This is a genomic window from Jeotgalibacillus terrae (assembly GCF_016908195.1).
GTDB lineage: Bacteria > Bacillota > Bacilli > Bacillales > Jeotgalibacillaceae > Jeotgalibacillus > Jeotgalibacillus terrae.
Genome location: NZ_JAFBDK010000002.1, coordinates 115,343 through 173,013 on the forward strand (window position 1 = coordinate 115,343; position 57,671 = coordinate 173,013).

At 39.9% G+C, this 57,671-nt stretch carries 45 protein-coding genes, 1 pseudogene and 1 riboswitch (2 of these 47 running past the window's edge); of the genes and pseudogenes, 14 read left to right on the plus strand and 32 right to left on the minus strand.

Annotation, left to right across the window (positions count from 1 at the left end; all coding sequences use genetic code 11):
• Positions 1–470, plus strand: partial view of a hypothetical protein gene (locus JOD21_RS02450; protein WP_204728078.1) — the 3' portion only. Its footprint begins 61 nt before the window's first position; 470 of the gene's 531 nt are visible here — the last part of the coding sequence; its start codon lies off the left edge, out of view; it ends in the stop codon at positions 468–470.
• A gap of 163 nt (positions 471–633) precedes the next feature.
• Here JOD21_RS02450 and JOD21_RS02455 read toward each other — a convergent pair whose 3' ends face one another.
• The 8 genes from JOD21_RS02455 to JOD21_RS02490 form a co-directional block, all read right to left on the minus strand.
• Positions 634–1,347: an S-layer homology domain-containing protein gene (locus JOD21_RS02455; RefSeq protein WP_204728079.1), complete on the minus strand. Its 714-nt coding sequence runs from the start codon at positions 1,345–1,347 to the stop codon at positions 634–636.
• A gap of 196 nt (positions 1,348–1,543) precedes the next feature.
• Positions 1,544–1,792: a DUF3006 family protein gene (locus JOD21_RS02460; RefSeq protein WP_204728080.1), complete on the minus strand. Its 249-nt coding sequence runs from the start codon at positions 1,790–1,792 to the stop codon at positions 1,544–1,546.
• 101 nt (positions 1,793–1,893) lie between these two features.
• Entirely contained in the window at positions 1,894–3,669 is a 1,776-nt protein-coding gene (locus tag JOD21_RS02465) for an S-layer homology domain-containing protein (protein WP_204728081.1), read from the minus strand.
• A 239-nt stretch (positions 3,670–3,908) separates the two neighbouring features.
• Positions 3,909–5,183: a PD-(D/E)XK nuclease family protein gene (locus JOD21_RS02470; RefSeq protein ID WP_204728082.1), complete on the minus strand. Its 1,275-nt coding sequence runs from the start codon at positions 5,181–5,183 to the stop codon at positions 3,909–3,911.
• Between the two features lie 49 nt (positions 5,184–5,232).
• Positions 5,233–6,000: a DUF7225 domain-containing protein gene (locus JOD21_RS02475; RefSeq protein WP_204728083.1), complete on the minus strand. Its 768-nt coding sequence runs from the start codon at positions 5,998–6,000 to the stop codon at positions 5,233–5,235.
• A 121-nt stretch (positions 6,001–6,121) separates the two neighbouring features.
• Positions 6,122–8,521 (minus strand): S8 family serine peptidase, encoded by a 2,400-nt coding sequence (locus tag JOD21_RS02480; RefSeq protein ID WP_204728084.1) that lies wholly within the window; start codon positions 8,519–8,521, stop codon positions 6,122–6,124.
• A 278-nt stretch (positions 8,522–8,799) separates the two neighbouring features.
• Positions 8,800–10,107 carry an S-layer homology domain-containing protein gene (locus JOD21_RS02485; RefSeq protein WP_204728085.1) on the minus strand — a complete coding sequence of 436 codons (1,308 nt, stop codon included), beginning with the start codon at positions 10,105–10,107 and terminating at the stop codon, positions 8,800–8,802.
• A 248-nt stretch (positions 10,108–10,355) separates the two neighbouring features.
• Positions 10,356–11,642, minus strand: a complete 1,287-nt coding sequence (locus tag JOD21_RS02490; protein WP_275579558.1) for a histidine--tRNA ligase — start codon at positions 11,640–11,642, stop codon at positions 10,356–10,358.
• A gap of 434 nt (positions 11,643–12,076) precedes the next feature.
• Between JOD21_RS02490 and JOD21_RS02495 the strand changes: the two genes are divergently transcribed.
• Positions 12,077–13,813 (plus strand): methyl-accepting chemotaxis protein, encoded by a 1,737-nt coding sequence (locus JOD21_RS02495; RefSeq protein ID WP_204728086.1) that lies wholly within the window; start codon positions 12,077–12,079, stop codon positions 13,811–13,813.
• A gap of 82 nt (positions 13,814–13,895) precedes the next feature.
• Here the strand turns inward: JOD21_RS02495 and JOD21_RS02500 are convergent, their stop codons facing one another.
• The 11 genes from JOD21_RS02500 to JOD21_RS02550 all read right to left on the minus strand — a co-directional run bounded on the left by JOD21_RS02500 (position 13,896) and on the right by JOD21_RS02550 (position 25,800).
• On the minus strand, positions 13,896–14,498 hold the full coding sequence (locus tag JOD21_RS02500) for a DUF4760 domain-containing protein (RefSeq protein WP_204728087.1): 603 nt from the start codon (positions 14,496–14,498) through the stop codon (positions 13,896–13,898).
• Positions 14,499–14,753: 255 nt separating this feature from the next.
• Positions 14,754–15,221, minus strand: coding sequence for a sigma-70 family RNA polymerase sigma factor (locus tag JOD21_RS02505; protein ID WP_204728088.1), 468 nt, complete (start codon positions 15,219–15,221; stop codon positions 14,754–14,756).
• A 302-nt stretch (positions 15,222–15,523) separates the two neighbouring features.
• Positions 15,524–16,543 (minus strand): LacI family DNA-binding transcriptional regulator, encoded by a 1,020-nt coding sequence (locus JOD21_RS02510; RefSeq protein WP_204728089.1) that lies wholly within the window; start codon positions 16,541–16,543, stop codon positions 15,524–15,526.
• An 87-nt stretch (positions 16,544–16,630) separates the two neighbouring features.
• Entirely contained in the window at positions 16,631–18,730 is a 2,100-nt protein-coding gene (locus JOD21_RS02515; RefSeq protein WP_204728090.1) for an ADP-ribosylglycohydrolase family protein, read from the minus strand.
• Positions 18,731–18,745: 15 nt separating this feature from the next.
• Complete coding sequence (locus JOD21_RS02520) at positions 18,746–19,897, minus strand: ADP-ribosylglycohydrolase family protein (protein WP_204728091.1); 1,152 nt, start codon at positions 19,895–19,897, stop codon at positions 18,746–18,748.
• 12 nt (positions 19,898–19,909) lie between these two features.
• Positions 19,910–21,364 carry an extracellular solute-binding protein gene (locus JOD21_RS02525; RefSeq protein ID WP_204728092.1) on the minus strand — a complete coding sequence of 485 codons (1,455 nt, stop codon included), beginning with the start codon at positions 21,362–21,364 and terminating at the stop codon, positions 19,910–19,912.
• A 78-nt stretch (positions 21,365–21,442) separates the two neighbouring features.
• Entirely contained in the window at positions 21,443–22,318 is an 876-nt protein-coding gene (locus JOD21_RS02530) for a carbohydrate ABC transporter permease (RefSeq protein WP_204728093.1), read from the minus strand.
• Between the two features lie 13 nt (positions 22,319–22,331).
• Positions 22,332–23,204 carry an ABC transporter permease gene (locus JOD21_RS02535; RefSeq protein WP_239581334.1) on the minus strand — a complete coding sequence of 291 codons (873 nt, stop codon included), beginning with the start codon at positions 23,202–23,204 and terminating at the stop codon, positions 22,332–22,334.
• A 28-nt stretch (positions 23,205–23,232) separates the two neighbouring features.
• Positions 23,233–24,123: a ribokinase gene (locus JOD21_RS02540; protein ID WP_204728095.1), complete on the minus strand. Its 891-nt coding sequence runs from the start codon at positions 24,121–24,123 to the stop codon at positions 23,233–23,235.
• A gap of 4 nt (positions 24,124–24,127) precedes the next feature.
• Positions 24,128–24,442: a DUF4387 domain-containing protein gene (locus tag JOD21_RS02545; protein WP_204728096.1), complete on the minus strand. Its 315-nt coding sequence runs from the start codon at positions 24,440–24,442 to the stop codon at positions 24,128–24,130.
• Positions 24,439–25,800, minus strand: a complete 1,362-nt coding sequence (locus JOD21_RS02550) for an acyclic terpene utilization AtuA family protein (protein ID WP_204728097.1) — start codon at positions 25,798–25,800, stop codon at positions 24,439–24,441. Before JOD21_RS02550 ends, JOD21_RS02545 begins: the two co-directional genes overlap by 4 nt.
• 389 nt (positions 25,801–26,189) lie before the next feature.
• On the opposite strand from JOD21_RS02550, the gene JOD21_RS02555 reads away from it, so the two are divergent.
• On the plus strand, positions 26,190–26,699 hold the full coding sequence (locus tag JOD21_RS02555; protein WP_204728098.1) for a competence protein ComK: 510 nt from the start codon (positions 26,190–26,192) through the stop codon (positions 26,697–26,699).
• Between the two features lie 225 nt (positions 26,700–26,924).
• On the opposite strand, the gene JOD21_RS02560 is transcribed toward JOD21_RS02555, so the two are convergent.
• From JOD21_RS02560 to JOD21_RS02585, 6 genes are all read right to left on the minus strand, one after another.
• A complete protein-coding gene (locus JOD21_RS02560) occupies positions 26,925–27,494 on the minus strand; it encodes an NADPH-dependent FMN reductase (protein WP_204728099.1) in 570 nt (189 codons plus the stop codon).
• Complete coding sequence (sfnG, locus tag JOD21_RS02565; RefSeq protein WP_204728100.1) at positions 27,491–28,579, minus strand: dimethylsulfone monooxygenase SfnG; 1,089 nt, start codon at positions 28,577–28,579, stop codon at positions 27,491–27,493. The genes JOD21_RS02560 and sfnG overlap by 4 nt, the downstream gene beginning before the upstream one ends.
• 215 nt (positions 28,580–28,794) lie before the next feature.
• A riboswitch (SAM riboswitch) is annotated at positions 28,795–28,890 on the minus strand.
• A gap of 99 nt (positions 28,891–28,989) precedes the next feature.
• A complete protein-coding gene (locus JOD21_RS02570; protein ID WP_204728101.1) occupies positions 28,990–29,970 on the minus strand; it encodes a M23 family metallopeptidase in 981 nt (326 codons plus the stop codon).
• A 528-nt stretch (positions 29,971–30,498) separates the two neighbouring features.
• Positions 30,499–31,455 (minus strand): hypothetical protein, encoded by a 957-nt coding sequence (locus JOD21_RS02575; protein ID WP_204728102.1) that lies wholly within the window; start codon positions 31,453–31,455, stop codon positions 30,499–30,501.
• Positions 31,455–32,693 carry a glycosyltransferase family 2 protein gene (locus tag JOD21_RS02580; protein ID WP_420844231.1) on the minus strand — a complete coding sequence of 413 codons (1,239 nt, stop codon included), beginning with the start codon at positions 32,691–32,693 and terminating at the stop codon, positions 31,455–31,457. The genes JOD21_RS02575 and JOD21_RS02580 overlap by 1 nt, the downstream gene beginning before the upstream one ends.
• Positions 32,690–33,460 carry a hypothetical protein gene (locus JOD21_RS02585; RefSeq protein WP_204728104.1) on the minus strand — a complete coding sequence of 257 codons (771 nt, stop codon included), beginning with the start codon at positions 33,458–33,460 and terminating at the stop codon, positions 32,690–32,692. The genes JOD21_RS02580 and JOD21_RS02585 overlap by 4 nt, the downstream gene beginning before the upstream one ends.
• A gap of 241 nt (positions 33,461–33,701) precedes the next feature.
• Here JOD21_RS02585 and JOD21_RS02590 point away from each other — a divergent pair, with 241 nt between their 5' ends.
• The 8 genes and pseudogenes from JOD21_RS02590 (at position 33,702) to JOD21_RS02625 (ending at position 40,259) form a co-directional block, all read left to right on the plus strand.
• The gene (locus tag JOD21_RS02590) at positions 33,702–34,706 is read left to right on the plus strand and encodes a LacI family DNA-binding transcriptional regulator (protein ID WP_204728105.1); all 1,005 of its coding nucleotides are present in this window, start codon (positions 33,702–33,704) and stop codon (positions 34,704–34,706) included.
• A 127-nt stretch (positions 34,707–34,833) separates the two neighbouring features.
• Positions 34,834–36,063, plus strand: a complete 1,230-nt coding sequence (locus tag JOD21_RS02595) for an ABC transporter substrate-binding protein (RefSeq protein WP_204728106.1) — start codon at positions 34,834–34,836, stop codon at positions 36,061–36,063.
• A gap of 151 nt (positions 36,064–36,214) precedes the next feature.
• Positions 36,215–37,045 (plus strand): carbohydrate ABC transporter permease, encoded by an 831-nt coding sequence (locus JOD21_RS02600; protein WP_204728196.1) that lies wholly within the window; start codon positions 36,215–36,217, stop codon positions 37,043–37,045.
• A gap of 3 nt (positions 37,046–37,048) precedes the next feature.
• Positions 37,049–37,867 carry a carbohydrate ABC transporter permease gene (locus JOD21_RS02605; RefSeq protein ID WP_204728107.1) on the plus strand — a complete coding sequence of 273 codons (819 nt, stop codon included), beginning with the start codon at positions 37,049–37,051 and terminating at the stop codon, positions 37,865–37,867.
• A 73-nt stretch (positions 37,868–37,940) separates the two neighbouring features.
• Complete coding sequence (locus tag JOD21_RS02610; protein ID WP_204728108.1) at positions 37,941–39,617, plus strand: glycoside hydrolase family 13 protein; 1,677 nt, start codon at positions 37,941–37,943, stop codon at positions 39,615–39,617.
• Between the two features lie 113 nt (positions 39,618–39,730).
• Positions 39,731–39,937, plus strand: a pseudogene (locus tag JOD21_RS19595) (S-layer homology domain-containing protein); the annotation flags it as partial.
• 28 nt (positions 39,938–39,965) lie between these two features.
• On the plus strand, positions 39,966–40,082 hold the full coding sequence (locus JOD21_RS19600) for an S-layer homology domain-containing protein (RefSeq protein WP_204728197.1): 117 nt from the start codon (positions 39,966–39,968) through the stop codon (positions 40,080–40,082).
• A gap of 9 nt (positions 40,083–40,091) precedes the next feature.
• A complete protein-coding gene (locus JOD21_RS02625; protein WP_204728109.1) occupies positions 40,092–40,259 on the plus strand; it encodes an S-layer homology domain-containing protein in 168 nt (55 codons plus the stop codon).
• Positions 40,260–40,785: 526 nt separating this feature from the next.
• Here the strand turns inward: JOD21_RS02625 and JOD21_RS02630 are convergent.
• The 3 genes from JOD21_RS02630 to JOD21_RS02640 all read right to left on the minus strand — a co-directional run bounded on the left by JOD21_RS02630 (position 40,786) and on the right by JOD21_RS02640 (position 49,198).
• Entirely contained in the window at positions 40,786–42,909 is a 2,124-nt protein-coding gene (locus JOD21_RS02630; RefSeq protein ID WP_204728110.1) for a DUF262 domain-containing protein, read from the minus strand.
• A complete protein-coding gene (locus JOD21_RS02635) occupies positions 42,902–44,641 on the minus strand; it encodes a DUF262 domain-containing protein (RefSeq protein ID WP_204728111.1) in 1,740 nt (579 codons plus the stop codon). Before JOD21_RS02635 ends, JOD21_RS02630 begins: the two co-directional genes overlap by 8 nt.
• 372 nt (positions 44,642–45,013) lie before the next feature.
• Positions 45,014–49,198 (minus strand): S-layer homology domain-containing protein, encoded by a 4,185-nt coding sequence (locus JOD21_RS02640; protein ID WP_204728112.1) that lies wholly within the window; start codon positions 49,196–49,198, stop codon positions 45,014–45,016.
• A 360-nt stretch (positions 49,199–49,558) separates the two neighbouring features.
• Here JOD21_RS02640 and JOD21_RS19605 point away from each other — a divergent pair, with 360 nt between their 5' ends.
• Both JOD21_RS19605 and JOD21_RS02650 read left to right on the plus strand, forming a co-directional pair.
• Entirely contained in the window at positions 49,559–49,642 is an 84-nt protein-coding gene (locus JOD21_RS19605; RefSeq protein ID WP_420844232.1) for a magnesium chelatase subunit ChlI family protein, read from the plus strand.
• Between the two features lie 48 nt (positions 49,643–49,690).
• On the plus strand, positions 49,691–49,909 hold the full coding sequence (locus JOD21_RS02650; protein ID WP_204728113.1) for a transposase: 219 nt from the start codon (positions 49,691–49,693) through the stop codon (positions 49,907–49,909).
• Positions 49,910–50,388: 479 nt separating this feature from the next.
• Here JOD21_RS02650 and JOD21_RS19415 read toward each other — a convergent pair whose 3' ends face one another.
• The 4 genes from JOD21_RS19415 to JOD21_RS02665 all read right to left on the minus strand — a co-directional run bounded on the left by JOD21_RS19415 (position 50,389) and on the right by JOD21_RS02665 (position 56,979).
• Entirely contained in the window at positions 50,389–51,075 is a 687-nt protein-coding gene (locus JOD21_RS19415; RefSeq protein ID WP_275579559.1) for an IS3 family transposase, read from the minus strand.
• Positions 51,076–51,231: 156 nt separating this feature from the next.
• The gene (locus JOD21_RS19420; protein WP_275579560.1) at positions 51,232–51,741 is read right to left on the minus strand and encodes a helix-turn-helix domain-containing protein; all 510 of its coding nucleotides are present in this window, start codon (positions 51,739–51,741) and stop codon (positions 51,232–51,234) included.
• A 309-nt stretch (positions 51,742–52,050) separates the two neighbouring features.
• Positions 52,051–55,047 (minus strand): S-layer homology domain-containing protein, encoded by a 2,997-nt coding sequence (locus JOD21_RS02660; protein WP_204728114.1) that lies wholly within the window; start codon positions 55,045–55,047, stop codon positions 52,051–52,053.
• Positions 55,048–55,551: 504 nt separating this feature from the next.
• Positions 55,552–56,979, minus strand: a complete 1,428-nt coding sequence (locus JOD21_RS02665; protein WP_204728115.1) for an S-layer homology domain-containing protein — start codon at positions 56,977–56,979, stop codon at positions 55,552–55,554.
• 275 nt (positions 56,980–57,254) lie between these two features.
• Between JOD21_RS02665 and secA2 the strand changes: the two genes are divergently transcribed.
• Positions 57,255–57,671 carry the beginning of an accessory Sec system translocase SecA2 gene (secA2, locus tag JOD21_RS02670; RefSeq protein ID WP_204728116.1) on the plus strand. It continues 1,962 nt past the right edge of the window, so only the first 417 of its 2,379 coding nucleotides appear in the window; its start codon is at positions 57,255–57,257; its stop codon lies beyond the right edge, outside the window.

Here is a 57,671-nt window from a genome sequence, read left to right on the forward strand (position 1 = left end):
TTCTTTCTAATGAGAGAAACCAGTTCCGCTTTCCTACCAGAAAAAATGCATTTTATACGATCAAAGAGTCTGATTACGTTTTAAATTTACGTATGAAAAAAGCAGATAGAACGTTAATAAAACAAAGAAAATATTGCAGTTATATTGAACTCCATATAGATGAAACATTACAAAAGGTAAGTTGGAAACTATCTTTAAAATACGCTCATAATCTTCCACGACAGGAATTGTGCCACATGATTGGAACATTCAACTCAGGGACTTTAAAAGGCTGGGAATATGAACTTATTGTCCTGACAAAAGAGCAGCTTTTGTTCAAAAAAGAACAGCGGATCACGCCCGAAGAACGCATAAAACAAATCGCCCGTGAAACAGTGCAATCTGATAAAGAAAAATATTCAGTCAGTCCAAATGTTGATGGAAACAGAAGAAACAGCGAATGGTTTGCAGGCAGTTTTGCCGGAAAATAGAACGAATTGAACCGGAACAGAGTTTATTCTGTTCCGGTTATTCATTTTTTCAAGCACATGAGAACGGAGTTAATACTGCAATTTTTTATTTAAACTCAGTCTCCGGTGTGTACACTTGATGACACTACAACCTCTGTCCCCACTGTGCTCACCAGATCACACATTAACCTCCGTCCCCACCATCGCACCCCAACCCCCAAACCACCTTCGCCGCCTGCGCACGCGTAGCGGTCTGTTTCGGCCTGAATGATCCTTCAGCTGTACCTGTCATGATTCCAAGCTCATAGATGGCATTAACTTCTTTTTTGAAATGGATCTGGCGGTGATCTTTGTAGGAAGCTGTAATGAAAGTCTCGTAATCAGTGAGGTGAATGATGTTGTAGGTGCGATACAGGATAACAGCCATTTGTTCGCGGGTGATCGCGCGGTGTGGGGCGAATATTTCGGGATTAATCCCTCTAATAATACCTGCTTCATAAGCTGCGCTGATTTCATATTGAAGGTTTCCGTTAACGTCTTGAAAGTAGTTTGTGTAGACGGGTTTGAGGTTTAGTAATCTTGAGGTTATAGCGGTAAATTGTGCGCGGGTGATTTTGTCTTCGGGGGCAAAAGTGCCATTCGGCTTGCCGGTAACAATCTTTGATTCCGCTAGGGAGTTGATGTAGTTTTCAGCCCAGTGATTGTTGATGTCTGTAAAAGTAGTAGATTCAGAGTAAATGTCAGAGGAGCAAACGAGGTTTTCATACAGTTTATTGGACTCGGTAATGGCTGGCTGCAATGGCCAGGGGATCATGAATGTGCACATAAAAATGAATGTACATTTTAATAATAGTGGTTTTTCAGGCAGATAAATCCCTCCAATTAAATATGTTTTCATAAAGAGATCGGTTGTAACAATGAAAGTGGATACGAAGTATGAAGGTTTTTGCAGAAGACTAAACGAGGTGAATTTATCATAGCATAATTCAGAACTGAAGCAAGAAAAATTTGGGTCGTAATTCATACTCCATATTAAGAGGCGGTTCCATCACCGGAAAAAAGGCAGTTTGGGTCCATCCCAAACTGCCTTCATCTTAGTCCCTATTCTTCAATCTTTTCATTCTCTCTTTCATCGCAACCCGCCTGGCTTCGGTCAAATCGTGCTTCGGTTCGCTGACGAAATTTTGTTCAGTCGTTTCTTTCACATCAATGAGGAGTCCTTCAGAAACATCATGACTGAAGTTACTTTCAGCAATATATTCTTCAACCGTTTCATCTTCCTGCCAAAGCAGTCTGACCAGGCCGTTTTCAATGGAATCTATCGTGTACAAGCCTTTTCGCATGAAAACCCTCCTAGGATTTTGGGGACGGAGTTAACACTCTATATTCATTGCCAACTCTGTCCCCGGTTAGTGGAGTGTGAACTCCGTCCCCAATAAGAAAATCAGTCGAGCTCATGCACAACATTTCCATCTGGATCAATCAGCTGCGCTGCATCGCCATCATTGTTCCAAATATATGCACCTGTCCAAAGCAGACGGTCAGCTCCTGCAGTCGCGCCATTTCCTGAAACGATTTGCACGCTTGCACCGGCTGCGAGCACGTAGTCGTCCGGGAATGTGTATGTCTGATTCCCTTCAACACTCACAAGCGTCCAGCCGCTCATGCTGATATCAGATGACCCCTGATTCTCGATTGTTACAACTTCTGTTTCAAGATTTTTACCAGTAATACGAAGGTCATCTGACAGGTCACCATCATCGCCAGGCACTGGTTCCGGTTCTGGAGTTGGCTCAGGTTCTGGCTCTGGTGTCGGCTCCGGAACAGTAAACTCTCCACCTTCTTCAACAGTCAGTACATCACCATTACTTGTGAAAATAACCGAACCATCTTCTGTCGCGTAGATGTTAACCGGATACTGCGCCAGGCGCTGCACCACTTCATCATGCGGGTGTCCATAAGGGTTATCGCCAAATGAAAGCACAGCATAGTCAGGATCAACTGCTGCTAAAAATTCTGCAGATGTACCTGTATTTGAGCCATGGTGTGACACTTTCAGGACTTCAGATTCAAGGTCCATTCCATCCACCAACAGTTCTTCTTCTACATCAATTCCAGCATCACCAGTCAGCATAAAGTCCATGTCACCATGAGTCAGCTTCAGCACAATAGATCCGTCATTCATATCACTTGCTTCAGGATCAACCGCAATCGCAGCCAGATCCGTCCGTTCATCATCTGAAAGTTCATCGCCAACTCTTACATCCCTGTAAAAAACGCCCGTGTCTTCAATCGCATCTAAGTAATCTTCAAACACCTGTGTCGTATGAACCTGACCGCTGTCAAAGGCCTCTTTTACATCATAATTGCGAATCACATCGGCAGCTCCACCAATATGGTCTGCATCCGGGTGCGTAATAATAAGCGTATCAATCCGCTTCACACCTTCAGCCTGCAGAGCCGCTTCCATTACAGAACCATAACGGCCCGCATCCACTAGCGTTACTTCACCATTTGTATGTTCAATCAAAATCGCATCGCCCTGACCAACGTCAAGGAACGTCACATCCATTTCACCGAGCTCACCAGTCTGACCGGAACCGCCGTTATCGCGGAACGATTCATTTAAAAGGCGTGCCATAAACAACGCAAAGTGCTGGCGCTGAAGCTTATTTTCAGGCTTGAAGGAACCATCCTGGTATCCAGTCGTTACCCCTGCATTCGCTATTCTGCTGATATGCTCACTCGCCCAGTGACCACTAGCCACATCGCTAAATGAATAATCCTTATCCGAAGAAAGATCATAACCCTCAGCCATAATCTTTGCCATTTGCGCACGCGTCAGTGTGCCATATGCATCAAAAAAGCGCGACCCATTTTCAGCTGTTTTGCCTCCGATAAAGCCAAGTTCAACTGCTTTTGCCACTTCCTTGTAACCATAATCACCAGGGCGCAGATCCGTAAAACCTGGATTAAGCACCTCATTCTCTTCAATATTCGTTATCCCCATCTCACGCAAAATCATCTGAACCGCCTGCAGCCTGTTCAGCGCATTACCGGGGCGAAACGTACCGTCATCATACCCCTTGATGATTCCTTCACCAGTCAGATAATCAATCTCATCTGCGTACATGCTGACATCATCAAACGCAGCATCAGCCGATAAAGGCGTTGCCAAAAGCAAACCGGCAGTCACCGTTGAAACAAATAGTTTTTTCATATTGTTGCCTCCTTATGTATTATGAGTGAAGACCCGGGACTGTCCCGGGTCTTCGGTTTGTTTGGGGACGGAGTTTACACTCCAAATAGAGTATGAACTCTGTCCCCTGAAAATAGAGTGTAAACTCCGTCCCCAAAAATAACTATTATACAATTATATTACAACCACATTACTTTTCAATAGTTTCACCAAACTTGTAAATATTAGCTATTTTCAAAGACATGTTTTAACCACTCAAATCACTTCATCGCTGACAGCACCTCAGCCGTCCTTTTCACATCCACCATCCCCTGATCATCAAATTCCAAATATCGTTCATTCCCCGCAAGAGTAATATCTTTGCCTTTTCGAATGGTATTCGGCTTTTTGAGCGTGATAGGCAATTCATTTTTAACCAGTTTCACCGCATATTCTTCCGGATTAATATCCGGGTAAGATTTTGTATTCATCTTTGCTCTGAGCTTGTCCTGTTCAAGCAAATAGTAATGATCCGATCCTTCAACGCCCCACCAGAATCCCCAGAAACCACCCCTGGCATTTGGAACATAACCCCAGTTACCTGACATGTGTTGCTGAAGCTCTTGATAAAAGCCCTGCCATGCCTCACCGCTCCACGTTGCAGGAGATGTTGTCCGGTACGCCTGCACCTTATCTTCAATTTCATTTATATAGGAAGCATAATCCTCAAATAATGGGTGACCAACCTGCTGATGTCTGTGCAGAAAATTAAGTAGCCTCGTTCTTCTAAATGGTTTGAAACCAGCCGCCGTCACTGATTTATAATGACTTTGGTCAGCAATTTTGAAATACACCGGCAGGATCGTATAATCCGAAAAAGCTTCGCTGGCATATGTCATATATTTAACAAGCTGGTCCGAATGATTAGAGGTAAAAGTTTTATCCTCTATGAGAATGACATACTGATCATTAACTTTAATCAGTAAATCGATTTTCTTATGCTGCAGTTCAATTCTCAGATCATGAACATATGGCAGCGGCACACCATGTAAATTAAAAAGCTCACCTAACAAGTCTTTCCCTGCTGCATGCAATGTTGGCTCCGTATATTGAAAGTCAGGGTGCGCCCAGCTTAACAGCCATTTTAAAAAAGCATCCTGCGTCAGTTCACCAGTTGCAAATTTAAAAATATTGGGCTTTTCCTCTGAAAAACCGGCCGGTCGCGCCTCAGCAAGCAGCGTTTCCACATTATAATTTCGCTCAGGTTCCTCCCAATAACCTTTTGATAAAATCGCATCCGCATACATCGCAGGGAAAACTACTTTATCTCTGATATCAAGAATTTGAGCATGCGTCTGAGAAACCTGTACAAGCAGCGTGTTCTCATCACGCACAGCAATCACCATTGGGAAACTGCCATTCATAATGCTGTAGTCGCAGTTTTCACATTTGAGGACTTCGTCAGTCTGGACTGTAGTTTGTTCATTTTCAATATGTAAATCTTCAATAACAGTTTCAATTAGATTTCCATTGCACTTTGGGCAAATTTTATTCATTTGGGCCTCCTGGATGATTTAATTGAACATATATTTTTGTCCCGGGTTTTCAGTTAGCTACTCCAATCTTCTCTAACTTCTTCAAATCCACTTCATACTTCCCTTCATACACACGCGCAACTGAAAGAATCTCTTCTTTTGGACCATAGTACAAAATCTTGAAATCATCATTTATGTATTGCACCACAAAGAAATCATCAAAATCACCGAATGTACGCGTATTAATGGTAACGAATCCTTCGTTCTGAGCAGTTGCTTTCACACTGATCCGGCGACCGCCGCTTTCTACATCAAACCCATGCTGATTGACTTCTCTCGCAAGGTTTCCTCCTGTGTGCAGTGCGCAGTAAAACTCCCCAATCCTGCCAATCAGGTGTCTCAACTCAGTTGCACGGCAATTGAAAAGACTCATTTCATTTCTCAAAATCTCCTGATATTCTTCAAATAATTTCTCAATCTGCTCCCTGCTGATGTTTCCAAGCTGGTGATTTGCACTTTCCTCATACATCACCTTCTCGCCATTTTTCCACTCACCAACAATTTTCTCTTCAACCGTACTCTTTGCCCTGTGAAAAATCAATCCGGTGTACCTATGGTGTTCTCCAACAAACTTATATGTACTCTTATTAATATAAATAAACAAATGTTTATCAAAACGAATTCCTTTATTGAAACGGTTATAACAATAATCCGACAAAATCACACTCTCAGGGTTCGTTCCAAACTTCATAAACAACTGATGCTGCACCTCAGCCCGTGACACAAAATCATTCACCCGTCCAGACATTACTTCCACTAGCTGATCATAAATCTTCATCAGAAAACACTCCATTCATTATGATATCTGAAGACCCGGGACAATCCGGAGTCTTCACTCTAAAAACTAAGGACGGAGTTCACACTCAAACTAGAGTGTCAACTCCGTCCCCAAATTTGCATTACCTCAAAACCCTCCCCAAAAACACCGCATACTGCGCTCTAGTAACCGGATCGTTCGGTCTGAACTGTCCATTCGACCCTGTCGTCACGCCATTATGATAAAGGATCTTTATGTATTCTGCTGCCCAGTGATCTGAAGGAATATCTTCAAATCCCGGATCAGTTTGCCCTTCCAGTCCAAAGCTTAGAACAAGAATCTTCGCCATTTGCGCTCTGGTAAGCGCTGCTTCCGGCTTGAAATCAGGTGTTTTAGCAAAAACACCTGCCTGCTGCATACTCATAATTTCATCATAATAAAGGTAAGACTCCGGCACGTCCTGATAGGCTGCTGACTTCTGAATCACAGGCAAATCGATTACTCGTGACAACAGCAGTGCCACGTGACTCCTCTTAATTGATTGTTCAGGACGAAAAGTGCTGTCACTGTATCCTTTGATGATTCCTTCATTCACTAAAGACATGATCTGCTCACTCGCCCAGTAATCACTAGAGACGTCTTTGAAGTCAGACGTAAGGATATCAGCAACTGGCTGTTCAGCTCTAACCTCATCCACGATGATTGGAATAGATACGTTTATGCCCTTATAAGTCAATTCCAGGACTGTGCTGCCTGACTGCTGGAATTGAATCACTCCATCTTGGATTGTGGCAATAGCAGGATCCTGCATTTCCGCACTCACCTCATCCAGCCTTACATTTTCAAATTGATCATTTGAAATATAATAGCGAATGTCAGGCAGAAAAGTATCTCCCGGCTTCCCCTGAATAAGAGAAGCCGCTCTCAGCTCACCTTTAATCAAGATCGGAACAGTAATCTCGCTTCCCATGAACGTTATGGTAAGGTCATACGCTCCCGCTCGTATCAATGAGATACTTCCATCCCGATTTATCACCAGACTCTGATCATCACTCAAAACCCATTTTCCTTCATCCGAAGCCAATACTCTGGATTCATTAATTGCAGTCTTCACCATTATCTGAGGCACCAGATTCTCCCCAATCGTCCCGCTTAATGGACCCTCAACACTCAACACAGGTAATACTGTCAATGAAAAACTGTGAGTTTTACCCTGATAAGTCACCGTGATTTCAGCCATACCAGCCTCTTTAAAATAAACCTCTCCACGATCAACTTCAGCGACTTCTTCATTCGAAGACATCCAGACTGCCTGATCACTCTTAGCAAGGTCAAGTGCCTCTCCATTTTCTAAAAGGGCAGTTGCATTTACTTGTTGCGCTTCTCCTACAAACCCTTCAATCACTGCCGGACCCTCAATGACCTTCACCTGATCCGGTGCTGTGAGTCCGGTCAGCTCTTGAAGCTGTAAAAGCCCCTCTCCGTAATATATATCACGGCCCTTCAAACCAAGATCAACAGTGGCCTCAAGCAATTGTTCTTTTATCCACTTAGAATCGGCTGCAGGATATCTCTCCATTAATAAAGCTGCGGCACCTGTTACATAAGGTGCTGCCATAGAGGTACCGCTCATTCTGACATAGCGATCATTCAGATAAGTGCTACCAATGTCTGTTCCCGGTGCTGCCAGATCCACTGCTGGACCAATAGAAGAAAAACTGGCATAGTTACGGTTTCGGTCCACGGCACCCACAGCAATGGTTTCAGGGTAAGCGGCAGGATAAGAAACCTCATGGCCTGACTTTTGTCCATTGTTACCTGAAGAAGCAATCATCAGAACCCCTTCTGCTTCAGCCTGCTGAATCGCTCTTCTCGCAGCGGAAGAATCATACTCCGATCCAAGACTCATATTCACGATATCTATCTCGTTTTTAACTGCCCAGTCCAGCGCAGCAATCATACTAGAAAGCGTACCTGTTCCGGTATGGTCAAAAGCTTTCAATGCATAAACGTCTGCACCGGATGCGATTCCTTTGATTCCGATTTGATTATCAAGCGCTGAAGCAATTCCCGCCACGTGAGTGCCATGACCATTATCATCGCGATAGGAAGACGTATAATTCACAAAAGACGCGCCGCCTGCAATTCTCAAATCATTATGCGCCGCAATACCTGAATCAATGATGCCGATTTTAACTCCACGCCCTGTCAGGTCAGACTCCCACAGTGAAGGTGCCTGGATCATCATCGGTCCCCACTCCACAAACTGTTCGTCCAGGGAAATTTCAATATTTCTTTCTATATGGTGAATGAGTTCAGATTGACGCAGTGACTCATAAGCTGAAACAGAAAGCCTTGCTTCTGCCAGATTGAAATTTTCATAGTAAGATATGATCTCGCCGCCCGCTTCACGAATCAGCTGTCTTCCATCTTCACTTTCAAACTCAATCAAAAATTCCCCTTCAAGCTGTTTTCCGGAAACCTCACTTCCAATAAATACAAACGGAATGAGCAGCAATAAGAATGAACAGATATGTTTCAATAATAATTCCTCCATGTATAAATTCTATGATGTTAGTATTTATATCGGAGCACTGCCTGCAGATTTAAATGAACGCCCACTAAAAAACCTGCTGAAAGGCCAGCAGGTTTTTAGTGATTACACATATTTGGGGACGGAGTTTACACTTCAAGTGTTAACTCCGTCACCAAATTAAAAAGGGACAGAGTTGCTCACAAAAATGGAGTGGCAACTTCGTCCCCAACACGAACTCTGTCCCCGGAGTGTTAACTCCGTCCCCACAATGAATAATGAATTAATTATTCATCATCGTCTTCATCTTCATTGTCATCATCGTCGTCCTGATCGTCATCTTCCTCATCCTGCTCATCATCTTCAAGCTCAAATTTCAATCTGCTGCCGTCTGCAAATTTCACATGCACTTCAAGTTCTTCAGGTGTGAAAGCAAGTGATGCAGTGATGGCTTCTGTCAATTCTTCTTCAGTGATCTCTGAAGTAACACCCCATTCAGTGATGTAGCCATTGATTAAAGATAGAGCTTCTTCATCTTTAAATTCTTCTTCGTTCTCTGGCGTTTCAATTTCAACTTTTCCGCTTTCCTTACCCTTTTTCAACTGATATTTTAGTTCAAATTCATGATCATCAGCTTCAGCTTCAACTTTCAATTGCTGAATGCCATTTTCAGCAGGCTCTGAGTCAGGTAATTCTGTATACACAGATGCTTCCTGAACTGCACCCTCTTTAACATAAACTTCGATAAAGTCACCTGTACGGATCTGATCTGCTGCCATAAATCTTGTTTCATACTGCACTAACAGATCTTTCGCGATTGTAAATGTAAGTTGTTCGCCACCGACAGTTGTCAGTGTAAGTGTTCCTTCATTTTCTTCAAACGAAATGTTTTCTACCTGGCCATCAACTGTGACTGCTCCATTTTCTTCAAGCAGCTCTCCGTATGTACGGTCGAGAACAGCTGCCATTTGAGAGCGTGTGATATTTTTTTCAGGCTGGAAATTTCCTGATAATGTACCTGTGAAAATATCGTAGTCTACCGCTACATTCACATAGCCGATTGAACCCGCAGGAATTCTGTTTACATCTTTAAAGTCAGGAATGTCATTCATTGATGCAAGTGCTTCTTCTTCAAGCCCAAGCGCTCTCACAAGAACAGACGAAATCCATAGACGCGATGCAGGCTTGTAAGCATCCACACGGTTTTCATCAGTACCAAACAGTCCATTTTCAAGCGCAACAGCCACGTAGCCTTTCACAGCATTAGGCAATTTGTCAGCATCATCAAAATGCAGCTCAATGTCATCCGGGTTCATGGCTTTTGCTTCCTCTTCAAGCTCAAGAAGTCTAACTGCGGTAATAATCGACTGAATACGCGAAACTGGCTGATTCGGTCTGAAGTTACCATCCTCATAACCTACAAAAATACCTTTAGACTTCATACGTCCAATCGAATCCTTCACCCATTCCAGCTTCTTCGTGTCTTCAAATTCAACACTCACAGCCTCCCGGTTATCATCCTCAGCAGCAACCGGCGCCTGAACAAGCCCAAAAACCAAAGCAGCTGATAAAGCCCCACCTAAAAACTTATTCATACAAATCCTCCTCCAATTCTTATTATGAATAACAAAACTGTTATACAACATAAGAGTACGAAGGATGTTTCAAACTTGTAAGGGTATAAAGGATTATTTTTAAATTTTGTTTGGTTATAAAGAATTAAAATGGCTCATGTACTATTGGGGGCGGAGGTTGAAGTGACACAACACGTGCATATCAGGGACAATTTTGGCAGTGTGAAAGCTCTCCCCCGCCTCTGCCAAACATGGCTTTTCACAATTCTTTAAAAGTTATATCGAAATTCTTCATTATTCCCAGTCCTCATGTCTTTCATAGCATACTTATTCTCATTCACTTCCGAATCACCAAGCACCACTACATACCTAATTCCTTCCCTATTCGCCCGGTCCATCCCCTTACCTACCTTCTTCTTTCCATATTCCACTTCAACCCTCAATCCATCCTGCCTCATTGTTTTTGCAAGCTTCAACGCTTCTTTTTCAGTGCCAAGCGGAATGATATATACATCAGCCAGCGCCTTCATATCTTCATCCGAAGTTATCATACTAAGCGCTGTACAAATCACATCAACGCCAAAAGAAATTCCAACTGTCGGATAGCGCTGATCGCTTCCAATTAATCCGCCAATCGCATCATCATAGCGGCCGCCGCTGCCAATACTTGAGCTTAATGTAGAATTGTCTTTCAGAAACACTTCGTAGATCGTTCCCGTGTAGATCTCAAGTCCTCTCGCTAAAAACGGATTGAATTCACATCGGTCGTCTATACCAAGTGCAGATAAATAACCCTGCAATTCCTCAAGATCGGCAATCCCTTCTCTTGTCTGTTCATTTTTCTCTGTTATATCAGATTGAAAATACACGAGTGATGTAGCATCCACGTTATTCAATAATTTTTCAATTAACAGGACTGCATCATCAGGAATCCGTTTATCGTGCAGTTCTTTCACGACATCTTCCACCCCGATTTTCTCCACCTTATCAAGACTCAGCACGACTGTTGCCATCATATCTTCAGGCACTCCATATCCTTCAAGTATACCGCCAAGCAGTTTTCGGTTATTGTATTGAATCACAATATCCAGCTCCAGCTTCTGGAATACATCCACTGCAAGCATCATCAGCTCTGCTTCCGCTGCCTGAGTTTTAACACCAGTAATATCAACATCCGCCTGTGTGAACTCACGATTCCGACCTGTTTTGATCGGGCCATCTCTGAAAACTTTTCCGATTTCATAACGCTTAAAAGGCATCCGCAGCGTTGGGTTCGTCGCAATCACTTTGCTGAACGGAATCGTCAGATCATAGCGAAGCGCAAGATCCCGCTCTCCGCGATCACTGAGCGTATACATTTCCTCTAAAATTTCAGCACCGCCCGCGTACTTACTCGCCATCAATTCTGTGTAATTCAAAATTGGCGTCTCAAAAGGCTGGCAGCCATATAATTCACACGTTTCCTCTATCGTTCGCTTAACATTCCGCCTGATTACTGCGTTCTTCCCTAGATAATCCTGTGTTCCTTTTACATTCTGATATTTCATCTTCTTCATGACTGTTCCTCCTCTTTTTTTGAAAATAAAAAGAACCCCACGAGAAAGTTGTTACACATTTTCTCATGAGGTTCATTATAAATAGCCCTTCGCTATGATCTATTTTGATCAAAAAATGCGAAAGGCTAGTTGTGATGATGTAGTTGGCTGTTGCTGGTTGAGAGTTGGTTATTCATAGTATTCATCTCCTGATTGAGATTATCATACAGAGTTTGGAATGGATTTGCAAATTTTTTAAGAGGTTCCGGACGGTGAAGTGATTATGCGGAAAAACTGAATATCTTAGTATTCTTCAAGGTTATTTAGTCATTCTGTCTTGAAAATCACTTGTTGAATATTTATTAGCTAATCTAAATAAAATTACAATTAACTAGTTAAAAAGTCATACCCTATTCCGATATAAGATATAGATTATATAAAAGGGAGAGTTTTTGATGAGGAGTGTTAGGGGTAAGTTATTAATCATTTCATTTATTTTATTGGTTGTTCCGGGGCTTGTGATCGGGTCGATGAGTTATCTTTCAGCTAAAAGCAGTCTGGATGATTCTGGCCGTACGATGATTAAGAATGCTGTGACGATGGCGCTGCAGATGATTGATGGGTATCAGCAGCAGGTGGAAGATGGGGATCTGACGCTTGAGCAGGCACAGGAGCAGGTAAAGGTTCATCTGCTTGGTGAGATGCAGGAGGACGGTACGAGACCGAATACAAATCCTGTTGATCTTGGTGAGAACGGTTATTTTGTTATTTTAGATGAAGAAGGTAATGAAGTGGCACACCCTTCACTTGAAGGTCAAAATGTGCTGGACGTTCAGGATGTGGACGGCAGCTACTTCGTTCAGAAACAGATTGAAACCGCGCAAAACGGCGGTGGTTTTGTTACATATTCATGGGGCTTCCCGGATGACCCTGATCGGATCGGTGAGAAGATCATGTATAACGAGCTCGATCCAAACTGGGGCTGGGTCGTGACGGCTGGTTCTTATATGGAAGATTTTAATGCGGAATCCAACAGTATTCTGTGGATGCTTGTGTGGACAATTGCTGCTTCTTTAGTCGTTGGTACAATCATCATTATTTTACTATCCAATCATTTATCAAAACCAATTAATGCGGTTAAAAATCAACTGAATCGTCTAAGTGATAATGATTTAACCGGATCGTTTGAAGAAATGAACCGGAAAGATGAGATTGGAGAGCTTGGTTCGAGTCTTATAAAAATGAAGGCAAACCTGAGCGCGATGATTCAGCGGATTCAGCAGGTGTCACATACGCTCGCCGCATCTTCTGAAGAACTGACAGCGAGCGCTGAGGAAACGAATCGCGCCACTGAACAGATCGCAGGTTCGATTCAATTGATTTCTGAAAATGCTGAGACGCAGACTGAGCAGGCGGCTTCTTCTCAGAAGTCTGTATATGGTATTTCAGAAGGAATCAGCGGCATCAAAGATCACCTCATTTCAGCAGGTGAATCAACTGAGACAACGGCAATTAAGGTCTCAGAAGGTAAAGACCGTGTAATGAATACAGAAGCAAAAATCAATGACATTCAGGAAAAATCCCAGCGTGCGTCAGGTGCAATCCAGCAACTTGGCGGTAAATCTGCAGAGATTGGAAATATTGTGTCGCTCATTACAGCGGTAGCTGAGCAGACAAACCTTCTCGCACTCAACGCTGCTATTGAAGCTGCACGCGCCGGCGAACATGGTAAGGGATTCGCTGTTGTGGCAGATGAGATCAGAAAGCTCGCTGAACAATCCGGCCGCTCTGCGTCTCAGATTCAGGAGCTGATCTTTGAAATCCAAACGGGTATTCAGGAATCAGTGACGTATATGAAAGATGGCGAGATCTCCGTTTCAGCCGGGATGGAAGCAATGAATTTAACAGGAGAAAGCTTCAACGAAATCGAAAAAGCATCTGCAGTTATTTCAGAAGCTGCAAGAAATGTACTGAAATCTGTTACAGACCTTGATCAGCGGACAGCCAGCATGGTCGAATCCACTGCCAGAACCACTGAAATGATCGAACATTCTTCTGCAGAGTCACAGTCAATCGCGGCTGCATCTGAAGAACAGAGTGCATCGATGGAAGAAGTTGCTGCAAGTTCTGCTGCGCTTTCTCAGATGGCTGAGGAGTTGAGTGGGATTGTTGGGGAGTTTAAGGTTTCTTGATTGATGTAATATTTAAAGAAGGGCGTTTGAAGTATCACCTGATGATACTTCAAACGCCCTTTACATGTTGCGATTACAATTGTTAAAATTTCTTTTTTCTCCTGCTTTTTCGTCTCTTCTCCAATGTATAAGAAAAGCGATACTTTTTTTCGATCTGTTTTGTTAAAAATTCGAAATCTACTGCGTAATATTGATTGTTCTTGCGACGTCTTTCTTCAATATAATGCTGCAGTAAATGAAAAAGCCTCACAATAGAAGGACCGGAAGCACTTTTGAATATCCACAACGGTAGATACCCCTTTCTCACCATCATCCCCCAGAAATGAAAAAACGAGCATAGCTCCGAAGCTGCTTTCACCTGGTCTTTTGACCATTCGGCAGGATGACTCAGATAAGCCAATTTATCTGCACGGTCTTCCATCTCATAAATCATTTGTCTGGCTGCAATCATTTGAGATGTATCTCCCTGCTGATAGTACTCCCGGATCGCTTCAAACACAGCTCCCCGTCTCGAAGCCATACTCATCAAAATACCGGACACTCCTGAAGCAATTGCTGCAATTCCGACAAGTAAGCTTAATTCGATGTTCCCTGTAAAGCTGAGAATTGGTTCGTTAAAGAAGATTAAAGATAATAAGACTGAAAATGAAACCAGCATGTAGCTGATGATTTTTTTGTTTTGCATGAGGTCTCCTTGGTAGTTAGCATAGAATGATTTAAATATAGTTCTCTTTAAAAATGGTTTAGGTTATAACTGTTACCCTTTTTTGAAATGGCAAGTTTTTTCAATCTGGTTCAAGTTACAAAAGACCCGATACAAAAGTATTATAACAGTAGATTTCCAGTTTAAGAATACTTTTTACAAATTAAAAGGGTGTAGAATAAAGCCACATAAATGAATGATACTCATTTATGTGGCTTCATCTTCTATGATATTACCCTACTCCCTCAACCGCTCCACCGCCCCCTTCTTCCACTTCTTCACCGCACTCACACTCACCATATACCGCTCTGCAATCTCCCCTACAGTCATATCATCAATAAACGTATGCCAGAACCACTTCCTCTGATGCGTTGTTAACTTTTCTGCATACGGCGCGAGCATATCGATCTCTAACAGTCTGTCCTCTGTAATATCCATATTCATCTGCCAGTATTCTTCAGATTTCACCGTTTCCCGCTCCAGCAGTTTGTTCTGTTTTCTCATAAGATCGAGCATCCCACCGCGAATATACTGGTATGCGAACGGGGCAAACTCTCCACTTTCCTTATCAAATTTCTCTGATGCTTTCCACAGCGCTATCCGTCCCTCCTGCAAATAGAGATCATGATCACGAGTGATATGAAGCTTTTTCATCATATGAAAAATCATTGGTTCAAACTGTTCATATTGCTGTTCAAATGTCAACTTTGTTTTCTCCAAAATGGAGACGCGTCTGCCTTATATTCCCTGGGTACGTGTAGTGTATAAGAGAAATATCCAGGCAGCGATTCAGCGTTTTTGACGTATGACGACATTAAGTACGCTATTTTGCAGAAATGCTTGCCAATACGTAATGTTTCGGCACTATAAAACCAAAAACTATCAAACTTTTATATAATACAGTCGGAGTCTGCCTAAAACTACCTCCAACCAGCACATAAAAAACCTTCCTTTCAAAAACAAAAGGAAGGTTACTTTAATATAGATTAGGTTAATCATGTTATATTTTAACTATCTCTTTGATTCTGCCGGTCACTAGACTCTCTCACAATTAATTCTACATCCAGCTCTACATTAACGTGCCCAGCAAGGTCTGGTTGTTCTATTTTCGTGATGAGCTGGTCAACTGCAATTTCTCCAATCTTCTTAACAGGCTGCTTGATGGTACTGATCTCAGGGTTTACCATTTCGGTTAACTGAATACCATCAAACCCGATAATCGCAATATTTTCAGGAATTTGAACATGGTGTTTTTTAAATGTTTTAAGGGCACCAATTGCCATCAGATCGTTTGCATAGAAGATGCCGTCTACATCTTTGTGTTCCGATAACAGCCTTTCAGTGATATCTGTGCCGCTTTTTAAGGTAAAGTCCCCTTCATAGACTAATGGTGTCCTGTCATATAATTTCATTGTATCAAGGTAACCTTTAAGTCTCCCACGGGCTGGAAAAACTGATTTTGGACCACTAATATGAGCAATCTTTTTACAATTCAATTCTATGAGATGTCTTACTGCAAGACTTGCTCCTTCATAGTTTTTTACGCTGACAGAATTGTTACTGTCGGATTGTACTCCCCGGTCAATCCTTATAAAAGGCATTTGTACTTTGTCGAGATAGCCTTTTATTTCTTCACTCAAATCGGATTGAGCAAGCAGAAAGCCGTCTATATATCTGCTTTTTAAATTGTTCCAGAAATCCTTGTTTTTCAGTTCCTCTTCATTGGTACTGATCAGTAACAGACTGTATCCATTTCTTTTAGCGATATATTCAATTGATTTGATCATTTCCGGAAAGAAAGGATTCGTAATATCTGGTGTAATAAAAGCAATTGTATTTGACTTTTGTTTTGCTAGACCCCGTGCAACTGCATTAGGGGTATAGCTGAACTGATCTAACACTTTTTGTATTTTTCTTTCTGTTTCTGGACTTGTGTAACTTACCTTATTCAAATAACGGGATACAGTTGCTATAGAGACACCCGACTCTTTAGCGATTTCTCTGATCGTAACTTTTTTCCTGGTCATGGCATTTCTCCTATCATGACGAGTAATTTATTGTGTGAATTATAACACAACTTTAGTTATTTTATGGTCCCAGACACTCTTTTAAGATTATGGTCTGACACGCACGTCGCCATATTCACACTTCCCGCCTTTTGCCATTGACAGGCCAAACATTCCATGAGCGAAGCGATCATCCTGATGCTCAAGGATTTTTTCACCGTTTATTGAAAATTGGATAACTGCTCCACGGATTTCAACTTCAAAAAGGTATTCCCGATCATGCTCCCAGTGATATTCAACAGTCTTCAATGTTTGAAGGCCAAAATCATTTATTTGAAGAGCAACTTTTCCTTCACCTGCAAACCCGGCCTGGTAATACTTTTGAGTTCCAAGCGCATGAAAAATAAGTGCGTGATGTGTTCCTGAAAGTGGTTTTAACTGAGATGAAATCATACCATCCCTCATATAGTAATGTCCTGAGAAGGAAGCACAATCTGTATCACTTTCGGCAGTCATTCTGTCATTTTCCAGTCCCCATTGTCCTCTATGATGAGCAAACGGTGTCACACTCATAAATTCAACAGTTTGCTTGGCAAAGTCTATTTCGTAATCTCCTGATCCATGAATATGAAATTCATCTAAGAAGATTTTTCCGAAAGCACGATTATCTCTTGGAGATGGGCTTTTGATCGCAATTCCGACTTCCTCTGCAAAAGATCCGTATGTATCAGGGATTTTAAAACTAATTGTATTCCATTCTTCATTATGAAGAAGAATTGTTTCAAGTTCTGTCACTTCTTTTGTAAATGTGTTACGAATATATGGAATGACATAAATTTCTTTTCCCCGATACTGCTCTAAGTATAATTTCGCTGAAACAGTCTGTCCGCTGTATGCTTTAGGGGCAAATACAGGTTTATATTTTTCATCATTAAATGATTCTCTACGGTAAAATGTCTGATAGTAAACATGGCTCTTTTCACCTTCAAGCATACGATCAATGAAAATTTCCAATGAACCCTCTGATTGATAACCGATTTTATCATTCGGTTTCAGAATAGTTTTAAACGGAAGGTCTGTTTTAAAGCCATGAGTTGCACCCGGAAGTGAAAAATCAAAGTAAACCTCTTCTTCTTTGTAGCCCCTTACCAGTTCCTCTGGCGGAGCGTGATCTGAGACACGATATCCTAATAAAACGAGCGACTTAACGAATGTTGGAATATCTAAAATATTTAAGTAACCGGAGACACTTGAAGTTACAATGAAATCATTAATTGGCTCTCTATACTTTTTCTCAACCCCACTAATTCCAGTGAACGTACCCACGATTGAACCGACATTTCCAGCATTACAGTCTGTATCCCAGCCACATGCAGTGGCAATTTCAATCGTTTTCGACAGATCTCCCTCTCCATATACAAGTGCCAGCACGCATACTCCGGCATTTGGGATGATATGACACACACCAGTATATTTATCGTACCCCCATTCATCTTCCAAATACTGACGGCAAGCCCAGAAGTCATCAGGATTTTGCTGATGAAACTCAAGCACTGCATGAACAACTTTAGCGTATGTAGAGTTTGAAGGAATTTCTTTCAATGCACGTTCAATTACTTCTTTAATTGTATCCGCTGAGTACGCTGCTGCAATACCTGCAGCAATAAACCTTGCTCCGTACAAACCATTTTTATCGTGAGAAACGCTCGCAGCTTTTTCAGCATAATCAGCTGCTTTTTCAGGCTTATCAGGGAACAGCCAACCCCATGTATCAATAAAAATCTGACCGCCAATCTGTTCAGCCATAATGATCCCGTTTGTTTCTGCTGAACCTGACTCTGGTGCATGCATTCCTTTTATGAGGTTAAGGTAAGCGGTATGCTCTGTGCTGATCCCATCTCCACCCCACCAGAACATGCCTATACCTTCTCTGGAGTAATTCAACCATGCTCTTGCTACATCCTGGGCTTCCATTTCCCGATCTGTGGCATCGTCCAGCAATGCCCTCATAAAAAATACTGGCCCGTTTGCATCGTCGTCTGCAGAAAAAACTTCATAGTCTTTTACATACCCATCAAGTTCACCATACACATCTTTAATCATTTCAGGTGTCCATTCAGTTGGTTCAACAGGTGCGCCAAGTCTGATGCCCGCATTCATCCCAAGGAATCCAGCATATGTTTTTTCTATATAATCATTTGGAATCACTTAAAACCCTCCTGCCTATCCTATAATTTGGTTCATGATATTCATCCTGTTAAGATCCTCTTTTATAATATGAATTGCTGTTTCGCTGAACTGCTCAGTAATGTGGTTAAAATCAAGACGGTTCGTTTTTTCCAATAAGGCAATATCTTCATCTTTAATCACAGAATGTCCATACATTGCACCTAAGATCACGCCTGCCATTACCCCGATTGAATCTGTGTCACGACCGGAATTAATTCCGTCATATATTGATTGATAGAATTCCCCATCATTTATCAATATGAAGCCTAATGCAAAAGGCAACTCCTCAATAGAACCGAGGCGGCTCGGCGTATAATGATCGGATGGTAAACCAACTTTATCTATATGACGGGAAACATCATCTCCCATCGGTGAGTATTGGAGTATTGCCTGTTGAAATGCTTCTACCGTTTCATCCATAGAAGCGCTTTTTTCTTTCATTTTTTTAGCTGCCTCAGTAACTGCTATAATTGCACCTTTAGTTCCGTCCTTTGCAAATGCAATTGCTGTTTGAATAATATCTTCTATAGTTACTTCAGGCTCAAATGCCTTTGCCACACAAGCAGCTAGAACACCCGCTGCTTCAAGTCCATAGCTTGTCTGGTGTCCCATAGCGAATAGAATTGCTTCATCATATGCTGCCTTTGGATTTCCTGCATTTACAATTCCAATAGGGGCTATATACATAGCAGCCCCACAATTAATCATATTGCCATAGCCACCTTCACGAGGCTCACAGTTCGCTAATGTATGACGCAAAAAAATATATTTTTCCGGATAAAAGAGACGTTCTATGATTTTATCTTCCCGATCAAATTCCGGAATATATGTATCGCGAAAAGCAATTTCTTTAACGAATTCATTTGCCATATCATATGCATCAAGGTGTCTTTTTTCAATGTTGTACACATTGCATAAGGCTAATGTCATTAATGTATCATCTGTCACAATTCCATTTCCGCGTTTCTTCCCTTTGTGAGCATCATAACCCATATTCTCTTTGTACCACTTAGTCTGGAGGCTCTCGACTTTTCCATAACGTTCCTTTATTTCAGTATAACTGAGCTTTTCAACAGGAGCGCCGAGTGCATCACCCAGCGCCGTTGAAATCAGAGCTCCTTTCACTCGATCTTTAAATGTCAGCATATTAACGATCCCCTATTCTATTTTTTCATTTGCCAGTTCAGTTAGTTCAGTACCACCTGCTGCATACCATTCATCTACAAAGTCATCAAATGCTTCAATTGGTAATTTTCCTGTGATAATATCAGCTGAATATTCTCTGTATAGATTCTCCATTGCATCCCACTGTGAAACGAATTCCTGTGGTAGGATAAAAGCATTGTCTTCTGCGAAGTATTCATTTGCAAGTTGCATTGATTCATTAGCTGGTTCACTCAGCATTGGTGTTTCTTCACTGATTGGCATAGAGAATTCTGCATTTACAGGCTCCCAATAACGTGAATACCAATCAGAATAGTACGCATCAGTCAGCTCAATTTGATCATTTGCCACTTCATGATGTTCACCTTCAAAACCAAGGCGGTCCAGTTCCTGCCCTTCTGGACTTGCAAGATAATCCAGCACTTCAAAGACTAAATCTTTATTAGGAGATGTGGCAGATATCGCAAGACCTCGTGATTCCTTTGTGATATCAGATGCACCAAATCCCTGATACTCTCCTTTTGCTGGAGGAAGTACTACCAATTCAGCTTCTTCACCGTTCACTTCTTTAACTCTGCTGTTATAGAAATCAATAACCTTACCATTTGTCCCAACGATTAATCCGGCTTTACCGTCATAGAATGCATCTTCTTTGGTATCCCACTGTTTTGTTAAATACTGATTATCAAGCAATCCTTCTTCATAGAGTTCTTTATAAAATGCAAGTTTTTCTTTTTCTTTTTCTGATACTTTACTGAATACATAACCATCATCAGTTTCGAGCCATGACTGATTAATGCCAAAAGCATTCTCAAAAATATAATCCAACTCACTGATGTCACCTGCTACAGTCACAGCATATTCAGCGTTTCCTTCTTGCACAAGATCCTCAAAGAACGCTTTGTAGTTATCGATTGTTGGATCAGCTAACAGTGCTTCAGATGAAGGCAGACTGTTCATGATATCTCCACGCACCACTGGCACTTTATAATCGATCGGCTTAACCCATAGAAGATAAGGATAGTTATTCAGTCTCAATTCATTGTGAGGCTGCAATATATCTTTCAGATTCTCTGATTCTTCAATGTAAGGACGCAGGTCCTCCAACAAATCCTGATTGGCAATTTGCTGGTCTCCACCCTGGAAATAAATCAAATCAGGAATTTCACCACTATTTAATAATAAACTTAATTTTTCTGCATAATCTCCCTGTGCTACTTCAACTAACTCAAATTGAACATCAAGATCTTTGTCTTCAGCCAGTTTTTCAGAAAGCGTTTCATAATACTTCACTGCCTGATCATTTGATGGACCATCATCTTTATATGCTACCTTAAGAATTGTTTTTCCATCTTCCGTAGTTTCTGATTGCTGCTCATCATCCGCACTACACGCTGCTAACGCACTGACTGCTACCCCTGCAATTAATAACCGTTTAAATTTCTCCATCCTCATAGACCTCCAATAATTTATATTTTTTAATGCAAAGACTAATGACTGACCCAACCCATTTAAATTGTTATAAAATCAATCCTTCTCCCCGCCGTCCATTGTTCCTTTAGTAAAGTACTTCAGGATTAATGGATATAGCAAAAGTAAAGGAACGACAGCAATAATGATGGTACTTGCCTGTAGTGAACCAAAGTCCAGGCTGGCTAATAATTCTGCAGACATATCCGTGCCTGCTAGCATTGTCGTATTATCCTGAGTAACAACGAATTGTCTTAACACAACCTGCAGCGGCCACTTACCCGGATCTGTCAGATAAATTGTGGCACGGAAATATTCATTCCAGTGATAAACGCCATAAAACAAAGTAAGTGTTGCCAGGGCAGGTTTAGAAAGTGGCAATACGATTTTCGCAAAAATCTGCAAATGTCCTGCCCCATCGATTCTTGCAGCTTCTATCAGACTTTCAGGAATCTCCTGGAAAAAACGCATAAGAATAAACAAGTAATATACATTAATTGCTTTATATAGGATTAAGGATGCATATGTATCTAATAATCCCAAGTTTTTAACTAACAAATACTCTGTAATCATTGATGGTTCGAATACCATAATTGCTATAAGAAAAATCAGCACGACATTTTTACCTACAAAGTTAGTTCGTGCCAGGACATAAGCTGTTAAAGCAGTTAAAGTCAGATTCACTAACGTACCTACAATTGTGATGAATACTGAATTACCAATACTTTTTAAAATCAACGGATTTGATAGAATAATTTCATAGTTAATGAGCGAGAACCCTTTTGGTAAAATGCCGAGCCCTGATAATTCATTCACTCGTTCCGGAGATGAAAAAGACAAAGCAAGTAAGTTCAGCAGTGGAATCAGTACAGCCAGAGAAACAAAAAACAAAATGGTGTATATAACGGTCCTTGACCAGTTCATTCGTCTCATGTTAACCCCTCCATTACCAGACACCTTTTCCTGTGAAACGTTTAGACAGGAAGTGCGTGCCCAAGATCAGAACCAAACCAATTACACCTTTGAATAAGCTGGCTGCTGTTGCATAAGAATATTGCCCGTTTAGAAGTCCAATTCTGTATACATACGTATCAAGAATATCAATTTTGCTGATAACTGAATCATTCATTAAGTTGAACACCTGATCGAAGCCGGCATTCATAAAAAATCCAAGGTTTAAAATGAAAACGGTTACAACTGTAGTTGCAAGAGCTGGCAGCGTGATGTGTCTCATCTGCTGTAATGTACTTGCACCGTCCAGCTTCGCCGCTTCATACAATGAAGGGCTTATTCTCATAATCGCTGCGATGTATAAGATACTGTCCCACCCTGCACTGCGCCACATTTCTGAAAATACAAGTACCCATCTGATGTGGTCTTTACTAGTCATAAAGTCAATGCTTGGCAGCTGGAAGAAATTACGGATTATGTTTATGCCTCCATCAGGATTTAAAAAACTGATCCAAATACCAGCGATCACGACCCAGGATAGAAAGTGTGGTAAATAAGATATTGATTGTACATACTTTCTATACGGTCCTGATCGGACTTCATTAATCAATAGCGAGAGAATAATAGGGATTGGAAAGATAAATATGATCTTCATCGTACTGATGATAACTGTATTTTGAAGAACATCCATAAATGCAGGGGAACTGAATAAAACTTTGAAGTGCTCCAGTCCGGCCCACGTATTTTCATCAATGATTCTGTAATTTTCGAAAGCTAATTTCATCTCATAGATTGGAATAACATGAAATATCACAAAATATGTGATTCCGGGAGCTAGCATTAAATATAAGATCCAATCTTCCCGCATTTTCTTTAATGTGGAATTCAAAGTAGACTCACCCCTCTTGTAAGAGCTCTTCCATCTCATATTTATACGGCATACCTGACTGCGCACCTTTTTTTGTTACAGCCAGACTGCCTGCAAAAATTCCATACCGTAAACACTCTTCAAAGGGTTTCCCTTCCGCCAAAGCTACTGCGAAAGCTCCGGTAAATGTATCCCCAGCCCCTGTTGTATCAACAGCTTCAGCCATTCTTGCAGAAAGCCTGATCACACGTTCTCCATTATGGTATTTCACGCCATTTTTCCCACATGTCATAATTAATTTTTGCGGATATTCGGCCATGATTTGCTCTTCATTACTGCTATGACTGATCACTTCCTGCACTTCGTATTCATTCGGTGTCAGATAACTGATTTTCGATAAAACATCCTCGGGAAGTTTGACTGCAGGTGCAGGATCAAGAATAATTGTTTTTCCCTCTTTATGTAAAAGCGGAATTAAATACTCAAGCATACTTATCGGCGTCTCTAATTGAAATAGGAAAATATCATAATTCATCAACTGGTCTTTAACTTGTTTGGTGTAAAGCCCATTTGTATATTGGTTAGCGCCTGGTGTAATAATAATTCTGTTATCGCCTTTATATAATTGAATAAAAGCCGCACCTGTTGATACCCCGTCAACAATATTCAAGTGCTCAATATTAACGTTTTCTGCTTTAAAATGATTAAGTAAAACTTGTTTTTGTTCATCATTACCTATTGAGCCAAATAGCGTGACATCTCCTCCAAGTCTGGAAGCTGCTACTGCCTGATTAGCACCTTTACCCCCAAAATTCATAAAAAAATTATCTCCAAAGACCGTTTCTCCGAATTTTGGCAGCGTACTACATTCTACAAAATAATCGATATTAATACTGCCGATTACAGCAATTTTTTTCATAGCTCTACTCCTCAACTTCAATATTCATTAATGGGGCATGCTGCTGAGCACCGTAAACATCCCGATCTCCCGCACTTCCAGAAGAAATATCTCTTGCTATTGTGATCTTAATGCCCAATGCAGGATCAAAATAGACAAAGTGATGTACTTGATCTGGACTGATTTGATATAATTCAGCAATTTTATCTATTGTAAGAACATTTTGTTCTTTGAAATGCTGGTACTTGGCGGGATCATCAAACAATATATCCAAAGTGACTTCAAATGGACCAGAATTTTTACTTCTGATTACTTTCGCATATTTAAACAATGCAGTCATTTTTTGTTCACTCCCATCCATTCCGTTTTAAACGGATTAGCTTCAATTTCTAATAAATGATAAATGGAAAATTCATAAACCGGGCCGAACACCACATCACTAGGGGCAAATGGGAAAGCCAGATTGCCTGCTGTTGATTTTCTTCCTTCATAACCATAATGCAAGAAAGTAGATCTTAGGTTTGCACAAATTGAATTTGCCATCTCCTGAGTTACCGCCAGCACTTCAAACATAACGCCAACTTCGTGACCCCCGAATGTATCAGGCTCTTTATCTCCCATTACTGCGTTTTTACCGTAATGGTAAAAGTTAATCTGATAATCTGTTTCAGGAATCTCGCTAAAGTAACTTTTAACCTGTACCAATACTTCTTTTTCTACCTGATCCAACTTTTGCAACAAAAGTGGATCCCGAACTCCGGCAATCACGAATGTTCTAAAAGAAGTCTGCCTTGCCCCTTCAAGTTTCACAAAGGTTTTAGTCGATTTTTTATACTGACTGTTTCTTACTTCAATGACACCCGGACTTTTTTCAGTAAAGCTGCATTCTGATAAATCCAGTTCAAAACCAGGACCTTTCAACAGATATGGATGTTCTTTTTCATAAAATGTATGTGCAGCCACACTCGTCTTCGTACATGTTCTATCAGGATTAAGCGACTGTACCGTAAACGAATCCTGATAAATACTTCCTAAAATACTATCTTTCGTAGTTCCGGGCTCTGCACAAAGTGCACCACACTCAAGAATCTTACCCAGGTGATAGGACAGCCCCTCATTCATCCCGTGATAAATACCGATTGCCGCAAAAGGGGACGGATCATATGCACGCCCGCAAATAATAATATCTGCACCTTCCCTCAGCGCGTCTACAATCGGCTCGTGACCCATCTGTGCTACGATCGATCGTGTTTCCACGATCGCTTCTTCTGTAAGCTGAGGAATATTTTTTGATAAAGGCTTTATTTTGTTATCTGCAAGAGAATTGATAATACTCTCTTTCTCAAAGTCTGCCCAGATCACAGCTAGCTTTGCCTCGTACTTTTGCTCCCGTATAATTTCGTTCACAATGTCAATTGTTGCTTCAACATGCGGTCTTGCTCCAGCTCCACCCGCCGATCCGATAATGATCGGAATATTAGCTGGAATGCCTTTTTCAAACATATACTCAAGATCTTTTTTAACTGCCCGTTTACTAACAATTGACTGGCCTGCTCCAAGCTTATGAGGTCCAGCATCAGTTGATCCGGCATCCACAACGATACCGTGAACCTTTTGTTGAAATGCCCGTTCAAAAGATTCTCTCGGGTATCCGTATCCAAGCATGCCATTTGGTGAAACGATATTGATAGCACTCATATATATCCCCCATATAGTCTTATATTCATAAAATAATAAGATATTATCTAAATAAGTAACCGGTTACATATGTATCTAAAAAAACAACCAGGCTTTTATGTAACCGGTTACATAAAACAATATAATATTTATATTCATACGTCAACATAATTTTTTGAAAATTTAAAATGATAATATTTTATAACCTAAAAAGCTGGTGTGGATAGAAACTAAATAGACATCCTTTCATATTAATAAATTGTTATTTTTTACTTAATAGTAAAATATTTTTAATTTTCAGAAGGATTTTATAAAATGATGTCGAAATTATACGCAACGGGACTTCTTAGGGACACTTCATTGTATACGTTAATAATCGTTTTGGCAGAGGCCGAACAGAGGAGAAATGGATGAAAGAAAATCGCGTGGATTACGAAATCAACAGCTCAACAATGGCAATCAGGTGCGCCAGGCATCTGGAATATCAGACAATGATTATGGAGCCTGACAGAACCTGCTACTCCGCACACACTCCGGTCAAGTTGATCAATCAGGCATGTCTTGATAAAGGGAGTTCATACTCAGGCAGACTGGAATCAGCCAGACACAAGCTTTGCATTTACAATAAGATTCCGGTTCTTGTTGATCAATTTGAAGAAATCATTTTATTCCCAACTCACTCACCATCACATATTGATAACACCTGGATCTCAATCGATCATTATAAAAAAATCCTTCCCCACACTGAAAAAGGGAAGGCCACTGTACTATTTACGAATGGTGAAAGATTGACTGTCAACTGTTCTATGAGCACATTCCAGAGACAATATCAGCGTGCAGCAACGATTCTCATTCATGAAATTCATCTTCCAAAGAAACGGATGAACCTTTATTTGAGTATGCCGCCTGTGAGGGATTAATGACAGCTCAGACCTTCAGTCAAAAGGGATTGACAGACTAAAAATACCCGGTCCACTATTTTTAGGCTTAAAGACGGGCTGATTGACTCTCATTTGAAAATTTCTATGGTACTGGAAACCTTAATGTTAATTGCTACATCTAATCCTGAATAGAAAAAGACAGTGATATGCGCTGAAGCATTGCATATCACTGTCTTTTACACTGCTATCCGGTGCAGTCAACTTTTACCCTCTCGGAATCACCGGCTGTTTTACTTCAGCCTCTTTCATGGGCAGAACATTTGTCAGTGAAACGAGTGAATGGGTAAGTTCTTTCAGTCTATTCTTAATTTCAGGATCTGCGAGATGCCCGTGCTCGAAGTGATCGTTATGGGCATAGACACCACCAGGGACAATGTGTGCCCGGAAATAACTTGCAAGCGGGTTGAGCTGATGTTCGATGGCAAGATAGTGGTGGTATGTGCCTCCTGTTGCTACAAAGCCGATTACTTTACCGCGCAGGGCGTCATTTGGAATCAGGTCAAAGACGTTTTTCAACGCCCCGGTCAGTGACCCCCTGTAGATAGGCGTTCCAATGACGAATGCATCTGCCTCTATGAACTTTCTGATGATTTGATCTGTATCACCCTTATAGGTAAGCGGATCGCGCCCATCACAAAAGTCTATTTTATATTCAGCAAGATTGATGGCTTCAACCTCAACATGTTCATATTCTTTAAGTAGCGATGCAGATTCTTTGATCATGGTAAACGTTTTTGATCCGGACAGACTGCCTGACAGGGCTAAAATTTTCATGCCAGCACCCCGCTTTCCTTCAGCGCCAGTTCCTTCTCTTTAACCAGCGGAATGACTTCTTTACCGAAGTGCTCGAGATCCGTTTCGTAATGAAAATGTCCTGTCAATACAATATCTACGCCGATTTTTTTCAGTTCAATGATTCGATCAGCAACCTGTTCAGCTGTTCCAATCAGTCCGGTTTTAAATCCGTCATTGTACTGAACGAGATCTTCGAACGTGGAGTTTGCCCACATGCCCTCCTTCTCTTTCGACGCCTGACCAGCATCCTTGACTGCCTCTTTGAACCCTTCAACTGCTTCTGTATCAGCGTGTAAGACGATCTGTCTGAGAAGATCGATTGCTTCTTCTTCCGTATCACGTACAATTGCAAAACCATTTACCGCAAATTTCACTGTACGCCCTTCCTTTTCAGCAAGTGCACGTACTTCAGTAATCTGCTTTTTGAACCCTTCAATCGTGTTGCCGTTCATAAAATACACGTCTGATACACGTGCTGCCATTTCCTTTGCAGCACGGGAATTCCCTCCCTGAAAAATCGGCAGGTCCCCGCCCTGAACCGGCTTCGGTTTAAAGGGTGCTTCATTGATCCGGTAGAAATCTCCTTTAAAAGTTGTCTTCTCCTGTGTCCAAAGCTCACGCAAAACGCGGGCAAACTCCTCAGATCTTCTATAGCGCTCATCATGGTCAAGCCAGTGCTCGCCATAGCCGATGAACTCCTGCTTGAACCATCCGCTCACAATATTGACAGCCGCTCTGCCGTTACTGATCTGATCAAGTGTAGCAAGCATTTTTGCATATACAGCCGGGTGCCATAAGCCTGGATGAACGGCCGCAATCAGATTGATTTTCTTCGTCACAGCAGCAAGTGCAGAACCAAGCGTGATCGCCTCAAGCTGATTTTCAGCTCCATAACTCGCGAAAAACCTTGTCTGTAACAGTGCATAATCATAACCTGCGTCTTCTGCAATCTGTACATATCGTTTATTTGCCTCAAAGCTCCAATCTGTATCCTGTGGAAGCTTTGATACAACCAGTCCTCCACTGACATTGGGTACCCAATACGCAAATTTCAAATTCGTCATGTTGATCGTCTCCTTATGAGTAAAGTAAATAGACGAACATCCCTGTCAGTGTTACGATAACTGTGATGAACAGAGATATCCGGTGCAATCTGGTGTCCTGGATCATCGATGGAAGAGGTGTTGCCGCACCTCTTCATTTTTATTTACAGCACAATAAAGCCCGCCTCCTTTTTATCCAAAAACAAAAGGAAGCGGGCTTTTCCGGCCACAGCCACCTCTCATCTTCGGAAACAATCCTCTGAAATTAGCACCGTGCGACGCCGGTTGCCGAGGCTTCATTGGGTCAGTCCCTCCGCCTCTCTTGATAAGAAGTAAAGCTATTCAGTTATTAAACCCATCTTAATGGTCGGAATTATAATTGTCAAACTTTTTTTAAAATATTCAGACAGTCCTTATCTTTCCCGAACTCCTTATGGCATTCTATATGTGTACAAACCATTTGCATCGGATTTTATCCAGCCTTTGCCTCCAAGGTTATACCACTGCTGTCCATCAGATGTAACTTCTGTTCCGTAAGTTTTGTAGCTGTCACCTGGTGCAAGGCCGCCTTCTGGGTGCCGCTCCGGATTAACAGCAGGTTCCTGATACGTTGCTGTAGAAAAACTTGCCTTCACGATATACGGTGTAACAATTCCATTATCTCTATGCACCCATCTGTCAGGGTTTGACTGCACTCTAAAATAGTCAACACTGCCATTACTTGCTTTTTCATAGACTTTAACGAGCCTGTCTGCTGCAAGCGTACCGTTTAGACCAACACCCGGACTGCCGTACGTATTGATGGTATCATCACCCGTATTACTTACCGTTCTTAATGTTGCCCATGAACCGTCGAATGAATGAAGAATTGGATCGACTTCATCCGGTTCACCAAAGTCCTGGCCGATTAATGCCAGTGGATCTCTTGCTGATGCAGGATTCAGCTGCTGTGGTGCCCAGTATCCTTCATGCATTTCAAAGTGAAGATGGATACCTGTTGGACCTTCAGTATATCCTGTGTTACCCATGCCTCCGATTCTTTCACCCTGGTTAACTGTCTGTCCTTCTCTTACATCCACACTATTCAAATGAGAATAGAAAGATTCATACCTCTGACCATTCACCTCGTGAGCAACTCTAATAATCGTACCATATCCTGTATAAGGACTTGTATTTGACTCGTCTACGTGTGTGACAGTGCCATCAGCCGTTGCATATATCGAACTGTCAAGTCCTCCTCCTGACCAGTCAATTCCGTTGTGAGCATTCTTAGTGAAATACTGGGTAATGACATTAGATTGTGTAACCGGCGTAACAAACGTGCTTGCGCTGGCCTTCGAACTTTCTCCAAAAAACGCAAATGTACTGAATACAAGCATTGCTGCTAATACATACTTAATAAATTGTCTCATGTGTACCTCCCTGAAATTTAATACATGACAATTATATACACGCATGACAATTCATTGACATGGTTCATTCCAATGATTTCTATTTTGCTATTTTCTGATTCAGATATGATGATACATTTTCATGATTTTTACATATCAATGAAACATGGTTAACCCTGCTAAATGTCCAGTTATAAAGATTAAGTTATATGTAATACGGCTCATCCCATCTACCACAGGGTTATCAGAATAACAGAATCTTAAACATTACAAGTTTGTTCCAGGAATAAAATATTTTATTTTTAGACTTTATGCGGAGGAGATAGTCTGAAAGTTTACTGTACTTAGTGGATGGGTGGCTCAAAGATCATATGTTGTATTCTGCTATCACTGATATATCTCTAAGAAGCGGATAAATCTTTACTTGAAAATGTCATCGGTAAAAGATTAAAAAGGGGGACAGAGTTAACACTTCAATAAAAGTGTCGACTCTGTCCCCTTTTTTTGGAGTATCAACTCCGTCCCCATACCCTGAATCTGTTCAATATCCTACCATGGCGCATTCCATATCAAATCAAAAAAGTGAACCTCACCGTAATCCCCGTCTGATCTATACACGAGGTCAAATCCTCTTTGTTTCCACTCTTCAGCAAGCTCGCTGTTCCCTTTCTGCCGTGCCAGTTCAGCTGCTATTCCATAAACAGCACCTGACTCTATGCTATTTCCTTTCAACTGATTGCGATCATATCTGCCTGAGATAGAACGCTCAGTCTCCCATTCATTTTGTAGCCAGTTCCAGAACTGATCATCCGACAGACTCAATTCTTCAAGCTCTAAAGCGATGAGCAGCTGGTCCACCATATGCACTTCATCTGCCTGATCGAAATTTTCTTCTTCAATTAGATAGAATTCATCATAGAAAATGTGATCTGCCTGCGCGGCTTTCTTATAAAGCTGCTTCATGCCTCCCAAATTCAGATCTTCAAACTCCTCCATCCCATAGCTGAGCACTACACGATTACTAGATTGCTGATGCTCCCAGTCGTAAAAGTCAGCCACCATGCCATCTTTCACCTGATTCTCTTCAATTGACTGAATAACATGAGCTTTGTTTTCCATATAAGGCAGCACTCTCGCATCATCTATCCATGCATTTGTCCGAGCGGGCTCCTGACCTTCGATTTTCCACGCAAGAAATTGTTCACCATTATTTTCAACTAAAAACTCTCTTTCAATAACATGCAATTGATTAGCCACCTCTTCAGCCAACTGTTGATTAGCCAGCCACTGAATATATAACCCTGTAGATTCCAGTAAATACTGTTCACTTTCATCCATTCCATATGAACGTATTTTACCGTAATCCGTCAGATAATGGGTTTCTGCTATGTCATGAAAAGATTCTGCCGACCAATACGTGTCATCATCCGGCTTCATCATGAGCATCACTCCTATTGCACCGATCAGAATGAACAACACAGTTATAATCCAAATAGACTTCTTCATTAAATCGGCCTGTTTTTGAAACGGTTTGTTTTATCCCATTTGATGGTTTCCCGCTTCACGATTCGTTTCCACACATAGATCACAGCACTCCGTCCAAGTAAAATGACAAACAGCTGCGCATACGTAAAATACATGATGAGTGCAACTGTTACTTTTAAAGGTGAGACCGTCCGATCCATCACGATTGCACCGATCAACTGACCTGTGTAGACAATATAACTCATAAACCACAGCATCAGAATTGGTGCGGCATATGTCGGCTCGAATAAATCGAATAGGCTCCCAATGAAAAAGAGATGAGAAAATAACAACAGGACCGCAAACAATAGATACACGGTCAAATGCTGAATCGAATGATGAAAAGCTTTTTTACGCCAGAATTTTGATGATAGAAACAGTTTCTCCAGTAAATACAGATTTCCAATCAGCCATCTAGTTCTCTGCTTGATAAACGTCTTAATCGTTTCCGGCTCCTGTTCCCATGTTTTTGAAGCCGGTACAACAGGCAACAGATACCCTTCAGCTGTGAGACGAATCGTCAGTTCAGCATCCTCTGCCAGCGCATATACGTCGTACTTTCCAAGCTTATCGATAATGTCTTTTCGCAGCAGCATATTGGTTCCTGCTAATGACCCCAGCTTTAACAGCTGCCAGCGGCCTGATTGCATCAGGAGCTGAAAAACCTGAAACTCGAGTGCGATCATTTGTGTTAGCAGGTTTTTGTCTGCATTTCTCGTTTTGACATATCCTACTGCACCGGCAGCCTTTGGTGTTGTTTCCGCTTTTTCCACAAGAAACTTCACTGCATCAGGCTCGGGCTGATTATCTGCATCATAGACCAGAAAGTACTCAGATTCGATAATTGATAATCCATAATTCAGGACGCGGGACTTACCTTTAGGCTCCCCGGGAGGAACAGAAATGTAATGAATCCGGCTGAATGCCTCCTGAAAAGACTTCCCGATTTCAGGTGTCCGGTCAGATGATCCATCATCAAGCAGATAGATGTTCAACTCTCCTGGATAATCAAGCTTAGCCATTGCATGAAGGGTATCCTCTATCACAATTTCTTCGTTATGAGCAGGAATGAGAACAGACACAGACGGATATGTTTCTAACTTGATTGGTTGTTGTTTTTTTGCTCTAAAATAAACACCAGCTAACGTTAAAACAGAATAAAAAACCAGTAACGTCCAGAAGAACGTCATGATCAATAGCAGGACGATATTCAATTTCACGCCCCCCTTTGATGATCAAATTGTTCCATGATTTTTTTCAAGTTTCCAATTTCATATGAAGTAATGTGATAAGGCAGTTCAATGTAATTCACATACTCTCTCAATTTATCTTTGAGCCTTTCTATCACGATTGCTTCACCCTCTGTATTTGTTCCCTGCAGGAAGACAAAAACTTCACTTTGACTAGGAGATGTCACCAGATCAAATTCCTCTCTGACCGTATGCAGACAGGTATTGATAAAATAATGTCTCAGTGAATCCCTGGCCGTCAGTGGAACCGAGTCCTTTACATTAAAATAGATGAGACGTCCCTTTTCACTTCTACGCCGCATAGCAGTTTCAATTAGCAACCCCCGTTCCATAAATTCAGGCATCGACAGAGCTTTAGTATTCCAGTCGAACTTCTCAAGTAAGCCGATTCGCTCTTCTAAACTCTTATTCTCTTCTACTAAAGACTTAACATCATGTACAATCAGCCAAAGACTAAGCAGAGAAGCTGTTAACAGAAGATGAGCCGCAATCAATATGTATTGACCACCACTGAAAATATCCTCCATTTGTGCATAAATCGTTAGACCAAATCCGTATATGATTATGGTAGACAGGACAATTAGAAAATTAATTTTTGTTCTGAAAAATACCATTAAAACAAGAGACAACATGACGAGCATCACATGATTTGAAGCGTAACCTTCAGGGAGCAAAGCCAGCAGACCAAATGTCACTCCCCATAATAGAAACAATAAATACAGACGTTTCTTAAACATGTACATTCCTCTTTCTACGGATAAAATAAGCCAGGCCAAAATCCTGGTCTTACTGTTTTATACCCGTAAAATAGGATTTTAGAACCACTATGAACACATCTGTATATTAAAAGAATAAAAAAGGGGAACAGAGTCTTGTCTGTCATATACTCTTCTCCCCCTTGCAAACGCTTCAATTTTTTTGTATGATCAGTCATGTAAACGTTTACGTAATCAATTGAATAGTCAGGAGGCATGTAATTTGGCGACGATTAAGGATGTGGCACGGGCTGCAAATGTTTCAATAGCAACAGTATCCCGCGTGTTGAATAATAAGAGCGGTTTCTCTGAAGATACGAGGAAGGCTGTTGAAGAAGCAATTGAAGAGTTAGGTTATGTACCTAATGGAGTAGCCCGGGGGCTGATCAGTAAAAGAACGAATACGATTGGTCTTTTAGTGCCGGCGTTGTCAAGCATGCTTGTTTCTGAAATGGTGTCAGGTATTGAACGGATTGTCCATGAACAGGGTTCTAGCCTAATTGTTTGTCACACAGAGTCTAATGGAAAAAAAACGATGCAGTATCTTCAACTGCTGCTTGCCAAGCAGGTTGACGGAATCATCTTTACAAGTGGAGTTCTGCTTCAGGAATATTACCAGATGATTGAGCGTTCAGGTATTCCCCTGGTTTTATTGTCGACAGAATCATTACATCTTCCTGTACCATCCGTCAAAGTAAACGACCGTCTCGCGTCTTTTCATGCGACAGAGTATATGATTCAACATGGTCATAAAAAAATCGGGATGATTAGTGGAAACCGGAATGACATGATTGCGGGTGTACCGAGAGTAGAAGGATTCAGAATGGCTTTAAGCAGCCATCAGATTCACTTTGAAGAAAGCATGATCGCTTCTCACAGAGGGTTCAGTTATATAGATGGTGCTACTGCTTTTCGCAAATTGATGACTGATCACCCCGATATAACTGCCATCGTTGCAGCAAGTGATGACATGGCGCTCGGCATGATATCTGAAGCTTTCAAGATGGGTATTAAAATCCCTGAACAGGTTTCAGTGATCGGTTATGACAATATCCCGATTTGTAATGTCAGCATCCCTCCACTTACAACCATTTCACAGCCGGTTGCAAAAATGGGTGAGGTTGCTGCAAAGATGGTTTTGGATATGATCCATGGTGATGAAAAGCAGGAAAGTGTCGTTTTCCCTCATGAGATTATTGAAAGACAGAGTGTGAAAAAGATGAACTGAGTATCTCCTTAACGGGAGACTTATCACTTTAGAGTAAACGTTTACTCTAAAAACAACTTAATAAATCGCTTATTTTTTTATATTTAGAGTAAACGTTTACTCAATTAAATCTAGGAGGAACTTATTGATGAAAAAACATTATGGAAAGTTTTTAGTATCAGCAGGAACAGCAGCTGCAATTCTTGCAGGCTGCAGCGGTGGCAGTGATGACGGAAGCGTCACACTCGAACTTTTCTCAAATAAATCTGAGAGCATTGATACGTATCAGGCTTTGATTGAACAATTTGAAGAAGAAAACCCGGATATTAATGTTGAGTTAGAGGCGCCTCCTGAGGCTGAGACGGTATTACGTACACGCCTGACTAAGAATGATATGCCTGACATCCTATCAATTGGAGGAAATGCGACTTATGGTGAGTTCGCACGTGAAGGCGTGCTTCGTGATTTATCTGATACGGACCTCCTTTCACAGGTACAGTCATCATATGTAGATATGCTTGGCCAACTGGCAGGCCCTGATGTGGAAGGCAGCTTCGGTGTACCATATGCAACGAATGCTAACCACGTGATTTATAACAAAGCCAAAGTTGAAGAACTCGGGATCGAGATTCCAAAAACATGGGATGAATTCATTGCTGCACTTGAGACAGCAAAAGAAGCCGGAGAAGTTCCTCTTTACTTAACGTTACAGGAAGCATGGACAGGTATGGCGATCTGGAATGGGATTGCAGGTAACATCGTACCGGAAGATTTTGCTGAAATGAAAAACAATGGAGAGGCTTCATTTGTTGAGGATTATGATGAAGTCGCTGATAAAATGCTTCAGCTTCTTGAATACGGTCATAGTGATAACTTCGGAATCGGATATGGCGACGGGAACAATGCATTTGCTAACGGAGAAGGTGTCTTTTATATCCAGGGTAACTGGGCGATTCCTGAGATCAGAGAAGCTAATCCTGACATAGAACTTGGTACATTTGCACTACCATCAAGTAACAACCCTGAAGAGAATGATCTTGTATCAGGTGTCGATGTAGCGCTGGCCATAAGTGAATCAACTGAGCACCCTGAAGAAGCTGAAAAATTCCTGTCATTCATGCTTGAACAGGATGTCGCTGAACAGTATATGAATGAGCAAAGTGCCTTCTCTGCTGTTGAAGGGGTTTATCAGGAGGATGAAGTATTTGACGGGATCCGTGAATACTTTGAAAACGACCGTCTGGCAAGCTTCCAGGATCACTACTATCCTGCAGGTATGGGGGTTGAAAACCTTGTACTTGATATGCTGATTAACGGCAATAAGACTGAAGGACTTGAAGTGATTGATTCAGAGTGGGAAGCAGCACAAAACCGGTAAAATTTACAATGGGGGCTTGTCCCCCATTGTCATTATGATGGCTGTTGATTTCGCTGCGGGCATGACCTGTGTGCGTGCGCGGAGCAAGGTCAGCAGTCAATCTATGTTGAGGGAGTGAAATACGTTGAAAAGAGATCATGCATTCTTACTGATGGTTATCCCTGCCTTTGTATTATTTTTCATCTTTCATACTTATCCTGCACTCCAGGGTGTCTTTTACAGTTTCACAAACTTTAAAGGGTATGGAAATTGGGATTTTACGGGCTTTTCGAATTATTTTAAAGTATTCCAGGATTCAAGAGCACTTGGCGCTTATGGATTCACATTTCAATTTGCGATTGTCTCTACGATCTTAGTAAACATTATCAGTGTACTGATTGCGATGGGATTAAATGCAAAAATTAAATTTAGAAAAACGCTTAGAGCGACATACTTTCTGCCATTTATATTAAGTGTTCTGATTGTGAGTTATATTTTCCAATTCATCTTCACTCATATGGTGCCGGATCTAGGTCAGGCGCTTGGCATTGAAGCACTTTCTAAAAACATTCTGGGTGATCAGGACCTCGCCTGGGTCGGAATTGTAATCGTTGCAGTATGGCAATCGGTAGCATTTAATACGCTACTTTACTTAGCAGGGCTATCCACAGTTGATGAGCAGCTTTATGAAGCAGCTGATATTGACGGCGCTAAAGCATGGTCTAAATTCTGGAGAATTACATTCCCGCTGATTGCACCATTCTTTACAATCAACATGGTCGTTGCCATGAAAAACTTCCTGATGGCATTTGATCAGATCATCGCTTTAACAGGTGGTGGACCGGGACGGGCAACTGAATCGATCTCTCTCTTAATCTATAGAGGTGGATTTGAAGCCGGTCAGTTTGCTTACCAGTCTGCGAACGCAGTCATTTACTTTATCGTGATCGTTGTTATTTCCGTTGTACAGCTTCGAATCCTTGAAAGAAAAGAGGTGAAATAACTGATGAGTAATCGTATTAATTGGAAAGCAACCATTCTGCTAATACTCGGAACCATTTTCATTCTGTTCCCTATTTATCTCACAGTGATCATCGCATTCAAAACACCACAGGAAATGAGCGGTAATATCCTGGCGCTTCCTGAATCATGGGGCTTTGGTAATTTCACTGAGGCGATTGAAGTCACGAACTTCTTTAATGCGCTCGGTAACAGTGTATTCGTGACTGTACTCACAGTTATTATTGTCATTTTGACTCACTCTCTTGTTGCCTATGCCATTGCGCGTAATATGCACAAGAAGTTTTATAAGTTTCTATACTTCTATTTTATCAGTGCGATGTTCATCCCCTTCCCGATCATCATGCTCCCGCTTGTACTTCAGACAAGCAGCTGGGGAATGGACAACCTGGTAGGTCTGGGTATTTTAAATGGGGTCATGCACCTTGCGTTCAACGTCTTTATCTATGTAGGTTACGTCAAAACATTGCCTGTTGAGCTTGAAGAAGCAGCAATCATAGACGGTGCGAATACATTCCAGGTGTTCTGGAAGATTATCTTCCCTATGATGAAGCCTATGCACGCAACAGTTGCAATCCTGACAGCTCTTGCCGCGTGGAATGACTTCATGCTTCCGCTTGTCATCTTAAGTGACTCAAGCATGTACACGCTCCCTCTTGTGCAATATGCATTCCAGGGTCAGTTTAGTACAGACTATAACCTTGCATTTGCGTCATATCTACTCGCAATGCTGCCAATGGTCGTCCTTTATATATTTGTACAGAAATGGATTATCGGCGGTGTCATGAGAGGTTCATTAAAATAAACATATAGCCGGGGAACGAATTTTGATCGTTCCCCCTCTTACATAATCTTTTCTAAATGGAGGAATACATCTGATGAAAAAAACCTGGTGGAAAGAAAGTGTTGTCTATCAAATTTATCCAAGAAGCTTTAACGATTCAAATGGTGACGGAATTGGAGATATCCCGGGGATTATTGAAAAATTGGACTATCTAAAAGAATTAGGCATTGATGTGATCTGGCTCTCCCCTGTCTATCAGTCACCGAATGATGATAACGGGTATGATATCTCTGATTATCAGGCGATCATGGATGACTTCGGTACAATGAGCGACTGGGAAAACTTACTGGATGAAATTCATCAGAGAGAAATGAAGCTCATCATGGATCTTGTGGTAAATCACTCCTCTGATGAACATGCCTGGTTCGCTGAATCACGCAAATCAAAAGATAACCCTTACCGTGACTATTATATCTGGCGCCCGGGACAGGACGGGGAAGCACCAAATAACTGGGCAGCCACATTTGGCGGGTCAGCGTGGGATTATGATGAAGCCTCAGGAGAATATTACCTGCACTTATTCAGCAAAAAACAGCCTGACCTGAACTGGGAAAATCCAAAGCTGCGAAATGAAGTCTACGATATGATGAAATGGTGGCTCGATAAAGGCATTGACGGCTTCAGAATGGATGTCATTAACTTCATTTCAAAAGCGGACGGGTTGCCTGACGGACCAAATCCGCACAATAAAAAATATGGAGACGGCAGTCAGTACTTTATGAACGGCCCGCGTATCCATGAATTTTTACAGGAAATGAACAAAGAAGTCATCTCACAATATGACGTCATGACAGTAGGAGAAATGCCTGGTGTGAATGTTGAACAGGCGATTGAATATACAGACGCTTCACGCGAAGAGCTGCAGATGGTATTCCAGTTCGAGCATATGGATCTTGATTCAGGACCTGAAGGCAAATGGGATCTGAAGCCGTTCGACCTTCGTGATCTGAAAGAAAGCATCTCACGCTGGCAAACAGGTCTGCACGGCACTGGATGGAATAGTCTCTATATGAACAATCACGATCAGCCAAGAATGGTATCACGCTTTGGAAATGATAAAGAATACCGCGTCACTTCAGCAAAAATGCTCGGCACATTCCTTCATATGCTGCAGGGCACTCCTTACATTTATCAAGGTGAAGAAATCGGTATGACAAATATTCAGTTCGATTCCATCAAAGACTACAAAGATATCGAAACGCTGAACTATTACCGTGATGCACTGAATGAAGGGAAAAGTAAACAGGAGATTATGCAGTCGATCTATACAAAAGGCCGTGACAATGCAAGAACGCCTATGCAGTGGAACGGTGAAGAAAATGCCGGGTTCACCTCAGGCACGCCATGGCTTGCGGTGAATGAAAACTATAAAGAGATTAATGCTTCAAATGCAGTGCATGATCCGGATTCTATTTTCCATTATTATAAGAAGCTGATTTCTCTGCGGAAGCAATATGAGATTATCCAATATGGCGATTACGAGCTGTTGCTGCCTGATCACACTGAAATTTATGCATATACAAGATGTTATGAGGGTAAGAAACTGCTGGTGCTGACGAATTTTAGTGATCAGGAGCAGGTGTTCAAGAAACCTGGTGACCTTCAGTTTGAGGCGGATCGGGTGCTGATTAGTAATGAAAATACAGCGTCATTGGAGACTGATGAGGTTGTGTTGAGACCTTATGAGGCAGTCGTTTATTTAGCATTATAAAAAACAGCAGGCTGGAAAAATCCAGTCTGCTGTTTTTTGATAGATTTCGACGGTCCGGTTGAAGACTATGCAGAAGGCAGGTACCAGGAAGTACGCTCTATTTTAATGATGTTCCTACAAGCCACTGGGCTAACCCTTATGTAGCTGACTTATTTGCAAGCGACATTGTAAAAGGAACAACGTCAACCACATTTTCACCAGGTAATTCTCTAACACGCGCGCAATTTGCATCGATGCTTGTACGCTCTCTTGAATTAGAGGCAGAAGGGTACATCACCATTTACAGATACAACACGTCTGGCAGCTCAAACACAGAATGAAATTACTGCAGCTTATTAGAACGGTTTAATCAAGGGTACGTCTGCTACTACATTTAAGCCAAACCAGGCGATTGCACGCGGACAGATGGTCACAATGCTGAAGCGTGCATTTGAGCTTGAAACTGGTAAACAATTCGTAGTTTAAGACAATGACATGTTTACTGACTTAGGTAACCTTGATGAAGAAACACGTTCTGCTGTTCAGTGGGCTTCTGATTATGTCATTGTCATGGGATATGATGAATTATTCAAGCCTTGGGCAACTGCTACGAGAGCTCAGAGTTCGAAGGTGCTTTCGATTAATAATTATTTGATCCGGTAGGTTTTGTTTGTCAGGAATAACATTATGTGATTCAGTATCATTGTAAAATCAGTCCTGGCTTTGGCAAGACTGGTTTAACTTTGTGTCAATAAAATTTGATTTGATCTTTCTTCATCGTGTTTAGATTTTCTTCGCATACCTATGACTATGTACTTTCATTTAATCATAACTAAAAAATGAGTGACGACTCAACGCCATCACTCATTTTTATTTAATCCTCATTCATTTGAAGTTCATAGCTTTAATAGTTTTTAGGACAGTGAAGGTATTTTTACAGATATATAACTATAACCACGTGAAAAAAGTCTTAAATAAATTCCCAAACTTGTTATGTTTTTTCCCATTGTAGCTATCTATTAATGTGCAGTTTAATTACTATAAGATAGCGTTTTTTACAAAGGAACCGGATACATTTAATAAGACTCTATAATCAGTGCTTAAAATTCCACCTCAATTTAAATAATGCAATCTCTCCAGTTTTGAATAATCCCATCTCATATTTAATCTTCAAAAGAAATATGGGATTTTAGCTAACCACACTTGCACAATCAATCATTTTCTGAACCGCCTCATCAAAGTCTTTTGTAGAAGCAAAAAGTTCTTCATCCTTATTGTAAATATGAAAATACTCATCTACAAACGTTAAGGTATATCCACTCTCATTGAGTTCAACCCATTTTTCATTGGATGCTCCAATTGAATGGTAGTAAGTACATTCTATGCCTCTTTCTTTTAATTCAGCATAAATAGCATAACTATAATACTCTTGACAGTAGCCACTGGTCATCGTTGTTTCCAAAAGGAGAATATCTTTTTCACTGTTGTATCTAATGAAGCGTTTTTTGCCACAACACTCTTGTAAAATTTGAGGGTATTGGATAAAGTATTGTCTCCAATCAGTTACGGTATGATGTGCAATAATTTTTTCTAAGTCCTCATTAACTGTTTCAGGTGAAATTTGTTGTAATAGTAATAATAAATAAGATACATTTTTGTCACGTAAGAAACGTTTCCAACTAATATCACGATCAAACCCTTCAATTAGGAAGCTATGATTGTGACCAGATTCAAGTAAATAATCACCGAAAGTTAACAGCGCTCTACTTAGTAAATTATTGGGGACTTTAAGCTTTTCTGCACCAAAAATTGCGACTGCCTTTTCATAGTTAATTTTAAAATTCAACTGCATTTTATTGTGTTCTTCTAGAGACAGTTGATCGATCTCATTAGTTTCAATCTGGAGTAATAAGAATCCGATATCTCCTTCAAAATAAGGATAATCTTCTGCTCTTTCTAATGCTTCTCTCCATTTATTATCCTTCAGCATTAATTTTGCTTTTTTTCGCTCTTGATTTAATTGATATCTTGAGAAACCAGTTAATTTAGAATTTGGGCCTGCTAAATATTTATCCAATTGTTCTACATGCTGAACTAAAACATCAATAGCTTGAATAGAATTCATGAAATCTTCAATTCTATTATATATCGTATTGATTGTTACATTACGAATAAAACGCATCCAACGTTCAAATGAATAGAAACTATTACCGTAGGAACGAAGATATGAAACTACGGCATATAACTGTAATCGATCTGTATAATTAATATCTGAAGTCATCGCTTCAAATACTAGCCTTTCAATATTGATAATAGATGCTTGAGTCGTAAGCGTTTTAGTGCATATAGAATCCAAAGTAATATCAATATCATTTAACCAAGACACATAGTCAAATTTTAAATTTAGTAATTCTTCAAAGCGTATATCATTCCTCTGATTTATTGCTGAAAATAGTCGATCGCTATTGCTTGGATAGCGAGTTAATTGATTGTACATTAATGCGTAAAAAAATTGCAAAAATGAATCATCATACTTATGTTGCTTATGTTTCCAGAAATAATCCGACCAAATAGTATCCATTTTATGCATTAGTTGTACGCTATTTTCATATCCAACTGATTCTTGATATTGTTGAAAACGCGCTTTGAAATTTTCAAATGATGTTAAGGGTTTACCACGAGCATTCATTTTAATATACAAAGTGTCTTCTAATTGGAATGTATCTAAATCAATAAACTGGAATGTAATCGGTGCGTTTGATTGCAACATTTCAAATAAATCATTTGGTAATTCATAATTGCTTGCAAAAACATGAATATCATCAATCATTTCAAGCATCGACAATATGGTTGGATCATTTATCCATTCATAATAGAAGCTTGACTCATTTTGAATTTGAGTTGATAAACAAGCTTTTGTTAAATCTAAATCTGTTAATGAAATAATCATCTGGCAAAAAAGTTTACTACTCATTCGGGTCTCATAAGTAAACTTTTTAAATATTTCCTTATTGTTATCAAGTTTATTTTCTTTTAAGGCAATATACCAATGCAGTAAAAATAAAGTTGTTAATCGTTGTTGTCCATCAAGTGGAGCAAAATGTTTGGCTTGATCAACAGTACCATAAATAAAATCTAATTCGACTGAATCCCCTGTTTTGAGAGAATGAAATAGCACTCTTAAAAAATTATGACGCATAATTTCCACTTCTTTATTTTTTCGTCCTTGAACATAGTCCCTCTGAATAATAGGAATCGAAATTTTATATTGATTTATTAATTCCCAAAAACTATAGACCTTTGAATCATGCATTTGATATCACCTCGTTCTTTAAATGTTTTGTAATAACAGGGGCTAATACATCATTTATGTTTTGCATATATGCTTCACGGTCTTCTTGGTTCCAGTGATGAATCTGAGTAGTTTTCTTACTGTAATATTTTAGAAATACATTTTTAGTGCAAAGTGGTATATATACACCATTTTGATCGCGTTTAATGATTTCTTCTCGCTTTATAGGAAAAATACTATTCTTATAAGAACGGTTAGTCTTAGCATCTAGTAAAGTACAATTTGAGATATGATTTGAATATTCATCTCCAAAATGTTTGACAATTTCTTGTTGAATTTTCTCAAACTCTTCAACTTCCATTGCCTCTTCTTTAATAATGTGTAAATTTCGTTTTAGCTCTTCACTAAAATCTGAATCTTCAACAAATGACAAGGCATCTTTAATATATTCTAATTGTTCCTCTTGTTTTCCAGGTACTATACTTTGTAATGCATGTATATGTTCAATATCCCACCTTTCATTTTTATAACGATCAAAATCAAATCTTTGCTTTGAGTTCTCATCTTGTTGTAGGGTCAAAATATTAAAAAGTAATAGTGTATCTTTAACCTTTGATTTTTCATTCTCATAGTCTAGTTCTGATATATTCCAATCCTTTATGCGATGCTTAATCATATCGTAAAGTGATTTTACAAACGCATCTTTTCTCATTGTCTGTGCATTTGATAAAATGCTCCTAATAGGTTGGCCAATTTCTAGCAAGTGTCCAATTAAGTGATATAATTCACGTTTTACGTACCACTCATTAAATTGGTAATAGAGAGATCGCACCTCTTTCCAAAGGGATTCAACGATCTCATACCTATGTTCACCTTCATCCACACGACGTTCTATTTCATCATGGAAATCATGAAATGTTCTATAAGATGTTTTTATATTTGTAAAGTTTGGGAATTTTTCTATTACGAGTTCAAATAACCACTCAATATGGTTGTCATATTTTATACTGGTAGGCTGCAAGAAGAACCAAAAATCAGGATTTTGTAAATGTTTTTCAATTTGATCCCATTGTGTTGCTAATTCTATCTGTTTTAATTTTATGTACTCATGTTGTGATACATTATTTCCTAAGTTTGTCTTGCTTAAAAATAATGCTTTTATTAACTCAGCATTTGTTAGAGGAATTTTTCCAATGTTAATTCTTGTGAATAAATCGATTGAATCATAATGAGGGTCAAGTTCATACCATAATACTTTAACTTGTTCTGTTAAACGCTGCCATATATGGACGGGAGAGGTTTTTTCAGGATGTTTTCCGAACCATTCTCTAATAGTTTCAAGTGCATTATACATATGGTAGTAATCAATGTTGTCGTTACGCTGGCTTTCTCCATGTAAAATATTCGCAATAAATGAATTGCTTCCAATACGAGTTTCGTATGTTATTGTGTATCCTGTCCCTTCATAAAACGGAATAATGGACTGGATATATTTTGTTATAAGTAATACTGTTGTTAAGCGCTGTTGCCCATCAATCACTTCAATTTTATCTTCATGTTCCTTAACAATAATCGGCTGAAGCCAATAGTAATCATCTTTTTTTGGATCCATTTTATGAAACTCCCAGATATCATCTAACAACTCTGTAACTTGAAGAGATGTCCACCTGTAACCACGCTGATAAGATGGGATCCAAAATTCTGTATTACTCTCCATTATTTCACCTATACTTTTAGGTATTAAACTCGACATACTATAAACCTCCTTATAAAATTGCTATCTCAATACTTCCGAATAATTTCAAATCTTGAATTATTTAAATTAATTATATAGCGCGGAATGTCAGTATTAAACCAAATTATTCTAGTTCATATAGCAATCAGATAGATTTAATTAAGTTGTTTAAGCAATTGAATAACAATGGATCATGTTTTACGTCTCCATGAATCCCAATTATTGTTTGCACATTAGTGATCAAAGACGACATATTCTTAATACTTGGGCATATCAATCAAATACACGTCCTTCATATATTTCAAGCAAGCGACAGCACTTTGCCATCGCTTGCTTTTCACAACTCTCTTATTCATTTATGATTAATCATTTTTCCCCATCTTTATCGAACTACTCCCCACTAATCGTAATCGTTTGCTCAAAAGGTGCTACAACAAATGGTGTTCCCGATTCGATATTCATCTTAATATTGAATTCTCCGGATTTAGTTGGTAAACCTTCTAACAGGTTTTCTATTGAAATATCTGTATTGGTTGATTCAACTTCTTTTTCTACTGAATTACCCTGAGCATCTGTAACTGTAATTTGAATAAGTACATCATCACCCTTGTAATGCATATCTGAACTTCTTCCAGTAGCTAAATTAAATGCTCTTGTACGATTAGAAAAACCAACTATTTGAAAATCAAAATAATCGTTCGAATTGTAAGTGTACTCTGGAGGAGCTCCACGAATCTCAAACTCAAAACTATTTTCAAACATAATACTATTTTCTTTTAACCCTTCAGTAAAAGTCTGACTTATTGAAGATGACCAAAACTGATCATCTTTAACAAAGATTACATCTGCACTAATCCCTTTAATATCATCCCTATTTGTATAAAATTTGTTTAATCCTTCTTCTCTATTCGAACTGGTAGATCTGAATACAAAATCTCCAGATTCATTTTCGAAAGATACAAACACATGATCTACCCTCATTGCTGCTTCAGTTGTAGTTTTAGTAACTAAATCAACTGACTGATAATTCTCCAAATAATTAAGTGTGTTTTCACCTGCATTTAATACGAGGTCTTCTTCAATAAATGAATACGATGACTGTCCGGCTACACCAAAAATATCTAGGTTGTAGCGTCCGCTCGGAATTTGAGTTTCATGATGCACCGTAAATTGGCCCATTACTACACCTGTGTCGTCTAAGATAGCTGCTCCAAAACTCTTATACCCTTTTTCTTCAGTAAGACCTTCAGGTAGAGTAATGTCTAAAGTGGAGTCTGGATACACATCTACCGCAAATTGATTTTGATTTCTAAATTCTTCTTTAGTAATCGATTTATAGAAAACCCGGTCACCTGTGTGGAATACAAAAGTTAGCCCTTTAGCATCCCCTATACCAAATCCGGAAACTTCTGCACTGTACCTCGAAGCTTCTTCTTTCAGATTGAGAATTTTGGCTTCATGTTCTTCATAAGAGCGATTCTCAAAGTTTCTGAATACACGAACGCGAATATTTTCAGATTCAAAGCCTTCTAATTCTAAATCAAAAGTTAAAGTAACAACCTTATCCCCAATTGTTTCAGTTTCAGCTTTAAAATTCTCATTAGCCTCTTTTAATGTATCAACTGCACTAGTGATTTCTGCTACAGTTACTTTATAGGTCCAGTAAACTTCATCAGCAACAGTGATTGCTTGTTCAAGTACTGAAATACTTGATGAATGCTCTGCAGAATCTGCACGACCTACTGTACGTTTAGCCTCAGAGATCATTTCTCTTAACGGAGTACGGTCTACATAAATTTTGGACTGTTTAAAAGTGGCGATCGCGTCTCTTAATTCTGTTGAATTCTCATCAATTTTATTTTGATTATCTACAGTTGCACCCTCTAAATCAAGTACTGTTTTTACAGTTTCTAATGTAGTTTCAAGTGTTTCTTTAGAAGAACTCGGATAATCATCATGACGACCTTCATACTCTGCGTTCAGCAGACGTCCTTCTGCCTCGGCGATCAATCTTTCAAGTTCGCTCTTGTCCAGTACAACTTCAAACTCGGGCAGTTCTCCCTCAAGTTCCTTACCATCAGCATCGACAAACTTAATCTCTACACCTGGACGTTTAGTTTTTTGGGTGATTTCAGTACCATCCTTGATTTTCAAGGTTGCAGCACTTCTAATCATCAGATTTGCTACCGGTTGCTGAATATCTACTATCGATGTAGAATTGACCACTACATTATCTACGGGTGCATTAATAATGACATCATGTCCTTCTTCCACCCATAGTGTTCCTTCTACTTTTCCTTGCCCCTCATTCCGAATCTGGATAGTATCGCCGGCAGTTACAGTAATATTTCCTTTAAACGTCGTGTTGCCTGTGAATACGATTGATTCACCGCCCCCACCTTCAAATGAATGTGAAGAATGAGCTGTATCAGTTACGTTTTCCAGCTCTAGATCATCTACTTCTTGATCAATTGTGAGATTTACAATTACGCAATTTTTAACTGTGTTTTTATCTCCAATGACATGAAGTTCATTTAACTCTGTACCATTAAAATCAAATGTCTGTTCAGCTACACCATCTGGGATGACTACTTTTTTAGAAATGGTAGCTAATTCTTCTGTGAGATTAATTTCTTTAGTTAAATGAATTTCTTCTACATCTATACTTTCTTCAGCATATTTGAGTGCTTCTCCAGACGTAACAGTTGCGATTCCATCTTTTACAGAGAGACCTTGGAATTGAACTGTTAACTTATAAAGAATCGGCTCGTCATACCCTTCAATTTTGCCTTTAAAGTAAAATTCACCTACTTCATCCGTTACCACAGTGCCTTCCCAGGAAACAGTTCTTTGTTCTGTAGAAGTATCATTCATCGTAACAGTAACAGTTTCCGGAAGCTTTACTTCTTCTCCACGTGCTACTGTTGATTCAAGCGTTTCCACAGATACAATTTCTTTTTCCACTGGCTCAACTGGTTTTGGCTTTGTAACTGGCTTGCCAGGATTTGAAGGAACAACAACTGGTGGTGGATCAATATCAGGGTTTTTAATGTTATCAATCATCCCAATATTATTCTTTACCTGATCATAATTCCTGATCAGTTCCTTAGCACTCTTGTTTTCAGGAACGATTATATTTGAAAACGTTAGTTGTTCACTTAAATTTATTGCTGCAGTTGAAGATTGAATATCAAATTTATTAACATTACCTTTCCCTGTAAGGTTTAATTCGGCATTGTCAGTATTCAGCAGATTAATATTCATAGATCCGGATAGTGTTAACAGTCCAGACGTCGATATATACACTGTGCCTGCTTCACCAATCATATCGAAATTGGAAACATTCTTTAATAATTGCATGACAGGAATTCTTATGGCTGACTGTAGGCTGCCATCAGCGAAAATAGCAAAACTTAATAAAGATGACGTTCCTTTTATCATTACACTTGTTCCTTCAAATGATTGAGCAACAGTGTTTAATGAAGCATTCAAAAACTGTACGTTAAATAATTTTTCGGAAGCTGCTGACAGTTCTTCAGAAGGCGTGATAGATGTTCTTCCTAAGACTGAAATATCAGTACCATCAAAAGACCCTTGATCCGTTCCATAGACTGTTAGGTTATTAATACCTTTCAGATTCTGAACCTTCACATGTGTTCCTTTAATAATAAGATCAGCATTTAAGCTTGTTAGATTACCGTCTAAAATAACAGGTTGTGTCTCACTTTTTCCACTAGCTTTTAGTGTCAGCTTCTTTAATTGAAGCTCACCATCTTTAAATGAATAAGTTACCTCTGCATCCTTCAGAACAGCCGAATTACGTATGTTGAAGATTTCTTTCAGGTCTTCTGAAACTCTGTATGTACCAGTTGTAAGAACTACATTTTCATCGTCAATACTCAGTAATGCTCCAGTTGCTTCATCCAACTTATTTACCTGTTCACTTCGGTGAATAAATGCAGCCATTTGCCCACGTGTCACTGCAGATAAAGGAGCGAATAGTTCGGAAGTTTTACCTGTCGTAATTTTATGTTTGATTAACTCTGTCAGGTAAGGTGAGTACCAGGAATCTGCATTTACGTCTTTAAAAGGATTATCAAGTAAAGACGTTTCCTTAAATCCGAATCCAATCGACAATATTTTCGTCATTTGCGCTCTAGTCAATGTTTCATATGGTCTATAAGTCTGATCCTCTTCATAACCACTGATAATTCCAGCATCAACAAGAGCAGATATGTATGGATAATACCAATCATCTTTAGAAATATCGTTGAATCCCGGGTCAGGAACATTATGTATGTCTAAATCAAGCGTTAGTGTCAGCATTTTCGCTGCCTGTGCCCGTGTAACTGACTGGTATGGACGAAATTCTTTATTTTCATACCCTTTAATAACTTCACGCTCAGTCATTTGATTCACTGCATCATAAAAATAATCTGATTCTTTTACATCTAGGAATGATGATTCAGCTAACACATTGGTTGGTGTTGCAGCCACCACAGCACCTGTCATCATTGTTGCTGAAATAGACATTGCAGCAATTTTGTTAATTCTGCTTTTTTTGTTTTTCTTCAAATAAACTCCTCCTAATATGATAAAATATAACCATTTCTTTTATACCATAAAAAAGGACCATTTACTATAATATTTGGTAATAAATATATATATAGCAGTAAATAAAATGTATTTTTTAGTTCCTATGACCTGAACGTGATTAAGTCTACTTATTCATCTTCATATTATCCAAAATAGCTGACATTCATTTTCGAAGATATATAGCAACGGTACTGCTGAATCATTCTAAAACCGTAATTTCACAAATGCCATTGTTCCGGTTAAACTTTTTGAAGAAAACATTTCATTTACAAGACAGTAGCGGAGCAGAGTTCAGAAGGTTAGTTTTGCAGAGAAATTGACCAGCCGGGCTATCATGAAATTCTAAGACTCGCTCAGACGATTGCAGATATAAATGGTGAATCTGAAATGAATGAGCAGTCCGTTGAAGAAGCGCTTCAGTAAAAAAATAAAGCTTCTCAGGTTCATCAGTCATTAATGAGGTAATTCTGTATGACAGAGAAAAGGAATTTCAGAGAAAACACTTATTATCATATAATTATGCTCGGCAATAACCGTATCTTTATTTTTGAAAGGAAAGAAGACATGAAAGAATTTAAGCGTGCGCTGCGGCACGCTCACCTGAAATATCCTTTCATAGTACCGTCCTATTGTTTTATGACGAATCAATATCATCTGCTGATCCGCGCCAAAAAAGTTCCACTTGGTTAAATCATGGTCGTTGTAAACCACCGTTATAGAGACTCCTATTCAAAACGCTCCGGACACATCGGGCGGATTTATCAAAAACGGTATTACGCCAAAGAAGTTGATGGACCGCTTGGCCTATTAATGGTGAGCAGTTATATCCACCGCAATCCGATCGGAACAACGATTCCGATCGTTGACTACTACCCCTACAGCTCTTACCCACCCTGCCCCACCTTACCTTGACCCGTTCTTATTAAAAGAGCGCTGCCTGATGTTTTAGCGAAAACAAATACTGGAATACCGGGCGGTGGCTGAGGAAGGTCAGCATATGCCCGATGACTGGGTACCGGAGATATAAATGTGTAATGGGAGAGCTTTAAGTTCTTAAAACCCCCTGTCCTCTAAACATTTATGACTATTTATTTCTATTCATAGATAACCCAAAAGCGAGTGATTTCTCAACTGAAGTGACCCCTAAAAGTTAGACACGGTTATTTCGTTTAGGCAGCTTGAGTAAAATGATTTCGGTAATGCACCGAACTCATTTTTAATTTTGCCTTTATGCGTTTCGTGTTGTAATAGTTCATATAGTTTTTTAGTTCTTTTTTAAAATGTTCGACACTTTCAAATTCCTTTAAGTAGAGGAATTCAGATTTCATGATGACGAAAAAATTCTCCTTGATGGAGTTGTCATAACAGTTTCCTTTGCGCGACATACTTTGTATAATCCCTCTCGATTCAAGAACGTGGCGATGTTGTTTCATCTGATAATGCCAGCCTTGATCGGAATGCATGAGTAGCTGGTGTTCCTCTGGCAAATGCTTTAAAGCATTATCCAACATCTCTGAAACCAATGAATACGTCGGTCTAGAGCCAATCGTATAGGTAATAATTTCGCCATTGAATAAATCTAAAACAGGTGATAAATACAGCTTTTCGCCAAACAATTTAAACTCTGTCATATCCGTTACCCACTTTTCGTTTGGTGCTTCCGCTGTAAAATGACGGTCTAAAATATTTGGCGCAATTTTGCCAATCGTCCCTTTATAGGATTTATATTTTTTCATTCTTACTAAGCACTTTAAACCAAGCGCCTTCATAATGCGTTGAACCTTCTTATGATTCACTTTTTGGCCACGATTCGCCAGTTCATCACGAATACGACAATACCCCATAACGGTCTTCATGTTCGTTGTAAATCGCTTGAATTTCAGCTTTTAGCTCGGCATCTGGATCTGGTCGATTGATCTTCTTTACTAAAAAGTAATACGTGCTTCGCTTAATGTCTCCGAATGTCACAAGCGCCTTCACCGAGTATTTATGCCTTAATTCATAGATGACCTTTACTTTGTCTTCTTTGGTGATGTTCCCTTGGCTTGAACTAAGGCATTCAACTTTTTTAAATACTCATTTTCCATACGCAGACGGTTGATTTCTGCCTGTAGTGCTTCCGGTGAGCCTTCTACTGGTGCTTGTTTTGGTTGTTTGTTCGTTTTTTTCATGGATGGACGCCCCTTTTTCTTGGAAAAAAGTGCATCCAATCCTCCTTTTTCTAAGCGAGTTCGCCAATTTCGGATCATTCCAGGGGAAGAAATCCCAAAGAAGACCGCAGCTTCATAAGAGGACACATTATTTTCCTGCTTATAGTTAAGTACGTCCATTTTAAACTGTACTTTATAAGATGCATAGGATTTTTCGAAAACAGCTAATCCGTGGTAGTCGAATTGTTGAATCCAATTCGCTACTACCGAAGTAAAGGTTCTTAAAGATTTTGCGATTTCTTCCATACCTTCTAAACTACTTTTATATCTCGTAATCGCTTCAAACTTTTGGTCATTTGTAAATTTGGTCATAGAAAAACTGCACCTCCAATTGTTAGATGTGTCTAACAATTGGGGTGCAATTCAATATCGCTATTACTCGCTTTTTGTTACTATTTATTCATTTGTAGTTAAATAGTTTTAATTGTTTTTCAGCACAGGGAGCTCATTTCTTCTGAACTTTCTGATAAAAATTTTTGAATTTAAAACTAAATTCATAAATTAAAAGAAAACGAGTGATAGCACATGGCATCACTCGTTTTGTCTCTCCTTATTTAATTGACTCGGGTTGTTTACCTTGAGTTTAAAAATGGGAGCTTTTTAAAGATTATCTAATAATAATTATTCAACGTCTACAGTGATTGTAGTAGATGATACTGTTGTTGTACCGTCTTCAATCTTAAATAGAATTGTACCTTCATCACCATTGCTCGTTGAAGTTCCACCTAAAACATCAAATGGTAAACCAGCAGTAAAGTTAGTACCAGTAAATCCACTTAAAGGTGTAGCAGTTAAAGTACCAAGAGTTTCATCAGTAGCATCAAGCTGACCATTATCATCTAAGTCAATATATAGTACCGGCGCATCAGCATCTGGCGCAACTGTATCAGTACCTGCTACATCGTTAACTCTAACTTTCGCTCCAGTTGCAGCATTATGTTCGATTCCATAAACAATTGAATCTCCAGTAGATTGTGCTCTAACATCTAGCACATCTGAAATATCAATATTTTCGCCAGCTGCAGTTACTGTAGATGGAGCTTCCCAATCTACTTCTGTTGCAAACACAGCAGAATCAGTTACTGTTACATTAAAACGCTTGACAACTTGGTCAGCAGCATTTCTAATAATAACTTCTGTTGAACCTTCACCTTGAGATGTAAAAGTTACATCTGTAGTACCCGCTGCTGCAGGAGCATCTGATGTTACAACTGAAGTATCAGCGATTGTAATATAGTAGTTAGCATCATTATCAGTATTTACTAGATCTTCGTTTCCAACGTAGTATCCAGTCGATGTAAGTTGAACTAGATTCAGTGTAAACTCGTTGTCAAAAGAAAGGTCATTCGCTAAGTTATAGTCTTTTGACTCTGAATCTGCAGTAAACCATAGATCATACTGATAAGGTGTGCTTTCAGTGCCTGTAACATCAATCGCAAAGCGACCTACTTCAGTCCCGTTACTATTTCTAACAATTACAGTACCTTTACCTACATTATCAGCTTGAACGTTAATTTCAGTAACTTCTCCTGTTCCTGCATCAGAGTCCTCAGTGATAGTCACTAAGTCATTTCCTGCTGCATTAACTGGAATATCATACGTAAGCTCTGAAGCACCTGGAGTTGTATCAGTGATTTCAATTGAGTCACCATACTGATCTACTCCAGAAAGTGCATAATCACGATCTGATCCATTAAGTAATTTAACAGAATTTGATTGTAAAGATACACTATCTAGAACTCGAAGGTTTCCTGGAGTATCATCCTGTACAGTAAATGTAAATTCTCTAGATACTGTTCCTGATTGGATAGTGATAGTCGCTGTTCCCGGTGCATTTGCAGTTAAAGTTGTTCCTGAAACTGAAACTACAGCAGGATTAGATGAGCTTACAGTAACTTCATCTAAAGGAATAGAAACGCTATCTTTTCCAGAAAAATCTCCAACAACTCTAGATACTGAAGCACTTTCACCTTCAATTAATGTTGTACTTCTATGAGTGAAGTCATCAGCAGTTCCTAAAGTATCATCAGCTCCGAAGTTTGTAAATGTCGCTGATTCTACTGAAGTAGCTAGTCCTTCAAGATCTCTTACTTCAATGCTACCACTGTCAGATACTACAAACTCATTATCAAGTGTAACGATAACTTCAACTTCGTAATCACCTACAGCAACTTGTGGAGCAAGAAGTCCTGTAGTTGAATTATTAGTATTTGTTGCAAAAATACTTGCAGCATTACCATCTTCATCTACAGCAGCAAACTCAACATCGTAACCTTGTTGTAATAGATCATTGTAGTCAGTTACAACATTTTGACCATTTATATTGAAAGTTAATAATTGATTTGAAGTATCATCGTCATATGTTTTTTCATTCAATGCAATTGATGAAATTTCATAAACAAAATCTACATCAAAATCAAGTGTTTCTTCTCCAACTGCAACAGAAACAGTATAAGTTTCTCCGCTTGTTAATGGACCGCCTAATCTAACTGTAGCTCCATTTCCATCTTCAGTAGCAGTGAATGATTCAACTGTAAATCCATCAATAGAAATATCAGCTGCATCAAGCTCTCCTAATGAAGTACCAGTTAGAAGAAGTGTTGTTGGGTTGATAGCTCTTACTTCTGTTACAGAAGTTTCTACATCAAATACATAAACGCCTTCAACACCATCAACAGAAAGTGTCACTTCATCGCCCTCAAGCTCAGCTGCTAGATCATCAAGATCTGTATGGCTGAATGTAACCATCATTCCGTCCACTTCAGAAACTTCAAGAGCTAGAGCTTCAAGAACTTCTGCAGGGATTTCAGATACAGGCATTCCATTGATTTCAACATCATAGTTATCAAGAACCCACTGAACTGTTACATCTTCCGGAATCTCTTCATCGAATTCAACTGTGAACATGTTACCTTCTTCGTTGAAGTCAACAGAAGTTACAGCTGGAAGTAGTGATTCTTCATAAACTGTAAGTGAACGAATTGCAAATGTAGAGAATTGAGCACGCGTTACAAACTCAAGAGGCTTATACTCATCTACTACAGTTACTCCGTTTTCCACAAGAATGTTGATGTATTCCTGAGCCCACTCTTGAGCGTCTTCGATGTCAGATACAGTAGCATCCACATCTTCAAGATCTTCAAGACCGAAAGCTTCTACAAGAACTTTTGCCATCGCCTGACGAGAAATCGGTGCATTTGGGTTAAAATTATTTTCTTGAGTACCTGTGAAGATACCAAGCTCACGAAGTACTAGTGATGCTTCGTAAAGTTCTTCATCATAGTATGAAGAAGGTACATCAGCAAACTCTTCTGTTTCTGAAGTATCTACTGTAGTTCCTTCAGCAGCGATCCAACGTGAAAGGATAAGTGCTACCTGTCCACGTGTTACGTTATTGTATGGACGGAACTCGTCACCATATCCATTGACAAGACCTAGTTCTACTGCCTTTTGGATATTTGGAGCATGTACATCAGACGGGTTAACGTCTGTGAATGATGGTGCGTCCTGAGCTTGAGGTGTTTCTGCACCTGCGACTGGAGCGACTGCTGAAGCTACTAGTGCAGTTGTAACTGTACCCGCAAGGAACTTGCGGTAAGACTTTGGTTGGTAAGCCATGTAAAAATTTCCTCCTTGTGATTGCATATTATAATCAAGTTGCTTAAAGGGAATATGTAATTATGAAAAAAGACCCATTTACCAACTTGTGAACCTACACCCATCAGTATAGTCATAGGTTACGAGAATGTCAAACCTTTTACAATTTGGAAATTAAAATCATATATTTCCATTAAGAATAGGTTTACCCATTTCAATAACCATCTTTTATTCTACAAGATGACAGAAATATTTCAATCATTTTCTGAAAAATAAAAGAAAAAACTTATTAGAATAAGTTTCTAGACTATTTCATTGAGCTTTTCTAGTGTTCATTTCTTATTTCGTCATCTTTTCGTAAAACTTTAGCGCAAAAAGAAAAAAACTATCTTTACACCCTTTTTATGGGTCGTTACCTATACTTTTATCCTTTTGAATATAATATTCGTTATATTCTCATAACAAAAGAAAAAGAGACTGACGTCCTATGTGAACGTCAGTCTCTTTTGTCATTAATCGCTTACATTACTCAACATTTTCTTCCATGAGTCTAATGGACCGCTCAAAAAACAGCGCATACTGTCCGCGGGTAACCGAATTCCACGGATTGAATGCTGTATTTTCATCAGCATTTGTAATCCCGTTATGAACGATCACTGCAATATCATCATAGATCAGATCATCAGTAGCGATATCCTTAATCTTCAAATCTTCTTCCGGCATTTCATATACTGCTTCAAATGAACGGTTCAGCATACTTGCCATCTGTGAACGATTCAATGGTGCCTGAGCATTCATCTGACCGCCTCTGCCCATGATGCCGTGATACTCCATAATCGCAAGATCTTTGTACCCTGGCGTCTCAGGTGTCAGGTCAGGTGAAGTAACTTCATAGTCTTCTGGCATTTCAAGGCCAAGCGCTCTGACGATCAATGCCGCCGCGTGTCTTCTCTGAAGAACGTTGAACGGTTTGTATGTGCCGTCCTCATAGCCGTTAATGACATCTCTTTGCTGTAGATAAGCCACAGCTGTTTCAAATTCTCCCGGTGATAAGTCACTGAAGATCGTCAGGTCATTACCATACTGCAGGTTGGAACTGGCAATGTATCCTTCACCAAAGTTTCCTTTTACTTTATAGAAGACATAGTGGTTGGCTTCTCCTGCTGCTTCAAACGGTCCTGCTGTGATTTCAAGTGGTGTGTAATGGTTAAGAGATGCAATAACCTCTCCCCCGACTTCACTTCTCACGTTTGAAGTATCGAAACCTTCATGTTCATGAAAAGTGTAGACACTGCTGCCGTTCGTTGCAAGCTGCATAGACGGCGTTTCAGTCGGCCATGTGTAATCGCGGTCCGGGAAGGACATAATTAGGCGGTCTTCTTCAGTGTCACCATAATTGATCTCCAGTTCAGGTGTTTCACCGACCGGAATGACGCTGTTATTACGGATATAGTCGTATACATCCTCCTGATAAGCATCATCATTTGTATTCGGATCATTAATTTGACTCAGGCCGTTATAAGCCATTACAGCAAAGTACCATGATTCAAGATCTCTCGGCTCTCCATCATTCACAATCGGAAGGTTCAGCGCTTTTTTACGAAGCAGATGATCTGCTGCCTGTTCGATATGATAATCCACATCGTTCGCTATACGATCCATATCAATGTCATAGCGTTCAATTTCATCCGCTGTGAACGTCAGCTGCATCAGCCCGATTCCGCCGTCATCAGAGATAACCGGCTGTCCTTCTTCATTAAAATGGTTGAATCCGCCATTTTCTTTATAAGCGATTGCTTTTAACACTTCTGGCGGTATTCCTTTTTCAATGCCTGTTTCAGTCAGCATTTTCTTAAATGCCTGCGTGTCATTCTCTTCTGCAGAAGCGACGTTTGCGCCCACTAGTGAAAGCGCAAGCGCAGCTGCAGTCATGCCAGTCCATTTCATTTTCATCATGATCCCCCTATTAAATATTTTCGTATGTCTTCTTAATCGTGTCTGCCGAGCTGTGTGATAGGAGCGTAAGGGTGACCGACCGCGCGGAAAGCGGTCCCCCTGAAGCGGAAATCAACAGCTCACTTCTACAGACTCTATCATCGTCCTACACTATTAACCTTAACATACTTACCATCTATATCCAGTTTAAATGCTGAGAAATTAATGTAACTGAATACAGTACATGCTATACTGATAGCTGATGCAGTTTACAAGATTAAGGAGAGAACAACATGATTTCTTTCATACAAAAACTTAAAAGCTCCGGTGATGACCGGCAGCTTAAAAAATATAGAAAACTGGCAGAGCAGATCAATGCGCTTGAAAGCCAGTATGAAGAGTACAGTGACCAGCAACTAAGAGAGCAGACCGCGATCTTTAAGGAAAGAGTCGAACAGGGTGAGGCTTTATCTTCCCTTCGTAATGAAGCATTTGCAGTTGTCCGTGAAGCGTCTAAGCGTGTGCTTGGCATGCGCCATTTTGACGTTCAGATGATTGGCGGTATTGCACTTTCAGATAATAACATTGCAGAAATGCCAACCGGTGAAGGGAAAACGCTTGTTGCCTCCCTGCCAAGTTATCTGCACGCGCTTGAAGGCAAAGGTGTTCACGTGATTACCGTGAATGAGTACCTTGCACGCCGTGACCGT

Bases quoted from the DNA above. Each gene is read 5' to 3' on its own strand.
- JOD21_RS02455 (WP_204728079.1), bottom strand. From the start codon at position 1,347: ATGAAAACATATTTAATTGGAGGGATTTATCTGCCTGAAAAACCACTA.
- JOD21_RS02460 (WP_204728080.1), bottom strand. From the start codon at position 1,792: ATGCGAAAAGGCTTGTACACGATAGATTCCATTGAAAACGGCCTGGTC.
- JOD21_RS02465 (WP_204728081.1), bottom strand. From the start codon at position 3,669: ATGAAAAAACTATTTGTTTCAACGGTGACTGCCGGTTTGCTTTTGGCA.
- JOD21_RS02470 (WP_204728082.1), bottom strand. From the start codon at position 5,183: ATGAATAAAATTTGCCCAAAGTGCAATGGAAATCTAATTGAAACTGTT.
- JOD21_RS02475 (WP_204728083.1), bottom strand. From the start codon at position 6,000: ATGAAGATTTATGATCAGCTAGTGGAAGTAATGTCTGGACGGGTGAAT.
- JOD21_RS02485 (WP_204728085.1), bottom strand. From the start codon at position 10,107: ATGAATAAGTTTTTAGGTGGGGCTTTATCAGCTGCTTTGGTTTTTGGG.
- JOD21_RS02490 (WP_275579558.1), bottom strand. From the start codon at position 11,642: ATGAAGAAGATGAAATATCAGAATGTAAAAGGAACACAGGATTATCTA.
- JOD21_RS02495 (WP_204728086.1), top strand. From the start codon at position 12,077: ATGAGGAGTGTTAGGGGTAAGTTATTAATCATTTCATTTATTTTATTG.
- JOD21_RS02500 (WP_204728087.1), bottom strand. From the start codon at position 14,498: ATGCAAAACAAAAAAATCATCAGCTACATGCTGGTTTCATTTTCAGTC.
- JOD21_RS02510 (WP_204728089.1), bottom strand. From the start codon at position 16,543: ATGACCAGGAAAAAAGTTACGATCAGAGAAATCGCTAAAGAGTCGGGT.
- JOD21_RS02520 (WP_204728091.1), bottom strand. From the start codon at position 19,897: ATGCTGACATTTAAAGATCGAGTGAAAGGAGCTCTGATTTCAACGGCG.
- JOD21_RS02525 (WP_204728092.1), bottom strand. From the start codon at position 21,364: ATGGAGAAATTTAAACGGTTATTAATTGCAGGGGTAGCAGTCAGTGCG.
- JOD21_RS02530 (WP_204728093.1), bottom strand. From the start codon at position 22,318: ATGAGACGAATGAACTGGTCAAGGACCGTTATATACACCATTTTGTTT.
- JOD21_RS02535 (WP_239581334.1), bottom strand. From the start codon at position 23,204: ATGCGGGAAGATTGGATCTTATATTTAATGCTAGCTCCCGGAATCACA.
- JOD21_RS02540 (WP_204728095.1), bottom strand. From the start codon at position 24,123: ATGAAAAAAATTGCTGTAATCGGCAGTATTAATATCGATTATTTTGTA.
- JOD21_RS02545 (WP_204728096.1), bottom strand. From the start codon at position 24,442: ATGACTGCATTGTTTAAATATGCGAAAGTAATCAGAAGTAAAAATTCT.
- JOD21_RS02550 (WP_204728097.1), bottom strand. From the start codon at position 25,800: ATGAGTGCTATCAATATCGTTTCACCAAATGGCATGCTTGGATACGGA.
- JOD21_RS02555 (WP_204728098.1), top strand. From the start codon at position 26,190: ATGAAAGAAAATCGCGTGGATTACGAAATCAACAGCTCAACAATGGCA.
- JOD21_RS02560 (WP_204728099.1), bottom strand. From the start codon at position 27,494: ATGAAAATTTTAGCCCTGTCAGGCAGTCTGTCCGGATCAAAAACGTTT.
- sfnG (WP_204728100.1), bottom strand. From the start codon at position 28,579: ATGACGAATTTGAAATTTGCGTATTGGGTACCCAATGTCAGTGGAGGA.
- JOD21_RS02570 (WP_204728101.1), bottom strand. From the start codon at position 29,970: ATGAGACAATTTATTAAGTATGTATTAGCAGCAATGCTTGTATTCAGT.
- JOD21_RS02575 (WP_204728102.1), bottom strand. From the start codon at position 31,455: ATGAAGAAGTCTATTTGGATTATAACTGTGTTGTTCATTCTGATCGGT.
- JOD21_RS02585 (WP_204728104.1), bottom strand. From the start codon at position 33,460: ATGTTTAAGAAACGTCTGTATTTATTGTTTCTATTATGGGGAGTGACA.
- JOD21_RS02595 (WP_204728106.1), top strand. From the start codon at position 34,834: ATGAAAAAACATTATGGAAAGTTTTTAGTATCAGCAGGAACAGCAGCT.
- JOD21_RS02600 (WP_204728196.1), top strand. From the start codon at position 36,215: ATGGTTATCCCTGCCTTTGTATTATTTTTCATCTTTCATACTTATCCT.
- JOD21_RS02605 (WP_204728107.1), top strand. From the start codon at position 37,049: ATGAGTAATCGTATTAATTGGAAAGCAACCATTCTGCTAATACTCGGA.
- JOD21_RS02610 (WP_204728108.1), top strand. From the start codon at position 37,941: ATGAAAAAAACCTGGTGGAAAGAAAGTGTTGTCTATCAAATTTATCCA.
- JOD21_RS02625 (WP_204728109.1), top strand. From the start codon at position 40,092: ATGTTTACTGACTTAGGTAACCTTGATGAAGAAACACGTTCTGCTGTT.
- JOD21_RS02630 (WP_204728110.1), bottom strand. From the start codon at position 42,909: ATGCATGATTCAAAGGTCTATAGTTTTTGGGAATTAATAAATCAATAT.
- JOD21_RS02635 (WP_204728111.1), bottom strand. From the start codon at position 44,641: ATGTCGAGTTTAATACCTAAAAGTATAGGTGAAATAATGGAGAGTAAT.
- JOD21_RS02650 (WP_204728113.1), top strand. From the start codon at position 49,691: ATGACAGAGAAAAGGAATTTCAGAGAAAACACTTATTATCATATAATT.
- JOD21_RS19415 (WP_275579559.1), bottom strand. From the start codon at position 51,075: ATGAAGACCGTTATGGGGTATTGTCGTATTCGTGATGAACTGGCGAAT.
- JOD21_RS19420 (WP_275579560.1), bottom strand. From the start codon at position 51,741: ATGACCAAATTTACAAATGACCAAAAGTTTGAAGCGATTACGAGATAT.
- JOD21_RS02660 (WP_204728114.1), bottom strand. From the start codon at position 55,047: ATGGCTTACCAACCAAAGTCTTACCGCAAGTTCCTTGCGGGTACAGTT.
- JOD21_RS02665 (WP_204728115.1), bottom strand. From the start codon at position 56,979: ATGAAAATGAAATGGACTGGCATGACTGCAGCTGCGCTTGCGCTTTCA.